Here is a 57,671-nt window from a genome sequence, read left to right as displayed (position 1 = left end):
GAGTACGGTGGTGATTCGCCGTTCGTGCCGGTGTCGGCCAAGACCGGTGCCGGCATCGAGGATCTGCTCGAGCAGGTGTCGCTGCAGGCCGAAGTCCTGGAACTGAAGGCACCGGTCGACGCGCCGGCCAAGGGTCTGGTGGTGGAAGCCCAGCTCGACAAGGGCAAGGGCCCGATCGCGACGATCCTGGTCAGCAGCGGCACGCTCAAGCGTGGCGATGTAGTGTTGGCTGGTAGCGCCTATGGCCGCGTGCGTGCCATGCTGGACGAAAACGGCAAGCCGACCAAGGAAGCCGGTCCGTCGATCCCGGTGGAAATCCAGGGTCTGTCGGAAGTGCCGGCTGCCGGTGAAGAAGTACTGGTGCTGCCGGACGAGCGCAAGGCACGCGAAATCGCGCTGTTCCGCCAGGGCAAGTTCCGCGATGTGAAGCTGGCCCGACAGCAGGCTGCGAAGCTGGAAACGATGCTGGAGCAGATGAGCGAAGGCGACGTCCAGACGCTGCCGCTGATCGTGAAGGCAGACGTGCAGGGTTCGCAGGAAGCGCTGGTGCAGTCGCTGCTCAAGCTGTCGACCGCCGAAGTGCGCGTGCAGATGGTTCACGCCGCGGTGGGTGGCATCACCGAATCGGACGTCAACCTGGCGACCGCTTCGAAGGCTGTCATCATCGGCTTCAACGTGCGTGCCGACGCCGGTGCGCGCAAGCTGGCCGAGAACCATGGCATCGACATCCGCTACTACAACATCATTTACGATGCGGTAGACGAGATCAAGGCGGCCATGTCGGGCATGCTGGCGCCGGAGAAGCGCGAGACCAATATCGGTCAGGTCGAGGTGCGCCAGGTTTTCCGCGTGCCGAAGATTGGCGCGGTGGCTGGCTGTATGGTTACCGACGGTCTGGTCAAGCGTACCTCGCTGGTGCGCGTGCTGCGCAACAACGTGGTCATCCACACCGGCGAACTCGACTCGCTCAAGCGTTTCAAGGACGACGTCAAGGAAGTCAAGCAAGGCTTCGAGTGCGGTCTGTCGATCAAGAACTTCAACGATGTTCAAGAAGGCGACCAGCTCGAAGTGTACGAAATCACCGAGGTGGCGCGCACGCTGTAAGGCGGCGCAACAACGGCGGGCTTCGGCCCGCCGTTGTCGTCTCGACAAGATGGTATTGAATGGCCAAGAAAGGCAGTATTTCCTCCCGTAACCTGCGTATCTCCGACCAGATCCAGAAGGACCTGGCCGAGATGATCCAGCGCGAGCTGCGCGATCCGCGCCTCGGACTGATCACGCTGCAGTCCGTCACGCTCACGCCGGACTATGCGCACGCCAAGGTCTACTTCACGGTGCTTGGCGCCGATGCCGTGGAAGCGGCAGCAATCCTGAACGAAAAGGCGGGTTACCTGCACTCGTTGTTGTACAAGCGCCTGCATATCCATACCGTGCCGACGCTGCGGTTCTTCCACGACACATCGGTCGAACACGCGATCGAGATGTCCAAGCTGATCAACGAAGCGAACGCCACGCGTTCCAGCGACGACTGATCCGATTCCGGCCGCGCCGGAATGCACAGTCCCGGCGCGGGCAACACGCCCGCCGCCCCCGCATTGTTCCCATGACCGATTCCGCCAATAACCGTCCGCCCCGGCTGCCGCGCCGAGAGGTGCATGGCGTGCTGCTGCTCGACAAGCCGCTCGGGTTGTCCTCAAACGATGCGCTGGTGCGCGCCAAGCGGCTGCTGCGCGCGCTCAAGGCTGGCCACACCGGAACGCTCGACCCGCTCGCCACCGGTCTGCTTCCGCTTTGCTTCGGCGAGGCGACCAAGTTTTCGCAGGACCTGCTCGAGGCCGACAAGACCTACGAGGCGATCGTGCGGCTTGGGCAGAAGACGACGACGGGCGACGCCGAAGGCGAGGTGCTGGCGGAGCGTCCGGTCGCTTGCGATCGCGCTGCGCTCGATGCGGCGATTGCGCGCTTCATGGGCGAGATCGACCAGATTCCCCCGATGCATTCGGCGCTGAAGAAGGACGGCCGTCCGCTGTACGAATACGCGCGCGCCGGACAGACGGTTGATCGCCCGGCCCGGCGCGTCAAGATTCATGAAATCAATATCCTCGACTGCGCGTTGCCGCAGGCGCCGGCGTTCACGATGCGCGTGAAATGCAGCAAGGGTACGTATATCCGTACGCTGGCCGAGGATATCGGCGAGGCACTTGGTTGCGGCGCGCACCTGACTGGCCTGCGCCGCATTGCGGTCGGTGACCTGACCCTGGACGCCGCCGTGACCCTGGAGCAGATCACCGCACAGCCGGACGATGCGCGTCCGGCCCTGCTCGCGCCGGTGGATGCGCTGCTGCAGCGTTGCCCGCCCGTCACGCTGGACGCCGAAGCGAGCGCCCGGTTCCTGCAGGGCCAGCGCATTGCGCAGAGGGATCTGCCGGCAGGCAGCGTGCCGCAAGAGGACACGCTGGCCCGCGTCTATGGCGGCGCGCCGGCGCGTCTGCTCGGTGTAGCGCGCATGCGCGAAGGCGCGTTGCGGCCGGAGCGACTGGTGCGCCTCTGAGGGCGTTGCCGCAACCTTCTTCGAGGCACGCGCTGGTCGCTCGCCTACAATGCAAGAGCCGTATGAAGGCCAGAGGTAACAGGAGGTAGCATGAGCGAACAGATCAGCCAGTTCCGGCCCCTGGATCCGGGCCGCATCAACCTGATGGACCCGTTCGAGGTGCAGTACTGGTGCCGCGAGCTGGGGTGTACCGAGCGTGCCCTGGAGGATGCCGTGGACGTTGCGGGCGAGCATATCGCCGCGGTGCGGGCCCGACTGGAGGCCGCCGGAGGGCAGGCCGGCGCAAGTTAGCAACGGTGAACCGGGCCGCTCTAGAACAGGCTGGCCCTAAGGGAAAAGGCCACGTGCTATCCAGCGCGTGGCCTTTTTTCCATGAGAGCTTCCGTTAATGTGCGCCGGCGGCCGCGTCCGCCCCGGCACCGCCCTTGGCCGGCTTGGTCAGCCATACAAAGCCGATCAGCACGAAAAACAGGACGCCGGAAATCCAGAAGATGTCATTGGCGCCAAGCATCGCCGCCTGCTGGCTGATGTTGCGTTCCATCAGGCCTACCGCCTGGGCCTGGCTCATGCCCATCTGCATCAGGTGATGAAGCTGGTCCGAGTAGGCCGGATTGTAGGGATTGATCTTCTCCACCAGCTGGGCGTGGTGCAGGGCGGTCCGGTTTTCCCACACGGTGGTGGAAATCGACGCGCCGATGCCGCCGAACGTGATCCGCACGAAATTCGACAAGCCCGATGCGGCCGGGATCTTGTCGGGCGGCTGGCCCGACAGGATGATCGACGTCAGCGGGATGAAGAACATCGCCATGGCCGCGCCCTGGATCAGGGTTGGGATCATCAGCGTGCGCGTGTCTACCTGCGTGGTGAAGCCCGCGCGCATCAGGCTGACAATGCCGAACGTGACGAATGCGGCCGTGGCGACCCAGCGGGCATCCATTTTCGGCAGGTTCCTTCCGATCACCGGCGACAGCAGGATCGCGAAGATGCCCACCGGCGCCATCACGATGCCCGCATCCGTGGCCGTGTAACCCACGATGGTCTGCAGCCACAGCGGCAGGATCACCAGGTTGCCGAAGAACAATCCATACGCCACCGAGATCGCCACCACGCCTGAGCTGAAGTTCCGGCCCTTGAACAGCGTGATGTCGACGATCGGATGCTTCTCGTAAGTCTCCCACACCAGGAAGAACAGGAAGCCCAGCACCGCCACCAGCGTGAGCACCACGATCTCGGTCGAATGGAACCAGTCGAGCTCCTTGCCCTTGTCGAGCATCAGCTGCATCGAGCCTACCCAGATCACAAGCAGCGACAGCCCGATGCGGTCGATCGGCAGCACCTTGGTCGGCGTTTCGCGGTCCTTGTAGATCGTCCACGTGGCGTAGGCGGTCAGCAAGCCCACCGGCACGTTGATGTAGAAGATCCACGGCCAGGTCATGTTGTCCGAGATCCAGCCACCGAGCAGCGGGCCCATGATGGGCGCCACCAGCGTCGTCATGCCCCACAGCGCGAGCGCCATGGTGCTCTTTTGCGGAGGGTAGCTCGATAGCAGCAGCGACTGCGACAGCGGGATCATCGGCCCGGCCACCGCCCCCTGCAGCACACGCGCGGCCAGCAGCGTTTCCAGGTTGGGCGCCACGCCGCACAGCCAGGACGACAGCACGAACAGCAGGATCGACGTGATGAACAGGCGCACCGCCCCGAAGCGCGTGGTGAGCCAGCCCGTCAGCGGCACGGAAATGGCATTGGCCACCGCAAACGACGTGATGACCCATGTGCCCTGGTTCGGCGCCACGCCGAGGTCGCCGGAGATGGCCGGAATCGATACGTTGGCGATCGACGAATCGAGCACGTTCATGAACGTGGCCAGCGACAGCGCGATGGTGCCGACCACCAGCTTGCCGCCGCTAAGCGGCTGCGTATGCGTCGGCCGTGCCGGCGGCTTTGGCGCGGCGCCGGCACGTTCGCCCACGGTCAGTGCGTCCGCCATGATCAGCCGCGGTTCGAGGGCCGCGCCACGGCGGCGCTGGCCGCTGCGTCGTCGGCCGGGAGGTTGCGCACCGGTGCGCCCTTGGCCGGTACGGCATCGGCAGGGGCGGGTGCACGGCCGCCGTTGTTCACGGCGATGATGCGCGCGATCAGCTGGTCGGCATCCTGCGCGACCTTGTCATAGACGTCGGTCTGCATCGGCTTGGCCGCGGTGGTGCTGACCATCGCGGCGCCTTCTTCCTTGCGCACATCGACCGTCACGTTCATCGACAGGCCGACGCGCAGCGGGTGGTCCTTCAGTTGCTGCGGGTCAAGCGCAATGCGCACCGGCAGGCGCTGCACCACCTTGATCCAGTTGCCGGTGGCGTTCTGCGCCGGCAGCAGCGAGAAGGCGGAACCGGTGCCGGCCGAGAATCCTTCCACCTTGCCGCTGTACTTGACCTTCGAGCCATAGACGTCGGCTTCAAGCGTCACGGGCTGGCCGATGCGCATATGCGTGATCTGCACTTCCTTGAAGTTGGCGTCGACCCAGACCTGGTCCAGCGGCACGATGGCCATCAGCGGCGCACCGGCGGCCACGCGCTGGCCAACTTGCACCGAGCGCTTGGCCACATAACCGGTCACAGGAGCGGGCAACGCCGAGCGTGCGTACGACAGGTATGCCGAGCGCACATTGGCCGCGGCGCGCTGCACGCTCGGGTGCTTGTCGACGGTGGTCTGGTCGGTCAGCACCTTGTTCGAGGCGAGTTGCTCGCGTGCCGCAAGCAGGGACGACTGCGCGCCTTGCAACGCGGCCTGCGCGTGGGAGATTTCTTCGCTCGACACCGCGCCCGAGCCCGCGATGGCCTGGCGGCGGCGCAGGTCATCGCGCGCCTTGGCGACGTCGGCTTCGCGCAGCGCCACATTGGCGGCCAGCGAACCGTTGTTGACGTAGAGCGTGCGCACCTCGCGCACTGCCTGGGCCAACTGGGCCTCGGCCTGTTCCAGCGCCACCTGCGTATCGGCGCGGTCGAGCTGGATCAGCGGCTGGCCGGCCGTGACCAGCTGCGTGTCATCGGCGGCGATCGATACCACCGTGCCGCCCACGAGCGGCGTCACCTGCACGACGTTGCCCGCGACGTAGGCATCGTCGGTGCTTTCAAAGTGCCGCGCATAGAGGCCCCAGTACACGCCATAGCCGACGCCTCCGACCACGATGGCCGCGGTCAGGGAAAGCAGCAGGCGCTTGCGCTTGCCATTGTTGTTGACGGATGCCGCCGGAGTATTGGAGTGGCCGGCTTGCTGGTTGTCGCTCATGTTGGTCTCTCGTGAATCTGTTCTGCAATGACGGGCGCGCGGATCAGCCGCGGGCGCCGGTCTGGCTGGTTGTCTGGTTCGTTGCTGCAGCGGCGGGGGCATGGCCTTCGCCGCCTTCCTGCGGTTCTTCGTAGCCACCGCCGAGGGCTTTCATGAGGGCCATCTGCAGGTCCAGCCGGCGGGCCTGCAGGTCGGTCGCCAGGCGGCGCTGCTGCAGCACATTACTCTCGGCGTTCAGCACGGTCAGTTGCGTGCCGAGGCCGGCCTTGTAGCGCATCGTGGCGAGCGAGTAGGCGTGTTCGGCCAGGTCCAGCGCTTCGCGCTGCGTCCTGATCTGGTTGTCCACGCTGCGGATGCTCGTCATCGTGTCGGCGGTTTCCTTGAGCGCGTCGACGAGGGTCTGGTTGTAACTCGCGACGGCAATGTCGTAGCGCGCGTACTTGCCCTTCAGGTTGGCGCGCAGCTTGCCGCCCTCGAAGATCGGCAGGTGCAGCGCGGGGCCGAAGCCCATGGTGCGGCTGATGCCCATGAACAGGTCTTCCGGGCGCAGCGACGCCAGGCCGGCAAAGCCGGTCAGCGTGATATTGGGCAGGAACTCCGCCTTGGCGACCTTGATCTCCTTGCCGCTGGCTTCCACGCGCCAGCGCGCGGCCACCAGGTCAGGGCGGCGGCCCAGTAGCCCGATGGTCAGGTCGTCCGGCACCTTTGGCGTGGCCTGCGCGAGCAGGACCGGCTTCTGGATCGACAGCCCGCGGTCCGGGCCCTTGCCCAGCAGCGCGGCGATCTGGTTGCGCGACAGCGCGATATCTTCGTCGATGCGCTGCAGGTCGGTGCGGGCGGCGGCCACCGTGCCGCGTGCCTGGGTGGTTTCCACCTGTGTGTCGAGGCCCGCGGCCAAGCGCTGCTGCGACAGCGAAGTGAGGTCCTGCCGTTGCGTGATGGCACGCTCGGCCACGTCGCGTTGCGCATAGAGCGCGGCCAGGCGGGCGTAAGCCTTGGCGACCGACGTGGTCAGGATCAAACGGGAGGCCTGGCTTTCGGCCTCCATGGCGTGATCGTCCGAGAGCGCGGCTTCGAGTGCCGAGCGGTTCTTGCCCCAGAAATCGAATTCATACGACAGGTTGGCCTGCAGGTGGGACTGGTTCCACCAGCGGCCCGCCAGCGGCGTGCCGGCGAACAGGTCGGTCTCGGAAAAGATCTGGCGTGTGATGTCGGCGCCGAAGCCGACCGTCGGGTAGAGCGCGCTGCGGGTCACGTCGGCCATGGCGCGCGACGCTTCCACGCGCGCTAAGGCGACCTGCAGGTTCGGGTTGTCCTTGACGGCTTCATCGACGAGCGAACGCAATTGCGGGTCCTGGAACTGATCGATCCAGTCGATGCCCGGCCATTGGCCATGTTCGGCCGGCAGGGTCTGATCGGTAGCCATGGCGCTGGCTTCCGTCATGGTCTGCGTACTGTGGGAATTGCCAAAGGCGGCGCACCCGGCGAGCACGGCCGCGGCCACGACCGTCAAGGCCAGCGTGCCTGCGCGGCGGCCCAGGGCGCGTGCGTGCGACGGGCTATAAAGAAAGTTTGAGAGCGCTTGGTTCATGGTTGATGCACCGGGCTGCAAAGGCCGGGCTGGAAATCTGGATCGATATCGGTTCGATATGGGTGGCGCAAGCGGAAAACGTGCCGGCGCGCTAGCCGGAGTTGTTGCAGATCACCCGGCGCAGCATGCTGCGCAGCGCTTCGACTTCTTCCGTCGAAAAACCGCGGAAATGGCTGGCCATGACCTTGCAAAAGATGGCGGGAAGTTGTGCGGCGAGAGCATGGCCCGCCGGCGTCAGCGTCAAGTCGATCACACGGCGATCGTCGTCGCGGCGCGTGCGCTCGATCAGCCCGCGCTTTTCCATGCGACTCAGCAGGCGCGTAATCGAACCCATGTCGGTGCTAAGTTCACGGCCCAGATCAGTGACCGTGCTGGCGCGCCCGGAAGAAATCATGGTCAGGCAACTCGCCTGCGCATGCGTGATGTCCAGATTGCTCACCTCTTGCTCGATGCTGTGGGCGAGCGTGTTCCTGGCGCGGGATATCAGATACCCCACGCTTTCGCCCATGACGTAGCGCTCCGGGTCAAACAAATCATTGGAAGAAGTGGCGGACGGGTCCGGTGACATCATTTGCCTCTGCAATCTTTGCTCTGACAAATATATGTGTGTGTTTAACTATCCGCAAGGATGGAAATTCGTCATTTCTGTTTTGGAAATAATTAACGCACAGTTTGGGCAGGTTTGAAGCAAGGCGTGCCGCGCTGCAGCATGCTATAATGTTGGGTTACTTCAGATTTCTGCACAGCGAGCTGCAATGACCCGCGCCATCCGTAATATCGCCATCATCGCCCACGTCGATCATGGCAAGACCACTCTGGTCGACCAACTCCTGCGCCAGGCAGGCACCTTCCGTGACAACCAGCAGGTTGCAGAGCGGGTGATGGACTCGAACGACCTGGAAAAGGAACGCGGGATCACGATTCTCGCGAAAAACTGTGCTGTCGAGTACAACGGCACCCACATCAACATCGTCGATACCCCGGGGCACGCCGACTTTGGTGGCGAAGTGGAGCGCGTGCTGTCGATGGTTGACGGCGTGCTGCTGCTGGTGGACGCCGTCGAAGGTCCGATGCCGCAGACCCGCTTCGTGACCCGCAAGGCGCTGGCGCTGGGCCTGAAGCCGATCGTGGTGGTCAACAAGATCGACCGCCCGGGCGCACGCCCGGACTGGGTGATCAACCAGACCTTCGATCTGTTCGACAAGCTGGGCGCCACCGACGAGCAACTCGACTTCCCGGTGATCTACGCCTCGGGCCTGAACGGCTTTGCCGGCCTGACCGAAGATGTTCGCGACGGCGACATGAAGCCGCTGTTCGAAACCGTGCTGGACAAGGTGCCGGTGCGTGACGACGATCGCGACGGCCCGCTGCAGCTGCAGATCATCTCCCTGGACTACTCCAGCTACGTCGGCAAGATCGGCGTGGGCCGCATCTCGCGTGGCCGCGCTCGCCCGCTGCAGGACGTGGTGGTCAAGTTTGGCCCCGAAGGCAACCCGATCAAGGGCCGCATCAACCAGGTGCTGAAGTTCCAGGGCCTGGAGCGCGAGATCGTGCCAGAAGCCGAAGCCGGCGACATCGTGCTGATCAACGGTATCGAAGAACTGGGTATCGGCTGCACCGTGTGCGCGCCGGACGCCCAGGACGCGCTGCCGATGCTGAAGGTCGACGAGCCGACGCTGACCATGAACTTCTGCGTCAACACCTCGCCGCTGGCCGGCCGTGAAGGCAAGTTCGTGACCAGCCGCCAGCTGCGCGAGCGCCTGGATCGCGAACTGAAGTCGAACGTGGCGCTGCGCGTGGCAGATACCGGCGACGACACCATCTTCGAAGTGTCGGGCCGTGGTGAACTGCACCTGACCATCCTGCTGGAAAACATGCGCCGCGAAGGCTACGAGCTGGCCGTGTCGCGTCCGCGCGTGGTGTTCAAGGAAATCGACGGCGTCAAGAACGAGCCGTACGAACTGCTGACCGTGGACGTCGAAGACAGCCACCAGGGCGGCGTGATGGAAGAGCTGGGCCGCCGCAAGGGCGAACTGCTCGACATGGCCTCGGACGGCAAGGGCCGTACCCGCCTCGAATACCGCATTCCGGCCCGTGGCCTGATCGGCTTCCAGGGCGAGTTCCTGACGCTGACGCGAGGCACCGGCCTGATCAGCCACATCTTCGACGACTATGCGCCGGTGCGTGAAGGCGGCCTGGGCGAGCGCCACAACGGCGTGCTGATCTCGCAGGACGACGGCGATGCCGTGGCCTACGCGCTGTGGAAGCTGCAGGATCGCGGCCGCATGTTCGTCAAGCCGGGCGATGCGCTGTACGAAGGCATGATCATCGGCATCCACAGCCGCGACAACGACCTGGTCGTGAACCCGATCAAGGGCAAGCAGCTGACCAACGTGCGTGCATCGGGTACCGATGAAGCCGTGCGCCTGGTGCCGCCGATCCAGATGTCGCTCGAGTATGCGGTGGAATTCATTGCCGACGACGAACTGGTCGAGCTGACGCCGAAGAGCATCCGCCTGCGCAAGCGCCACCTGAAGGAGCACGAGCGCAAGCGTGCTTCCCGCGAAGGCGCATAAGCGCTGCCGTGCTGAAAAAAACCGCGCTTCAGGGCGCGGTTTTTTTTTTGATGGACTCTCTAGACGCGACCATGTGTGCTGGCCTCGCGGGGTTGCGCGGGAGGGTTTCTCGAGGTAGGGAATCACGTGGGCCGAATGACGACAGGAAAGTCAGTTCTGTGTGTCATCGCGCAAGGGTCAAGGAACGATTTGCCGCGCCGTAGACCAGCAGGACGGCCGGCTGGGCCGTCCTTTTACTCCGGAGAGCCCATGTTTCGCAACACTACTATCGGAGCCAGATTGTGGTTTCTGGTTGTCGTCACAAATATCCTGCTGCTCATCGTTGGCGCAGTGGGCATGATCGGCATGTCGCGCAGCAATGACGCCACGCGCGAGATCTACGAGCATCAGTTGATCGCGGCCATGCACCTGGCCGATGCCCGTTCCAATCAGCTGCTCGTGCGCGTGCTGCTGGACCAGGCAACCCTTGCCAAGGATCCCGCCGACGCGCGAGCGCGCGCCGAGACCGCGCAGGGCTTTGCGAAGAGTTCGGAGGCTGCGTGGAAGGCCTACCTCGCATTGCCGCGCGCGCCAGAGGAAGCGAGCCTGACGCAGGACGTGACGGCCAAGCGCGACGCGCTGTTTTCGCAGGGGGTCGCGCCGATGATTGCGGCGTTGAACGCCGGCGATCGCGAGGCGATGATGACCGCAGTGCTCGAAACCATCCCGAAGCTCGACATTGCCTTCACCGCAGTCAGTGCCGATCTCAATCGTGCGCAAGTCGCCGGTGCGCGTCGGGTCTATGAGGCATCGCAGCAGCGCTACAGCATGCTTTTGGCCGGGGCGGCGGTGGTGCTCGTTGCGGGGCTGGCGTTCAGCACGGTGGTGGCATGGCGCCTGCGCCGGTCCATCGTCAGGCCGCTGGATTTTGCCATTGCGCGCTTCGAGCGCATGGCAGGCGGCGACCTGAGCGGGAGGGCGGGCGACGGCGGCATGATGGCCGATGAGCGGGCGCGCAGCGAGACCAGCCGGATGCTGGGCATGCTGGCGCGCATGCAGTCGAGCCTCGTCGCCATGGTTGGCCAGGTGAGCGGCGGTGCGGATTCGATTGCCGCGGCGAGCCGACAGATCGCCGGTGGCAATGCGGACTTGTCGCAGCGCACCGAGCAGCAGGCCGCGTCACTGGAGCAAACCGCGTCGAGCATGGAAGAACTGACCGGTACGGTGCGCCAGAACGCCGACAGCGCGCGCGAAGCCGCTACGCTGGCCAACGAAGCCACCACGCTTGCCGAACGTGGCAGCGAAGCGGTGGCGCGGGTCGTGCATACGATGCAGTCCATCGACGCGAGTTCGGGCAAGATCGTCGACATCATCGACGTGATCGAGAAGATCGCTTTCCAGACCAATATCCTTGCGCTGAACGCCGCGGTGGAAGCCGCGCGTGCCGGAGAGCATGGGCGCGGCTTCGCCGTGGTGGCCGGCGACGTGCGCGACCTCGCGCAGCGCTGCGCGGGCGCATCGAAGGAGATCCGCGGGCTGATCGGCAAGTCGGTGGCCAACGTGCGCGAGGGTACTGGGATGGTGGATGACGCAGGCCGCGCCATGCAGGACATCGTCGATGCGGTGCGGCGGGTCGGTGCGCTCATCCGCGACATCAGCGCGGCATCTGACGAACAGTCCAATGGCATCGAGCAGGTGAACCTGGCGGTCTCGCACATGGATGGCATGACGCAGCAGAACGCAGCGCTGGTGGAGCAGGCCGCGGCGGCCGCTGCGTCGCTGCAGGATCAGGCGCAACGACTGATGGCACTGATGTCGACGTTCAGGCTTGCATGATGGCGGCATGAAGGCGTGTGCGGATGCCGCACACGCAGGCGTTGCCGCGAGAATGATCGGCGTAGAATCGCGGCTTGCATTCGCGTAGGAGAGCAACATGACTGACTTCGTCACGACGGAAGTCCAGGGTGGCATTGGCTACCTGACGCTGAACCGGCCGCAGGCGCTCAACGCGCTCTCGCTGGACATGATTCGTGCCATGACCCAGGCACTGCGTGCATGGGCCGATGCACCGGAGGTCGTAGCCGTGGTGGTGGCAGGGGCCGGCGGCAAGGCTTTCTGCGCAGGCGGCGACATCCGCTATTTCCACAAGGCCTCGCATGAGGGCGATCCGCTGCTCGACCAGTTCTTTGTCGAGGAATATGCCCTCAACTTCCTGATTCACCGTTACGCCAAGCCGTATATCGCGCTGATGGATGGCGTGGTCATGGGCGGCGGCATGGGCATTTCGCAAGGTGCGCGCCTGCGCCTCGTCACCGACCGCACCAAGATGGCCATGCCCGAAACCAATATCGGGCTGTTCCCGGACGTGGGCGGCGGCTGGTTCCTCGCGCGCACGCCGGGCCGCATCGGCGAATACCTGGGCTTGACCGGCACCGTGATCCACGCGGCCGATGCCCTGTATGCCGGACTGGCTGATGCCTATCTGCCGGGCAATGTGCTGGCTGAAGTGGCGAACGACCTGCGTGCGCGAACGTTCGGCAACGGCCACGCCGTGCTTGACCACATCGCCACGTTCACGCAGCAGCATCGTGAGGCCTGCGTGCCGGCGCAAAGCCAGCTCGCCGGCCTGTCGGCGCAGATTGACCACCTCTTTAGCGGCGCAACGATGGTCGACATCCTGGCCGCGATCAGCGATGCGCCGGGCGACTGGGCCGCTCACACGGCCGCGATGCTGCGCAGCCGCTCGCCGTTGATGCTTCATGTGTCGCTGGAGCAGATCCGGCGCGCGCGCACGATGTCACTGGATGACGAGCTTCGCATGGAACTCGACATGATGCACTACGTGTTCCGCAACGGCGACGGCGTGGAAGGCATTCGTGCGCTGGCCATCGACAAGGATCACCAGCCGCGTTGGCAGGATGCGCGCATCGACGAGGTAAGGCGCGAGAAGGTGCTGTCGTTCTTCGACAGCCCATGGCGCACGGAAGATCATCCGCTGGCGAGCCTCGCCTAGTAAAGTGGGTGCGCCGCGCGGCTCTGCGGACTCGGGTAGAGTGAAGGCTGGATCGGCGCCAGGCAGGCCATGTGATCCATGGGGCCAAGGCTGTTCCGCTTCATTCGAACCACACAGTTGAAGGAGTCGTGATGAGCAATCCTCGAGATGTCGCTGTATTGGTGGGAAGCCTGCGCAAGGAGTCGTTCAACCGCAAGCTGGCCAAGGTGCTGATTGGTCTGGCGCCGCAGTCGCTGAAGCTGGAGATCGTCGAGATCGGCAACCTGCAGATGTACAACCAGGACCTCGACGCCAGCCCGCCACCCGAGTGGACCGCTTTTCGTGACCGTATCCGCCGTGCCGATGCAGTGCTGTTCATTACGCCCGAGTACAACCGATCGGTGCCCGCGCCGCTGAAAAATGCCATTGACGTCGGATCGCGCCCCTATGGCAGCAGTGCATGGGATGGCAAGCCTGGCGGTGTCATCAGCGTTTCGCCCGGCGCAATTGGCGGCTTTGGCGCCAATCATCACCTGCGGCAGTCGTTGGTGTTCCTGAACGTGCCCGTGCTGCAGCAGCCGGAAGCGTATATCGGCGGGGCGGACAAGCTGTTCAGCGAGCAGGGCGGACTCGCGAACGACTCGACGCGCGGATTCCTCGAAAAATACCTCGCGGCCTACGCCGCCTGGATCGAGCGCAACGCAGCGCCTCGTTGAGGCGGCAATCGCCTGCGGGCGCGGGTCGCAGCGCAAACGCGCGCTGTGGCCTATACTCTTGACCTTTCCCGCGTAGACCCGATGCCGGTGCCCGCAGAACTGCCTGGGCCGGCACATGAGCGCGTATCGCGGCCGCTTTGCCGGCCACCTCCGCTCAGCAACAAGTCATTCATCCATGAAGCCAAGCCCACGCCGCATCTCGGTTGCACCGATGATGGACTGGACCGATCGCAATTGCCGAATGTTCCATCGCCAACTCAGCCGCCACACCTGGCTGTATACGGAAATGGTGACGACCGGCGCGCTGCTGCATGGCTACGTGCCGCGGCATCTGGACTTTGATGCCGCGGAGCATCCTGTGGCCTTGCAGTTGGGCGGTAGCGAGCCGGCCGACCTTGCCGTGGCGGCGCGCCTTGGTCAGCAGTGGGGATACGCGGAAGTAAACCTCAATTGCGGCTGCCCGTCCGAGCGCGTGCAACGGGGCGCGTTCGGTGCCTGCCTCATGGCAGAGCCGCAACTCGTGGCCGACTGCGTGAAGGCGATGCGCGACGCCGTGTCGATCCCGGTGACCGTCAAGCACCGCATTGGCATCGACAAGGTCGAGCACTACGAATTTGTCCGTGATTTTGTCGGCACGGTGGCGCAGGCCGGCTGCGAGACCTTCATCGTGCATGCGCGCAATGCGATCCTGAAAGGCCTGAGCCCGAAGGAAAACCGCGAAATTCCGCCGCTGAGGTACGAAGTGGCTTACCGCTTGAAAAGGGATTTCCCGCAACTGGAAATCCTGATCAACGGCGGCATCGTCAGCTACGACGACATGGCGGCCCACCTGGAGCATGTCGACGGCGTAATGATCGGACGCGAAGCCTATCACCAGCCTTATGTGCTCGCCGAAATGGATGGCCGTTTCTACGGCGATGCCGATGCGCCGGTGCCGTCGCGGCTGGAGGTGGAGCTTGCCATGCAGCGCTATATCGGCGAGCTGGTGGAACGTGGCGGATACATGGGGGCGGTGACTCGCCACATGCTGGGTCTGTACCGCGGCATCGCGGGTGGCCGTGGCTGGCGGCGCGTGCTGTCCGACGCCAAGCGGATGTCCGCAGCCCGCGCGCGGAGCGACGTAGATGCAATCTTCGCAGAGGCGCGTTCGCATCTGCATTCCACCGAGCACGCGGAGGCAAACCAACGCGTCGCCGCATAGGCGATTACTGCAAACAGTGCCAGGAAACTTGTGGAGTAAAAACTCTAATTCCGAACGGCGAACCTATGCATAGGGCGCTTCGGGTAGCGCGTGCGGCACATGTGCCCAGCCACTGCCCGGAAAGCCGCGCCAGGAAAGGGATTCCCCTAATTAGCCGAGGGCAGGCGCTTTCATACACTGTGCCTGCCCTCGAATACAGGGCTTTCTTCAACTGATTATTCAGCCCGCATTGCGGGCTGTTTTTTTAGTTGCCCGGCTGCGACGTTCGGTTAACCCGAATGGTGCCGGGCGAGGCTGCCAGCTACAGTGCAACGGCCTTCAGGGCATTTGAGATCGCAAAAGTTGAGAGTCCGCGCTGCGGGCTCTTTTTTTTTGACTCGTACCGAGCAGGCTGTTGGATGCAACTGTGACGGCAGAGTTCCTCCGGCGGCAACTATTTGCTTGTGTGGCTGACGCCGACATCAACCGTACCATAGGTGGTGATACTTGAGCCGCCACCCTCTGCCCCGCCGCCAGCGCATGCGGCCAGCATGATCGCCAGCAACGCTGTCATCGCCATCCCGGATATCTGTTTCACTACCACCTCCACAAAGCTAATACACGGCAGTGTTTGGCAAATGACTGGGCTCCTGGGTTCCGCGCCAGCAAGCTGTTCAATCCAAAAAAAAGCAGGCGGCTCTCCGAGAGGCCGCCCGGTGGGAAGGTCGAGGGGGGTCAATGTCCCTCGCGTAAAAGTATCCTTGCGCCGGAGCAGCCGTTGAACCCTGCATCAGTAGGGGCTGCGTAGAGCATATCTACGCTCGAATCGGATGTCCGGTGCGAGTGGCAAGGCCGCGTCTCATTGTGCGGGTGACCGTGATACGATCGGCGGCGACATGGAAGCGAAGCCGTGTTTTTGTCAATTCAATCGCTGGAATGAGGTGGCTGTGGTGGATGACCAGACGTCGTTCGGGGTCGTGTTCGAGGACTTCCGGTTGGTTTGGGTGGCCGAGCAATTGCAGGATGGCAAATGGACGGCCCGCTATTGCTGGCGCCTGGGCACGACCGAGGCAGCGGGCAGGGCGCTCCAGGAAGACGCGCTCAATGGAAAATCGCGCCGGCTCCTGGGGCAGTACGATACCGAGGCCGAAACCATCGAAGCGATCAAGCAGGCGGTGCTGCTGGAGGCAAAATGGTCGCCTCGCCGTTGACGATGCTGGGCCTCGAAAAAATTTTGTGCGGGATACTAGCCATAACGAAAAGTAGTTTGTATAATCTTGTTTTTCGTCGATCAGCGCTTCGCTGATGACCTCTACGGTGGCTGTAGCTCAGTTGGTAGAGTCCAGGATTGTGATTCCTGTCGTCGTGGGTTCGAGTCCCATCAGCCACCCCAAAGAATTCCCTTACAAATCAGGCGCTTAGGCGCCTGTATTTGTTTCTCGGGGAAGAATCGGGGAAGAAAACGCCGATTCCAGCCGCGACATCTCCAGGTCATCCTGCCCGCCATCTACCCATTTGGCGTAGGTCCGCAGGAACATTTCCACGCTGTGCCCCAACTGCTTCGCACAAAATGCCGGCGTCATGCCGGCCATCAGCATCGCCGTCGCGTAAGTGTGCCGCATGTTGTACGGCCGGCGGTACCGAATGCCTAGCAGCTTCAGCGCCGGAGTCCAATAGCTGCGGCGGAACGCGCGCTCATCCGCCCACGCGATGTGGTAGCGTGGATCCTCGAATACCGCACCACCGCCAGCCTGGGTGTACTGCCGCTGTCGGTGGAGCGCCGCGCGCGCCCGACTGTTCAGTTTCACAGCGCGGGCCGTATTGGTCTTGGTGTGGTCCTTGTGCAGCCCCCGCACGACTGCTTCGGCTACCAGCACCGTGCCGCTGGCTAGGTCGATGTTCGGCCAGCGCAGACCGACGATTTCCGACGTGCGCATGCCGGTCCAGAACCAGAACTCGACGAGGTTGAATACCTGCTCGGGATAACGCCCGGCGATGTGCCCGATAATCTTCTCGGACTCGTCCCGGCTGAACGGGTCCGGCGGTTCCTTCTGGTGCTTGGCACGCTTGACTCCGGTCGCCGGATTCTCCGTTAGCAGCTTGTCGCTCACGGCCAGGTCCAGCGCTTCGCGCAGCACCGACACGTAGTTGTTGATCGTCTTGCCACTCAGATCCGGCCGGCTGGCTAGCGCTTTGAGGATGTGGCTGGTGCGTAGGCCCGACAGCGCCACTTCGCCCAGTAGCTTGCCACCCTCGGTGTACGCCGCACCCTTCCAGAAACGGATGGCGCTGGTGTAGCCAGCCTTGGTACTTGGCTCGATGCGCTGCGCACCCAGCCATGTATCCAACTGTCCGGCGACGTTGTGCGCCGAAGCGACACCGCTGGCTGGGAAGTACTCAGCCAACGAGAACATGCCATGCCGGATGCGGTCCCGGATCTCCACTGCCAGTCGCTTCGCATATTTGACGTTGGCAGGCGTCGGCAGCATAGGCTTGCCGTCCACCATGAGCGTGTGTTTTTGCGACTTGCCATCCAGCGTAAAGGACAGCCGGATGCTGGTGGCGCGAATCTCTACGCCGTTGCCCCTTCTACCCATCGTACATACCCCTTCAAGTTGACAAACAATCCGCCATCTGGCGAGCGGCGATACTCACGTCCTTCCACCCACTTGCCGTCCTCGATCTTCCGGCGGATGGCCTTCTCGGATAGGCCGGTGATGACCGCTGCCAGCGCCACAGTCACGTACTGGGCAGGCGTGACACTCGGTGTGGCTGCACTCATTGGGCACCTCGATCGCTCGAAGCGTTATCGAATTCCTCCGCCTCGTAGCGCTGCACGCGTGCAGGATCGCACTTGTACGGCAGGCCGTTTTGCCCAGTTAGGCGCAGGCCTTCGTCGGTTGCTTCCCAGTGCGGCACGTCTTTGCAGTCCACGATCGTTTGGCTTCTAGATCGGACGCGAAGAGCGGTGGTGATTCCCATCAAATATTTTTCTCGGGTGCTTAAGATCGCCGCGTATGGCGGCAGGTAAAAAAATAGGGTTCCCAATTTTCCTAATTAGGACGGTGGTATCCGACTCGGCGTCGTCGTGGGAGGAGGGGCCAATGCCGCCGACGTCAAACCCGATGATGGACTGGGGTGTACTGAGGGCTTGGCTTCGTTGTTGTGCAAGGATTTGCCGGTTACTCGTTTCATGTAGCACCGGTCCTCAGTCACAGAGCTGTGCGCATTCCTTCTGGGCGGCTGCACGTCGATCGTCAATGTGTTTCGCCAGGTATTGAGCGTGCACGCCCTTCGCGCTCATCTTGGAGCTCTCGATGCGGACAACGGGTAAGCGGATTTCACCTTGACCAATCTTGCGGAGCAACTTCCCGGCGCTCAGGTGCGGAAAGTAGTCCCTGGCCACGACGTCTCTCGGGGCGACAACGGTCGCGCCATACTGTGCCAGCAACAGGAAAACGGTGGTCATTTCACCCTTGTACATGCGAGTTAATTCGGAAAGAGGTTGACGGTTAAGTTGGCAGTGAAGTCGTGACGGCCTTCATTAAGCGGATAATGTGAGCCTGGCTATACGCCTGCCAATTCCCGTGTTGGGATGGTTTGTGCCATCCAGTTAGTCGTGAACATGATTCAAATGCCCGTCAGTCCACTGAGGACGCACTATAGCGGTCGAGGCAGAAGCAACTCAAATTTTGATTCTGTAAATTTGCGAGCGTGGCTAACTGGCAACATCGATAAAAATGACGCGGAGTTCATCGCGAATGCGAATCGGCGTCAGACAATTTTTCGACCGTCGTGGCAGCCGCCAGCCTTGAATGAGAGTCGACTGGAAACACAGGGGCCACCGAGTGTTCTGATTGCAGTGATATCAGTGGACGGGTCGATATTTAATTGGATGAACTGGATAACGAGGAGGTGAGTAGAAAATGTTGTATGGCCTAGGCTTCAGGTGCGTGGTTGGAGGTCGTGGAGATTTGGAATGTACGAAGTCGATGGAAGCGGAGGGTATATTGAAAATACGTACTCCTGTATTTTCGATACACGCTAGCCGACGCACCTGAAGTGTCTTATCTTAAAATCGAAACTGAGCCACTGCGGCGATAAAGCGACATCGTGTCTGACGCGTGATCTGCCAAGAGAGTTGAATACCCCCTCTCGTGAGGGTGGGCCAGTCAACACCGACACCCGCAGTTATTGATCACGTTGCTAACACATGGGCTGAAGCCGACTCGCCGTCAATCCCAAACGGTGAATTATCGTCCCGGAAGGGTTCTAGGAATTTCAAGGCTTCCGGTGCGAAAGGTAGCGGGCCGCCGCGACTGCGGATTTCCATAGCGCGACGGCCGGTAAGAAATATCCATAAATGGTTCCACGGACGCCAAAGCAAAAACCTTCCACGAAATCATGCATCTGGGTTGCTCCAAAAGTAACGCAGTGTCGAAACGGATCTAGGTCGGAAGTTGGCCGCCATCTGAGGCTTGCCACAGAGGCCTGAGGATTCGGGCGCGTGCCGCTGTGATGTCCATTTTGCAGACGACCCCTGCGCTGCCACTGGCGGAGCGGTCAAGCATGATGTCAACTGCGGTTCTGAGGATGGCCGCGGCGTTGGCCACTGGCTCAGGTCCAATGAGGTCGGCGACGGCCGGTGCCGTCAGATTCGTGGCGAACCTGGCGGAGGACTCGGTGAGCCATGATGAGACGAAACGCGTCATCGTCGGGCGGTCAAATGCAGGAAATAGCAGCTTGTCAGTGAATCGTCCGCCGCGCACCGCTGCGGGATCGAGCAACTCCGGATGGTTCGTCGCCGCGATCCAGAGAATGTCCTTGATCTGACCGCCGGCGCCGTCCATCGCAGTCAGCAGGTGGTTTCGCAACGATCTGTCAGCGGCATGGGCGCGGAGCCCGAGCAAATCATCCGCTTCATCGACGAAAATGATGACTGGGCGGATATCCTTGGCGCGACGCAGCAATCGGTCTATAGCGTCCGGATTAGGCAGGCTGCCGCCTGTGGTTTGAAGCAGGGCCCAGCCTGTGCTCTTCGCCAGCGCTTGGACGGCCTTGCTTTTCCCGGTGCCGGGCTCCCCGGCGAGTAGCAGGCCCGTCGGAACCGATCCGCCAAGTGCCTCGATGCGGGCCGAATTGACCATCCGACGGGCTAACCCTGTCAGATACGCGCACACGTTTGGCGTTTGAATGAGCTCGCCCAGCGTCACCGCCGATTCCGGCAAGACATCGCCGAGCGTGCCCTGGACCTTCCGTAACGCAGCGCTCCATTCGTCGAAGCTGTAGACGGCCTCCGGCACATCGCCATGCTGCTTGAGCACCTCCTCGCAGACTCTCGCAAGCCGCGCCGCGCTGAATCCTTCCCAGCGCGCCGCGAGAATTTCTGCTGCGTCATAGTTGAACTCGGCATGGTCGAGTGCGCAGGCGACCCGGGTCAGCATGATGGCAAGGCGGGCATCTTTGTCTGGCGGCGGAACTTCCACTTTGTAATCGAATCTCCCCTCACGAACGCCAGCAGCATCGAGTTTGTTCAGATGGTTTGTCGCGGCGATCACGACCACGCCTTTGCCCCGAACATCGACGAGACTGGTGAGCAAGGCATTGGTGATCCGGGCCGATTCGCTATCCCCGTTCACAACAGAGCTTCGGTCGATCAGACAGGAATCGACCTCGTCGAAAAACAGGATGCAAGGCGCTTGCGCGACAGCAGAGGTGAAGACCTGCTGTAGCTGCCCCGTCGTTTCATTGACCCAGCGGCTAACGATGTCGCCGATCGTGACGGGCAGGAAGGGCAATCCCATCTGGCCAGCCAATGCTTCCGCGATCAGCGTCTTGCCCGTACCCGGCTCGCCATGTAGCAGGATGCCGTTCATGGAACTCCGCTGTCCGGGCTGTGCATGACAAATCTCTCGTGCGATCGACAGAAGTTCGACCTTCAGCTTGCTCATGCCCAACACGTCGTCAAAGGTCTTGCTGGTCCGGCGAGACGGATAAGTGGGCCGCTGCGCTGGCCGAGGATCATGGGCTTCGGTCGAGTCCTGTGGGCCCTGGCGCGTCTTCCTGGTGGAAGTCTCATCCTCCAGTCGGCCTTGCGCGGCGGCCAGCCAGACCAGGACGGCGGTGCCCAAGAGCAGCCCCACGACAATGGGGTCCAGGTCCCGATTCACGACGGCTGTCGTAGCCAGAAGCAATGAAGCCACAATGGAAGCGCAGAAGCGCTCTCCCATTGCGCTCGCACCGAGGTCGAGGAAGACGATGACCAATGCCGCGACAGCTAGTACCGCGAGCACGATCAGGCGCGTTGAGTCGCGCAGCGGTTGGTAAGCTGAAGCGACCGCTGCTGCCGTTGCCGTTACCAGGAGTGCTGTTTGGATTTTTGCTAGCGTAGTCATACTGTTCGGCCGCGTAAGTTTTCGGTGGCGTACCACCTCGTGGGGCTTACTGACCAGAAGGTCCCGACGGAGGCGGGTCAGAAGCGCGACCGAGCCGTCTCGGGCCATCTAATCGCTCCCGGTCCATGATTAGTAAGCATTCCGTGGGCGGTGTCAGAGACATCGCTCCCTCGCTTGCTTTTGACGGCAATCCGGCGGGCTCGCAGCCTTCTCCACCGCAGAGGTCGTGGGAGGAGTGGCGGCCAATGACAGGCAGCGGTAGATGGCGATGACCAACAACAGCATGCTGAGCATCAAGAAGCCACACGCACGGTCTCTCGCATCAGTCATGAATCGAACCCGGTGAATGGCGTCGAGCGAAGAGATAGGCGGGCCGCATCTGCCACCAGATGAGGCCCGACATGATCGGCCAGACCAACCAACGCGGCCCGAGTTCTGCACACCAGGCCTCGATTTCGCAGCGGCGTTGGTATGCTGCGTCGATCGCCGGTAGGGGGCGGGTTGGATCTCGCCGCTGCTGATCCTTAACGAAACGTAGATACTTCTTTTCGCGGCCATCGCCTCGACCGCGCAGCATGGCCGGCACGCTCCGACGGTCATGGCACGCGTAGTCGGCCATATGCATGCTGGTGCCATGCGTCGGTGTCCGAGGAGGATCTGCAAGTCGCATCGTATAATTCCTGTGGGAAAGGTGCCGACTGTGACAGGTCTCGCCGCCATCGCAACAATTTGACCCGGTGCCATGTCCAGCACCGACCAAGTCTGTCTGGGGCATGTAGTAATGGGCTGAGGATCAGAGGCGGCCGCTGGCCCGTGCTCAGAGCACGAAAAGTACTGCAAAAGGACGTCAATGCGCCAAGGCGAGCCGAATCCGGCCGTCAAACCCAACGGTAGAAAATTGTTGTCGTCCGATAGACGTACGCTAGTGGTACTGTTTTGAGCGAGCCGTATGACGATGTGGGAATGCGAGCGTGGTCGCGCTGCTGGGGAAGTCCAGGTGAGAGTTCGCACCATTCCGTAACGAAGAGCGCTCGCGCAATGTGAGACTTCTTATGGGTCGAGGTTTTGGCTTGGGAGCGGGAAGGTGATAGGTCGGAAAATAGACGGAAATAGAGGTATCCGGAGAGCCGCTGCTGGCTTGGCTTTGCGGGCAATTTCGCGCAAAGAGTAACGATAGATCCATGTGGCTAACCGTACCGCCACCAGAGGCTATTGGCGATCCGCTGAGCAAATATCCTTCCGACATGGGTGGTGATCACCGTCCAAGGCGTCTCGCTGCGGCGTAGGGGCCTACTCCTTTCTTATGCGCTTGTATCGGCAGCCGACAGTGATGAGTTTGCCATCTGCGACGACGGCATAGGCGTCAAGGTATTCGCTGAGCCGGCCAATGAGGCCGCCGGCATACGCGAGGACTCGTGCGCGGGCCCGGCGGTCGAAGAACAGAATTTCGGTGCCACGGACATTTGGCCGACGGGCTCCGAACTGATCCAGCAAGTCAATTACGAGCGGTGGAACGCCGCGTTGTTGGCTTCGAATTGCTGAGTGCGCCGTCAGGTTTAGTCGCGGACCGAGGCCTACATTGCTGGCCTTAGGTTGGCATTCTGTGGCGTCTACTGCATCTTCCTTCGGCGTGGTGTCTTCCTTCGTGTTGGGCGTGGACAGAGCATGGCGAAGTACATCCGGATAGCAACAATTCGCATGAAGCGTTTATCGAGTGAAGCTTGGTCTTGCGAAGGGGCGTCGTCCCTAAGCTACATGCCCATTCTGGCTGTGAGAGATTCGCATCCATGGGCTTGGGCAGGTCCGGCCGGTTCCATATGGATGATAGCGCCCTGGTCAGTTATCGGCGGCTCTGCACGCCTCCGCCGTAGTCTTCGGGTTGCGTAGAGCGAGACAGTGCGCTGCACGATTGCCTCTCCCACCAAGCGACGAGTCTAATGCACCGAACGCAGGTCCTTCTTGCGGCCAAAAGGGCGCCAGTAAGGTAAAAAGCTCATCGCGCGAAAGGGTGTAGCGTTCCAGCAATGAGCTGCGGATAACGTCGAGTGCGGGGCGGAAACGACCGACCAGGGATATGGTTGCTTCGTATTCCTGGTTGGCTAGCATTTCCACGTAAGCCTGTTCTTCCTGGCTGAGAACCGGTTTGTTCGAGCCATCGCGATACAGAGTGAGGTCGACCGGTGCCTTCTTGAGGCCGAAAGGCGCGAAGCCAAGTTGACCGACCATGTTCGCCAGAATCTGTGTCGCGGACTTGATGTCGCCGAGCGCCCCGTTGGAAATCAGTTTGTCGCCATAGACCACCGACTCGGCCGCGCGGCCGCCATAAAGGCCGCGCACTTGCCACAGGAGGTCTTCTTTAGTGTAGAGCGGTACCTCATGATCGGTGCGCAGGGCATAGCCCAGCGCACCCATATGGGAAACCGATTCCACCGATATTTTCTGGGTCTGCTCCAAAGCGCGCGCCTCGTCGAGCGATTTGCCAGCTTCGGCATGTCGCAGCACGCTGGCCAGGAAATGCCCGGCCTCGTGCGTGGCAACAATCTCCCGCTTGTCCTCCTGGTCCATCATCTGGCCGCGGTCTGTTAGCCCGATCATCGTGCGCTCGAAGGCACGCATCAGAATCCTATTGCTGAGTGGTGAGCGCTCCCGGATTGCGATCAGCGAGGCATTGTCTACAACCATTTCGAGGTGGGCTGGCGACAGCCTGGAGGTGGCCGCGGCGAGGGCCTTGTAGTCGAGATCGCTCTCTTTGACGGAATCGTCGCGACGGGCAAGGAAGTGACAAATCAGAGCCTCCCGTTCAAGGTGATTGGGAAGCCGGAAATTGACCTTGGTGCGGAATCGGCGTAGTACAGCATCGTCCAGAGAGGACGTATGCTGATCGAAATTACTCGCAATGACCCAGATTATGTTCTTGTCATTCCTGGAGCCCACGCCGTCCAGGATCGAGAGCAGGGCGTTTGGTGCAGCGTCGTCGTGGCGTCGACCGTTTTGAGTCGAGCGCTGCATGAGCAGACTCTGGCCCTCATCGAGAAACACAATGCATTGGCCAATCCGATTGGCGCAGCGGTTGAGCTTGTCCAACGTCCGGGCGCCCCCTCCAATCAGGCCGGTCTCCAGTCGCGATGCATCCATATAGAGCAGCGGGACGTTCAACCGCTTGGCCAGAGCGGACGCCATTTTTGTCTTTCCGGTACCCGCGGGACCTGTAAGCAAGACATTCCAAGTGCGGGTAATACCATGCCGTTCGAAAGTACTCCGCTGCTCCCAGAGATCGGCCAGTTGGAAAATCTCGTCCTTGATGTCGTCACTGCCAATGAGATCGTCCATCGAGACGGCGAGGTCCTTTGGCTGAATTACCCGAAACGGTTTTGGCCGGAACAGAAAGTGTTGAGCGACGAGGAAGGTCATCATGCACAAAAGCATCGTGCTCAGGAGCGATGAGAAATTGATCTTGTTCTCGCTGCTCAGGAAGGCCTCCGGCTCACCGTCGGATTGCTTGAAGCGAATCGGGGTCGTGCCCGCGAATAGGATGGTTTGTTCGAGGGTCTTATAGCTATCCGGAGGCAGAATTGACTTGGAGATGCGCCCATCCTTCCAGTACGTGACGATTGCCACGTTCTCGAAGGCACTGCTTCGGAAGATGTCGAATGATTCGATACCGTCACGATTTGCCAAGATGCTGCCAACCGAGACATCCGTGGCCTGAGCGAGGACGGATCTCCTGTTTTCGGTGTGGAGGGATAAATCCTGGGTCAGCAGGACTGCCGCCACTAGCATCGGGACTAGCGCCGCGAGCATACCGTCCAAGAGTCTTCGCTCATTGACGGACATGCTCCCATAGTCGCGCTTGATTGTCTTGACGGCTCGGCGAATGGCGCCGCGCATTTGGGAGAGGTTCAGCACGTCGGGCTCTGTTGTTGTTGATAAAGAAAATCTACTATCGTTGCCTTTTGACGCAACCATTTAAAATGAGATCCACCCATACGCATAGCTCCCTCGAAGGCGACGAACGTGGTGCCGCGGACCGAGGCTGAAGACAGTTGACAGGGGCCAACCCCAGCGTTGCAAGCCGCGTCGAGTGCGCTCATAGCCAACTGGCTGAGCTTGGGGCGGGTAACGGTTGGATGATGAAGGAAGCGCCTTACGCGTTGCGGCTACCTCGGCGAGGGCTTCCCCGCCAACCTACCCATGCCGGTGAACCCAGGTTGCAATTCCTTGCCTGAAGTCGATCTTTTGCTCAAATGTGAATGGGTATCTCGTTGCATAGGTCCCAAATTCATATCTTCCTGAACAAGAGAGGTGTCGGATGCAGAACCGCGATAAAAAGCTGGCATTGGGCGTGGGCGCCATTGTTGCGATTGGTCTGATTTGGACCTTTCGGCCGTTTGCGGTGGTTCCTGCGGGTCACCGCGGGGTGATGACAATGTTCGGAAGACCCAGCCCGACTGTCTATGCGGAGGGCATTCATTGGAGAACGCCGATCGCGGAGTCGCTGAACTTGGTGAATGTCTCGACATTGAAGTCGGAAGTTGATGGCGAAGCCGCTTCGCGGGATCTGCAATCGGTGCAGATGCGGGTAGCATTGAACTACCACGTCAATCCGGAGTCGGCCGTGTCCATCTTCCGGGACTTGGGCAACGAGCCTGAAATCAGAATCGTTGCGCCTGCCATCCAAGAGAGTATGAAAGCTGTCGTCGCTCGCTATACGGCCGAAGAACTCATCACAAAACGTGCCGACGTCAGTGCTGGAATTGTTACGCAATTGCGCAACCGCATGCTTCGTCATGGCTTGGCGGTCGACGAATTCAGCCTGATCAACTTCAGATTTTCGCGCTCCTTTGACGATGCGATCGAAGCCAAGACGACGGCAGAACAACTGAAGCTCAAGGCCGACCGCGATCTCGAACGTGTTCGGGTGGAGGCAGAACAACGGCTGACGATGGCGCAAGCTGAAGCTGCGTCGCTACGTGCCCAGAAGGAACAGATAACGCCCGAGTTGCTCAAGCTCAGAGAGGTGGAGAACCAGCGCGAGGCCATTAAGAGATGGAATGGTGTGCTGCCGCAGTACAGCGGGCAGGCAGCGGTGCCATTCCTTCAGATCAGGTAGCTGGCCACCTTCGAAGTAGGGTTGGCCACTCCACCTGAATACAGCCGCTTCTCGAAGCCCCAGGATGCATGCCAGCGTTTGCAGCCCATGAGTCGTTCAACGTAGTCCTTCTGATGGGCCGCGTCCCGCGCCTCTTTGCGATGGTGTCGTCCGGCGTTGCAGTACCGGCAGGCTGCCACGATATTGGCGCCACGTGTCCGCCGGAGGCTGGCATTCGTCGATGGGCCGCATCTGGGGTGGCATCAGTACTATGCCGTACAGGACGGTTCCTTCCGCCGCAAGCTCCGCGCGGCGAGAATCAGTGAATAACCAGCATGCGATAGCCGTGCGCAGACGGCGCCCCGATACCGCCAGTAGCCCCCGTGACCAGGACTACTGTTCCTTGTCTGAGACATGTCCCCCTCCCGCAGTAGGCTGTGAGTCCAGCCATACCGACAGCAGCACGCTAGACATGGCGATAGGTAGCATTCCGGTCTCCAGAGTGCCGCGCGCCCCACCTTGATGTGTCAGTTATAGGATCACGGAAGGGTTCGGCATCCGCGAACTGAGGGGAAGGCGCGGCGCCGGCTCTTCCCGACCCATCTCGGTCGTGCGCCCCCGTCCCGGCGTATGACGGCTCCCAAACCACACCAGTCATTCTCCAGGCCAGCATTCAAGCGTCCCTGGCTCACTGAAAGGCAGTGGAGATGCTTTTATGGCATCGGGCACCGAGGCTATCGGGATCTGCTTAAGGCAGACCTGGCCCTGTATGAGGCAAAGGAGCGCGGGGGGAAACAACCTGTGCTTCTTCGATACCAGGCTCGAAGAGGGCGTGAAAGTCCCTGACAGCAGAGGCGAATCGCGCGATTCCGCCTGGCTCGGTTGAACGGCATCGCCAGGACGCGCTGTCCCTTCACCGGAGCATTGTGTCAGCCAATCACAATCTCACTATCGCAATTCGGTGCAGTGGCTCAATAACGACAGCGTTACGAGAAGCTGGCATGCCAATTGCGGAGTGGTGTGCGAGCTTTTGCATACGCCCAATATTTGGCAGTCGGTGGGGTGCGGCGGCACTCGAGTCTGAGCCTCTCCCCAAGCGGCGGTAGTTCTAGCATCGGCACTAGGGTCAAAACCAATGTTCCCAACTCCATTTCGCCCCAGCACGCCTCTCGGTCGTGATTCCCCGTGTGTTGAGGGAGGAGAACATATGAAGAAAAAAACGGCCGCGTCTGTTGACGCACACCCATTAGTCACACTCGTGCAGTGGGGGGTACGCGAAACAAACTCTGGTCGACAGTATTTCGTGGGGTTTTGCCTTGATAACCAAGAGTACAGGGTGAGCACTGCGATTGAATCATTCAACCGCCGCACGGGAATCGGTGTGACTGCCAGTGGGCGCCGATATTTGCTAGTGGGCTCGCCCTGCATCGACGGCGAGGCCAGGCGTACATGGCAGGAATTGGCCATACCGCGTGGAATCGGCGAGTCCAAAGACGTCAGCCTTGGATTCACGGCCACATAAGCCGTGGGCTGGCGATAGGGCGGAAACTCCATGCCCGACGATGGTCAATACCGGTTCGTGAGAAGGGCGCACAAGCAGTGCAGCATAAGCAAGGCAGGAGACAGCCATGTCAAGCAAAGCTGTTCACGTCTTTTGTGCCGGAGACCGCTGGGCAGTGGTGGCCGATGGCGGACACGGTCGGGAAACATTCCGGACACTGGAAGAAGCGATCGCCAACGGCACCGAGAATGCTAAGCGACGACGGGTCGAGCTACTCATCCACGGGCGAGACGGCCAGATAAGAAAGCGCAATGCCAACGGCCGCGACCCCCTGGACATGGAAGGCTAATGTCGTGGCCAGCAGGCTGCCGGCTGCTCCGACGCGGACCAAACTGTTGCCAATACTACGGAGCGAGCTGAAGACCCCGCGCAGGCCCGGCTGGAATCATGAAACAAGTATGACGGTTACCAGCATGCTGGCTGCCACAGCGTCGACTCGCGACAAAAGTCGCTGAGGGGGGCGGACAAATTTTGCCTCTGGTGGGCCGCAGAAGTGACAAGATTTGTCACCCAACTCAAATGAGTGAGGCCTCGCCGTGAACTTCTGCCTCCACTCGGCAGCGTACCAAGCGCCAGTACCTCACCACAATGACAAGCAATGCAGTGTGCGTTGTAAACTATTGGCAACCTCATCCGTTTCCATATGTCCCAAATGGTTGCCGAAGCTGCACGACGATCGGTCCCGAAACCATTGGTGGTCACCGGTCCCATCGGTACCATTGACACCATTGGACGCACCTGTCGCTTCCATACTCGAACAACCAACACCAGTCGGGGAGAATGAATTTGGCAGACAAGAACAATGATGGGTTTGCCGGACTGTTGCGGGACCATACGACCAATGCGGCCATCGGGGGACTGGTGGGGCTACTGGTTGGCGATGCCATCGGCGTACCGTTCGAATTCGTTCGCCGGAACTATTACCATCCCGGAAGCAGATCGAGATGAAACCACCGGTGGGGTTTCCTCGTTCCCACCCAGGCATACCCGAGGGCACGTGGTCCGACGACGGCGCACAAGTCCTCTGCCTACTAGCCAGCCTCATGGATTGCGGACAGTTCAGCCTCACCGACTTATCCGACCGGTTGCTGCAATGGCTAGACGATGGCTATATGGCTGTCGATGGTGATGTCTTCGATGTTGGCATCCAGACGGCTGAAGCCTTGGGCTACTTGCGCGATGGCGTGTCGCCGCACGAATCCGGCGGGGCCGATGAACGCAGCAACGGAAATGGGTCTCTGATGCGGGTCTTACCACTGGCCCTATGGCACACCGGCAGCGATGAAGCACTGGTCCACGACGCACACCTACAATCCCTGCCAACCCACGCTCATCCACGGTCTTTGGTGGCCTGCGCATATTTCTGTCTGGTCGCCCGAGGCTATCTGTGCAAGCTTCCCGATCCGTGGTCATGGGCGGACAGCCGTCTAGATGAGATTTACCAAGACTGAACCGGTGAACGAGAACGGAAGGCGTATCTGCGCGAACTGGACGTACTGAGAAGTTTCCCGAAGACTGACAAGCCACGCGGGACCGGGTATGTACTGGACTGCCTGTGGTCGGCACGTCAGGCTATGGAAGAGGATTCGTTTGAGGGTGTGGTCCGCAGTGCGATCCTCTACGGGCACGATACGGACACGACTGCTGCTGTCGCTGGTGGGCTTGCCGGGATTCGTTTCGGTCTGGCAGGCATACCCAGACGATGGCTAAAGCAGCTTCGCGGCTTTGACATCGCGGAATCATTGATCTTTCGATTTGATGCCGCGATGGCAGACAATCAGTAATCGTCAGCGAATTCGCGCGACGGCGTGCAGGAATGCATGGCCGTGCGCCGTGATGCGAGGGAGTCGGTGCCCAGAAGCCAGCGGTTCTATGGTCACAAACTGACGTTCCAGCAGAGCGTAAAGTTCCGCACGGCCTAGTTCGATTTGATCGGGCGCACTGTTGATCAGCATCAACGTCGCGCATTCATGCGGACTCAGCATGTGTATCTCCTTGATTGTTTCGTACCTCGCTGCCTCCCACGTTGATAGGGCTTGTGATGCGAAAAATTAGAGGAAAGATTCTAACCGTTCCCGGTGCACATCATTACCGGTGAATTCCCCTAACCCGAATGCGTCCGCTGCCGGTCCAGAAGGACGGTATGCTGCTTGAACGCATATCCAAAGCGCCCAAGAACGCGTAGGCACCGCCAAGGCGGTGAAGGAAGGGGGACGTGTACGTCAGCTATCGAGTGGTTCCACGGGTCGAAGTGGTATCAAGCGGCGTGTTTCGGCCCGGTGTGCTGATAATCGCCTACGACGATGACGTGCCGATGAACGAATTGGTCTGTGACGGTGCGAAACCAGTTGCCGCCTACGACGATGCAATGGTCGTGGCAGAAATACTGGCGCTGCGGGTTCGGTCTAGGGTTGAGAAATCTATCCAGCAAACCGACATCCGCCTACCGGCAATACAGGCCATGCTGCAACGGATAGCCTAAACAGGCCATCACGAACCAGCCGAACCAGCGGAACCAGTTCGATCTCTTGACCTTGCTGCCAGAAGTCGCGTTCGGTTTCCGGCCGGCCGAACTCAACCCGCAGCGGGTAGTGCGGGTGCAACTTTGTTTTCGACGTTGGCACTTTGCCCGCCTTTGAAATCCGGAAGCCCGTCCGAACCGGGCTCGACCGGTGCTCAGAAGGGAGAACTCAACGCATGTCCTCTTTTACGTCCGATCAGTTTGCTTCGGTGCACAAAAATAGCCTGGCCAATCTGGCGAAGGTGTCAAACCCGACCCTCGCAGGGATCCAGAAGCTGACGGAACTGAACCTGCAGGCGGCCAAGGCAGCCATGGCCAAAGCGCAGGAGAACCTGAAGGCCGTAGGGACTAGCGAAGATCGGTGGGATGTCCTGTCAGCGCAAGGCAACGTGCAACAAGCCGCTGTGGACAAAGCCATCTCGTACGCGCGCCACGTGTGTGAGATCGCATTGCAAGCTCAAGTGGAACTGGCCAAGGTCGCGGAAGAGCAATATGAGCAGCACCAATGCCATGTGCAGACCTTGGTCGTTACCTTCTTGAAAAATGCGCCGGCGGGTTCCGAGGCGGTTTCCGCCATGCTGCAGACGGCATTAGACATCGCTAAGCACTCCTACCACTCTGCGCAAGCCACCAGCCAGCAACTGGCCGAGCTGGCTTCCGCTAGTTATACCGCGACCACGGCCTTTGGCACGGGTGCGGATAGCCAGGCAGCGCGCCGCTCGTCAGGGATCTGACGCGAAGTCTCGCGTGCGCGCGTAGCCGGACCCATACAAAAAAAAGTAGTCACGACCAACTCGCCCCTGCGGCATGGCGCCGGCAGGGGGAGTAGCTGTTGCGATGATTATTTCAGGTCGGTCTGCCCTTCCCGGCAGATCAGGGGTCTTTTAACTTCAAAAAGAGAGAATGAGCATGACAAAGAAAGTCGCACTGGTTACGGGCGGTATGGGTGGCCTGGGAGAGGCCATTTCCATCCGCTTGCATGACGCGGGCCATACGGTGGTGGTAACCCATTCGCCGGGCAACACCAAAGTCCAGGAATGGCTGGCAAGCATGGCGGCGAATGGTCGCGAGATGCGCGCTTACGAGGCAGATGTGGCGGACTACGCGAACTGCCAGGCAGGTATGGCGCAGATCCTGGTCGACCTGGGCCGGGTCGACATCTTGGTGAACAACGCCGGCATCACGCGTGACATGGCGTTTAAGAAGATGGACAAGCCAAATTGGGATGCGGTGATGAAAACCAATCTCGACTCTGTGTTCAATGTCACCAAGCCGCTCTGCGAGGGCATGGTGGAGCGCGGGTGGGGCCGGATCATCAATATCTCGTCAGTCAACGGCTCGAAAGGCGCCTTCGGCCAGACCAACTATTCCGCGGCCAAGGCCGGTATGCATGGATTCACCAAGGCGCTGGCTCTGGAAGTCGCCAGGAAAGGGGTGACGGTCAACACGGTATCACCGGGCTATCTGGCCACCGAGATGGTGATGGCCGTGCCGAAGGACATCATGGACAGCAAAATCCTGCCGCAAATTCCCATGGGACGCCTGGGCAAGCCGGAGGAGGTGGCGGGACTGGTTGCGTTCCTTTGCTCCGAGGACGCGGCCTACCTGACTGGTGCAAATCTCGCCATCAATGGCGGACAGCATATGGACTGACGCACCCATGGGCAGTCTGTCTCTCCTAATGCGGTGGGCTGCCCAAACATGGGGATCGGCGATGGCCGAACCCACACAGGACATTAGCATCCAGAGACCTAGGCCACTTGATTGGGGAGTCGGACGCAAAGCATGCTGCATGTGGCGATTGAAAAAAGGCGAGTGGCGTAGTCCAACGGCGAGTCGCCAACAGGTAGCAACCGGACAACGCACATCGGAGCGTGCCGCGGCAATACCGAAAAACGGCCTGACATCCGGTTATCGTGAGAGCTTGCACGCGCGCCACGCTCCATGTCATCAGTGTGTCGCGAGCGGTTGATATGGGCGGGGGAAGGGCGAGTATGATGCAACCTCGCCGGACTTCTGATGGGAGTGGGTGGTGAATATCAAGGCTAGAGCCACCGTAGTTTGTTTACGCGGCGATCGTGTGCTGCTTGTCTCGAAAGTTGGCTGCAAATGGGCGCTGCCTGGCGGACGCCCGCGCGTGGATGAGTCATTCGCTGATGCGGCTGGACGAGAAAGAGGAGGAGACGGCTCTCAGCGCCAAAGGCGTAGGCCTTTTGTTCCAAGTATTCGGCCCAACCACACTGCATCACGTCTTCTTGGCCAATATTGGAAAGAGCGCCGTTCCGAAGCCAGGCAAGGAAATCGCATGTTGCCAGTGGTTCTCGCTTTTGGAAATGGATGAGATCCTCGTGAGCCCTGTCACGCGCCAGATCATGAAGTCGTTCTTTTCTGGAGACAGGTACGCGTTGCAGGCTGCTGCGGAACCCTGACCGGGAAGGAGACGTAATGCCGCTGCTCTGACCGGCCTTTTCCTCCGCAAAATTCGATCGTGTCACCCTGAACGGTTGCCAATTTCTGCCGCGCCGGGCCAAGTTTTTGCCTGAACGGGCGAGTGAAAGGCTAGCTGCCGACCCGCCCACAATAGCGTTCAAGTCGGTCCGCCTCAGTCTCGTGAACCTCAACCGGAACGTAATTTGCGCCTGCATACGACAGATAGCGCGCGCGATGCTGACCATTTCGAAAGGACACCACGCCTTCCCGATCAACGCCTAACAAGCCGAGCAACGTGTGGGAGCGCCGAGTTCTAAAGGTTACGTATGGCATTTCCGGAATTCTTTCCTGGCGCGGATCCAGGAATTCGCGAATGCCGTGTACTTTTCCCGAAGGCCAGTACTGAACGGCTCCGAGGACATAGTCACTCGTATCGCGATCCGCGCAAGCAAGTAGCCTTTTCAAATCGACCACGACCACCTTATGACGGGAGTCGGGCGAGGCCAAGACGCGCCGCATGCGCGTGAAGGAATACGGCTCATGGCCGTGAAGAGGGATTATCCAGTTCCCGTGTGGACCAAGATGCACCTGATCTTCTTCCATGATTCCGTTTCGAAGTCTCATATTATGCGCGATCCTGTGCGCGCCAAGCCAGGTTCAGCCGAAAGCTGAGACTGCGCCGATGGTGGCCAATGTGACCGAGCAAGATTGGAAGATACCATTCCGGCATCATCCATCTTGCAAGCATGCGGGGCTCTCCGTAGGTCCACTTAGACAGCGTAACAGTGGCTGCAGGTGGACTCATTGTCGAAGGTGTGAAAGTACGATGGCTGCTGGCGATCAGTTGGGCGCCTGAACTCGTCTCGTTCGATGCTTGGACCAAAGCCATCCAGCCGGCGCCTTGGCGGGCGTATGCTTCCGGCGCGCATTATTCCCACATTGGCTTAGTTTGCCAGCATCGCCCTATTGGGTTGCCAAAAGCATCGTCCATGCGAGATACAAGAGGCCGACTACAAGAAGGCAGACTGCCAATGCCCAATAGTAGCGAGCCCCATGATGAGGCGGGTGCGAATGAAAATAGTGAACTATGGGCTTCATCGGTATGACAAGTGGAAAATTCCTGGGCCCACTTGGGTTTGCTTTTTACCTTAGCCCACTCCCGCGCCCCTTGTAGCCGTGAAGTGCATGTTGAAGCCCTTGGCGCGCAATTCGTGCCTTGCCAGATTCAAAGACAGCTAGTTTTTCGTTGCTGCATTGCAACATGTGACATTGGCTCCGCTAACATCAGTGTTCAGTATGATTTAATTCATGTCCGCAGCGGACGTGCTGCACCACTTGTGCGCCGCTGCGCAGGACCGGACCGAGCCCCCGCTTCGCTCCGGTTTTTTTTTCATCCGATGGTGATGCTCCCGAAATATTGGGCCCCGGGATGGCCTCTTCTCATCGTGATTTGTTTGTCGACTATGGGTGGCCTTGCCTATCGATTCGGTCGATACTCAACGTTCATGAATTGAACGGCCGCTTCTATGGGAGAACTGACGAAGGTCGCTTAAGGGGCGGCTCGGCCATCCGAGTCGCCCCTCTATGCCCGAGGCGTTCGTGAGGCTGCGATGATGGGGCAGGTTGCCACGGATTGCGCGAGTTTGAACCACGCGCCGTGGCTGAATTCCTGGCAGCTAGTCGACTCTGATTTCCGCTACCCGCGCTTCATGAGTCGAATGACAAAAAGCAGGATGACAGCACCGATCACCGCCGTGATGATGGATCCAACCCGCGGCGGGGGGGGCGGTCACTGAGTTGTGTCGCCTCGCTTCCTGAGCGCCGTGACCACTCGTTCGCTCAGGCCCAACCGATAGAGTGTTGCACCCACTTGGGTCAGCAAGGCCCGTTCTTTCCCCGCGATTGCCGGATCGGCCAACAGCACCGCCAAGCCGGCAATTGCGTCGTCGACCTCCAATTCGGTCGTGTCATCCAGCGCAAGGCGCTCGAAATCTCGTATCACGTCATCCGGGTCCATCGTGGCTCCATGTGGTTTCCTGCGCAAGTCTAACCTGACGAGGCGCACGTCAATGAGCTTGCAGAGCGATCCACTGGATCCGGTGCAGATGGCCGACTATGGGACTGGACGCTGATTCGCGCCATCGCGAGTCCCCAAGTCGGGGCAGTGCGGTGTTGTCAGTCAGTACGGCAGCCATTCAACTCCGCGGCGACAACTGGCCGCTTCGGGTCGATGGGACTGTCGGGTTCGCGCGGCGGCATCTAGGTTGACCAAGTCGGGACTAGTGCAAATCAACTGGACCGTCAGAGCGCATGCCCGGGCCGCGCGGTGGCCACGCGCACTGCAAATGTCAACCCCGTCGTTTCTCTGCCGTTAAAAGACTGTCGCGGGTAATCCGATCCAACATCGTGAGCGGGGAATTGATGCCAGTTGATAACAACGACGTGCCGAAATACCCCAGGGGCGACTTGCGGCGAATGCTTACCGTACTGGCTGCGATCGACGCCATCACCGATGCGACCTTGGTCAAGGTGGTAGCGCGGACTGGCATCGATAAGAAGACTGTGACCATGCTAGTAAAACAAGCAGCGGCACAGGCCGGGGTTCGTATTGAGAAGGACGGACCAGTCTATCGGCTGGTCGATTGGGGACCGGTCTTCAAGAAGTCTGGCGCGAAAATGGCATTGAACGGTGTATTAGGAACCGACTCAGTGACAGCCGCAGCGCAAAAGCAAACGCCCTTGGCCACGCGAAGCATTGACGAGCACTGACGCCGCATGGTCGACTGCATCTCGCCCTTCCTGTCCCGGGCTAGCTAGCCTTCCGGCGGTGCGATAGTAGACCACCGTTGGTCGGGTGGAGGCGGCGACGCGCCGAAGCACCCCACCGCTTCAAGAGTCCTTTCTTGGCGTCAGAAAACACCTTCGTGGCAGCCTTTGTGCCGGCCAAGCTTGGCAACGCTGCCGAGTTTGTAATCGCCATTACCGCCCCGCTGAATAACCGCGTGGAACTCTGCTCGTGGTGTAGGCACTACATCGAGGTTCATCATCGCCACTGCACAATCCTCCTGTGACGGTTGGATGTGCGGGCGGCGCCTCGGACGTTAGCCGTGGATATGCGCTGTGGACGTCGGGCTAACAGCGACCGGATGGAGCACAGATAGAGCTACATGGCCAGCGAATGAGCGCTGGCCATATGTCATTACTTTTGCCCGGCTTTCGCTCGCGCGCTGGCGATTGCCGCGTCACGCTCTTTCGCGGCGGCCTTCTTGGCCTCGTCGTACACGCCCTTTGCCTCCTTGACCTTGCGGTCATATTCCTTGCGCGCAGCTTGTTCGTCCATACGCAACTGGACGAGGTGATCATCTGCCGCCTTTTGAGCTGCCCAGGCTGGCGATGCCAACACTGCTGCGAACAGAAGGGTTGTGGCGATTTTCTTCATGCGTTGCTCCCGATAAAAAGGACAGGTGAGGACGTGGACGGTCCGCTTGCCAGGCCAAGTGGCATTGCCCGCCCACGGAGTAGTATTGGTCGGGCCAAGCCAAAACGTCCAGCGTTATCCTATCGGCGGCCTCCGCGGCCGCCTCCGCGACCGCCGCCACCTCCACCGCCAAATCCGCGTCCGCCGCCGGAACTGCCTCTGAACCCGCCGGCATTCCCACGGCCCGACCCGAGACTTGAGTTGCCACGATTCAGATCACGCTGTATTTCACCACGCCCGTTGGAGACACCTCTGAACCCACTGTCTCGGGTGGCAGCGCCTTCTCGGCCGCGGAATCCGTTGCGAGCCTCGGCGCCGGGTGAACTGCGCCCGAATTTCTCGCGAGACGCGTTGTCGCGATAAGCGACGCCCTGGCGATGTCGGGCATCATGCTGCCACCGGCTACCATCCAGCTTGCTGGCGTCGAAGTTCCGGTCGATGTTGCGGGCCTTGTGATGCTCGATGTGTACGTTATTGTTATTCCAATTGGCGTTGCTGAAGATCGCTGCGGCAGTCACCAGGCCAACCCCCCACGCGAGCCCGGCGCCATAGGCATAGCCCGGGTAGTAGGCGGGGTAGGGGGGCCAGTAGTAGTATGGGTATGCCGGATAGGCCCAGGCGCCATAGACGACACCCGGGTCATAGGCCGGGATGTAAATGGTCTGAGGGTTCGCAGGTTCAATGATCACGACGCTCTGACCTGAGGCCGTTGTTTCGGTCGTGACCTTCTGCTGCGCATTGGACTGGAGGTTCCCAGTCTGCCGTGCCTTTGCGCGAAGCCGTTGTACAGCCCCGAAAACATCCTGCTCCTGCGCGAGGAACGCGTCGCCCAGGTTCTGCATCCAGTCGATGTTGTCGTTCATCGGTTCAAGAACCTGGGGAAAGGCCACCAGAGACTTCACACTGACATCCCACGGCTCCTTCTCTACGGCCTTGATTGCCGCGTCGCCCTTCAAATCCGGATGTGCCTTTACCCATCGCGCAGCCAGCACGACCTCCATCGGATAGGTCGACGCCATCAGGGCTTGAGAGAGCACCGAGTCTGAATACAGGGCGATCGGCGCAACGAGCGCTTCAATCTCCTCAGGCTTGAATGTCGCTCCGGCTGGCCGCGGCGCCGCCTGCGGCTGCGTTTGCATAGCCGCTGGTGTTTGCGCCGAGGCCCCATTCGCACTGGTTGCAGGCATGGTCTGACATCCCGCGAGGGTCAGCGCGATACAGCCGGTGAGGGTTGCAATACGCTTCATGGGGATACCCGCCTCCAGCCTGGCGCTGGGTCAAAGGTTTTGGTCTCGGCTGCTTTGATCTCGGTCTTTGGGCCGAGATTGCGTTCATAGATGATGCCCAGATGATTCACCATGAATGTCATTACGCCCGTCTCGCCATAGCGCACCGGCCACGCGATCACCGCAAAACCTCCGAAGAGCTTGCCGTCGACCACGTAGTTCATCGCTCCCGACTGAGCATGCTTGCCCTGCGCGGTAAGCAGCTTGAATCGGTATCCGTTGTAGCCGTCCGTGCTTTGATTCGGCCGGCTGGCGTCACGGAAGGCCTCGCCAAGCGGGCTCGGGGGTTCGTTTGGCGACGTCGGCCAATACAAGCCGTCATGCTTGCCGGGAGAGCTGGCCAGCTTGCTTGCATAGACGTGAAGCTTTTCGCCGTCGTGCGTGACCTCTGCGTATTCGTCCTGAGCGTCACGGATGGCGAGCAAGGTCTGAATCGCGGCCAGCTCGTTCGCGCCGATTCTGCGGACGCGCATCTCTTGCAGGCCGGCACGGGTATCGAACTGCCAGCCCGTTGCGCCTCTCACGAGCGGCACAGGCAGGGTCCAGCCGCCATCTCCGACCGTGACCATGCTGTGGCCGTCGGCGGTCTGAACCGAGTGGGAAACGTTCCACGCCCGGACAAACTTCTCGCGTGCGTCGTCGCCGACGGGCGGCACGATCTCCCGGAAGTCGTCCCCAAGAATCCGCTTCAGCGCAGCCTGGTCATCGCGTAGTACGGCCTCGCCGAAGGCGTTCATGCCGGCCTCTGGGGAGTCGAAATGCTGCTGTGCGATCGCCGCCTTTGCCAGTAGTGCGAAGATAAGCGGTAGGCCCAATAAGGCTAGTCGTCTTATGCCGTGTCCTGGTCGAAATATCATGGGGCTCGCTCCTTGTCATCGATGCCTTCCGGTTCACACATGCCCGAGGAGCTGCCACCAGAGCGGTCCCACGACAAGCCATACAAACATGTAGATCAGGCTCATCAGAAAGCCGGCCTTCCACCATTCTCCCTGCGTAACGTAGCCGGCGCCGAACATGACAGGCCCGGAGCCGATGCCGTACTGAGTCAGACAACCGTTGATATTGCTCAGGATGCCGAGGGCAACGGCAGCCGTGAAGGGCGGGATGCCGGCGGCGACCATCAGCGCCATGGACAGAGGGAACAGTGCACTGATATGAGCCGTGGCGCTGGCGAAGAAATAGTGGATGTAACAGTAAGCAGCCGCTACCACCATATAGACGGCCAACCGGTGGAAGCCTTCCAGATGTGCCCCGAACTCCTTGCCGAACCAGGACACCATGCCATACTCGTTCAGCTTCGATGCCAGCATGATCAGCAAGCCAATCCAGATCATGGTGTCCCAGGCGGACTTCTCGTTGAGCGCGTCCTGCCAGGTCAGCACCCCGGTGATAAGCAGCAACGAAACCCCGAGAGCGGCCGCCAGCGTTGCGCTGATCTTCAGATCCTCACCAAAAATCCAGAGTATCAAGAGGCCGAGAAAAATAGCCGCCATGATGATTTCCTTGGCGGATATGGGGCCCATCGTCGCAAGTTCCCTTTGCGCGAGTGCTGTCGCATCGGGGGTTTTGCGAATCTGCGGCGGCGCGATCCAAAGCATGGCAAGGGGAATAATGGCGAGGCACAGAAGGCCTGGAACGGACGCCGCGATCGCCCATTCGAGCCAACTGATCGAAACACCCTGATCTGCGGCGAGCTTGACCGCAAGGGGATTTCCCGCCATCGCGGTGATGAACATGCCCGCGGTGATGATGTTGGCGTGGAAAGCGCAAAGGATCAAATACCGGCCCACCTTGGCTCGGCTTTCCAGGTCCTCGGCATGGCTGCCGAGGACTTCCGCGATCGCCCGGGTGATCGGCAGCATCACGCCGCCGGCGCGAGCGGTGATGCTCGGCATGGCGGGCGAGATCATGAGTTCGGTCAGCGCTAGCCCGTAGCCCAGTCCCACGGTTCGCTTACCCAGCAGGCGCATAAACAACAATGCGATTCGACGGCCCAGACCGGTCTTGATGACGCCGCGCGAGATGAAGAAGGCCAGCATCACCAGCCAGACCAGATCCGTGCCGGTGGATTTTGTCACGTCGGCAAAGGACAAGACGCCGACAAGCACACCCACCGTGGCGCCCACGATGGCCACCGCCGACATCGGCAGTGGCGCGGTCATGATGCCTGCGATGGTGGCGACGAAGACCGCGAACATATGCCACGCCTTGATCCCGAGGCCGGCCGGCGCCGGCAAGAACCACAGCACGATGCCGAGGCCAACCGGAACGAGGAACTTCCAGACATCATGGAGATGACCTGGCGTTGGCTTCGACTCGGACGAGCTTGCTGGTGGTGAAGTCTTGACGGATGCAGTCATGATCAACCTCCTTGAGTCCGGGTAGTCACCGCTGGTGAGCGCAGATGCAAAGTCCCTATCGGGCGCGGAGCACGCTGTCGGTTGCCTCTTTGACAATACGTGCACTGCGCTGCAGGGCCGCATGCTCGGCGGGATCAAGTTCGGGATAGGCCAGCAAGCGGGCGCCGTCGCTATTGACCACCATCGGCAACGACAGGCAAACCTCCGGCACGCCTTCGACTTCCGTCTGCACACTCGCGACCGTGAGAATCTGGTCGGTGTTGTGCACGATGGCCTCGCATATTCGTCCGATTGCGCTGGCGATCCCATAATGGGTGGCGCCCTTACCTTCCTTGATCAGCTTGGCAGCTTCATGGACGGAGCGCAGGACCAAGTCACGGCTGGCTGGTCCCAACTCCTTGCCGCTCTTGGCCAGGAATAGCTCGAGGGGCATGCCGGATACCGCCGCGCCGGACCAATGGATCATCGCGGAGTCACCGTGCTCCCCAAGGACGTAGGCGTGGATCGCGGGCGCCACAACGCCCAGTCGCTCGGAGAGAAGCGAACACAAGCGCCCGGTATCGAGGGACGTTCCAGTGCTGATAACGCGCTCCCGCGCGCAACGCAGGTGGTTAAGCACGACCCCGGCCAAGACATCGCAGGGGTTAGTGGCGACGAGGTAGATTGCCTCGGGGGCCCGCGGGGCGATCTGGTCGACAATCTCAAGTGCGATGTCGGCGTTGGTCCTGGCAAGGTCTAGGCGCGTCTGCCCCGGCTTCACGCCAACGCCGGCCGTGATGACGACGATGTCGGCGCCGTTTGCGTTCTCATAGTCGCCGGCATAGAAGCGGTTGTGCCCCCAGATTGCCGCGGCATGGGCGAGGTCCAAAACCTGCCCTTCGGCCCGCACGCGCTCGACATCAATGATGACGATCTCAGCGCTTGGGATGGCCACCGCTGCGAACAGGGCGGCCGATCCGCCAACCAGTCCGGCGCCAACAATGACAATCTTGGGTTGCCGCATGGCTTGCCCCCCACTGACCTGAAAAAGCGGACCTCCGGACCGGGACGCCTGCCAAATTCCGATGGCGACTCCGAACACGCCCAGCACCATGAGTGCAAGACGCCACTTCATTCTAGTTTTTTGACGTCCGATAACCAATGACTTGTTGCCTCGTACGCGAGTCCCCTGCACCGTTGATCAAACGCGATGTTTTTTGGCCGGCTGCCAAGAGACCCGCGTTTATGCACCGCAGCAACTCGAGGGCATCCTGGTCATGGGCCGAATTCGACATTTGGGGATCGGCAGCGTCGCATGCCGCGGCCCTGACGACCCCGCGGCCGACAGCTATTTCGACCTCGCCGCTCAGCGTATACATGATCTAACGAACGACGCGCCATTGAAATGCCCGTCGTTCGATATCCGATATGAAATCTTTTGAAAGCCGAGATAAATGGCTTAGATTTGGTTGCTTGATTTTCCGAGCCGGGCGGAGCATGGATTTTCTTCACCTATCAGCGCCGACCTGAAAAAGAAAACGCCCCACTGTCCAACAGGTAAAGGGGGACAAAGGCTGTAGAGCGAGGAGATTTGCGCGACGGGTCGATCCTATTGTCTGGTGTGTGGTGTGGCACCCCCAAATAGGGGAAACACGAATCTCTGCCTGCATGCGTGCTATTCTGAGGTTGCCCCCGCCAAACGAATCCCTTGCCGGGGTTAAACGTTGGCAAGGAGAGTAGTGACGACGTGATGAAGCACAGGCAGGCATGCCACAGGTCTACGAGCATTTCGACAAAATCGACGCAAAAAAGAAGGGGCTGTCACGGAACGCCAGATCGGCTCGTATTGGATGAAGAGGAACAAGGATCAGATGCAGAAGGAAAATCCGCTTTGGAACTAAAGAACTAACTCGCTTCCGTTCTGCCCTCACGAGTGATGGAGCGGGCGTACGAGGGGTACCCACGTTCCTGCAAAGGTCTGCGTCAGGCCATCGCTGCAAAGCGTGCCGCAGTCGGTTAGAAAGCAGCGGTTGCCGCGCTGCATACTCCTGCGACTAGTGAGCGACGGCGACCTCCGTACAGTAGACATCAATCTAGAAGCCCAATCTCCAGGATCCAGCATGACGAACATCCGGACGATCGTATCGCGAGTAATACTGTGGACAACCCTCGCTGCAAATTGCATTGCATACGCGCAGCGGCAGGACGGTGCAGCCGCAGCAGCGGATGCTGTCAGCGACGCAGTGCAGGAAGGGCACAGCCCATATCACCCGTCACGCGTGCCGGCAGCCACCGGTAATATCAATTCGGCGGAGTGCCAGGAGTTGCTGGCGCAATTCAACGCGACCTCACCCAAGGCGTACCAGCCTGCCACCGGGCGACCGATTATCACGAGCCAGGGGAGAGTCGTACCCGGCATTGAGCGAGACCGCGCGCGCGACGATTTGATCGATACGTTTAGGGAAAAGTGCACACATTAGAGCCTCTGTGTCAAGGATAGCAGCGCCAGGCGCAGGGAAGCGCACCGAAAGAGCCGGATCGTGCCGCTATGCGGGGCAGGGTCGCTTTGCACGCAATTCTCAGAAAGGTATCCGGGACGGGGCCAGAGTTGCGGAAGGAGACGACGGATGGCGCATTGAAGGAAGGGCGTCTCGTGCGTCGACGCAGACGCGAGGAGCCGGCTCAGGCGGACGCCAGTTCGCCAACAGCGGCCGGGTCGACGGAGAGACGATTGACCGTCCGCCGCGCGGCGATTGCTCGCGGGTCAGGTGCCGAGGCCGACACGACCGGCGTGCCTGCACGGAAACGAGACGAGCACGGTCGTCTGCCGACACGAGGCGGTAGCAGGGCGCGGGTGGCCTCAGCCAGGGCCGGGAGCGTCGGCATTGTGCAGGAGCGCGGGGCAGCATAATTTTGCGAGCCCGCGTAACGACCGCTGGTCTTGCCGGGACGTGCCAAGTGCGCGCGCGCTCGATGAAGCAATGGCGCGTTTTTCTTCTTTTCACCGGCTGTTGCGCAGCCCACCGCGGTCACTGGATCATGCGTCTTGCCAACGGCAGTTTCCTGGGTGAAGCGGTCATCTGAATGGACATGAAACGTCGCTTCATGGCCGGCAAGCGACCGCTAGCCGGCCAAGCCCTCTAGTTACACTTCGGTCTGCTCAGCGATCTCGAGCGCATCGTCCACTTCGATGCCAAGGTAGCGCACTGTGCTCTCAAGCTTGGTATGGCCGAGAAGCAGTTGAACGGCTCGCAGATTCTTTGTACGCCGGTAGATCAGCGCCACTTTGGTGCGTCGGATGGAGTGCGTTCCATAAGCTGAATCGTCTAGGCCAATGGAGGCGATCCAGCGGTGCACGATCCTCGCATACTGTCGCGTGGATAGGTGCGGCGATGCGTGCAAACGACTCGGAAAGAGATAGTCGTACAGCTTAAGTCCGCGAGCCTGAATCCAACACTGAACGCTTTGGCGAGTTTGTTCTGTGATTTCGAACTGCACTGGCCGCTGAGTTTTCTGCTGCATGACCGTTGCACGGCCGCCAACTTTGCTGCCCACGCTGATGTCCTGTACGCGCAGGCGTGTTAGATCGCACGCACGGAGCTTGCTGTCAATGGCAAGGTTGAACATCGCCAATTCACGAACATTCGTCGTAAGCTGAAGCCGGGTTCGTATGGCCCATATCTCGTTGAGCTTTAGTGGTGGCTTTTGGCCTGTCAACCTCCCTTTGTTCCATGGAGCGCGCTTTGGGTCGAGAGGGGTGGTCGTTTCCATCATGGTCTCCTTTCAGGGTGAAGGAAAACCAGTCTGCGCCTCGGCTTTTGCTAACGACCGGCCTCGGTCACTTTTCTAATGGCCAGACGACCCTCTCTTTTTCTACTCAATGCTTCGTGTGGGCGCTTGCTCTTGCGCTGCCGCTGTCACTGAGCGGGTTCCTAATACACCGTTCAATGCCATTTTCGCGCCAGACTTCTTGAGAACCGGTCCCCAATCGACCAGCCGATAGACCGGTCCGTCCTTCTCGATATGAACCCCAGCCTGCGCCGCCGCTTGCTTAACTAGCATGGTCACGGTCTTCTTATCGATGCCAGTCCGCGCTACCACCTTGACCAAGGTCGCATCGGTGATGGTGTCGATCGCAGCCAGAACGGTAAGCTAGGACAAAGACAAGAAGCCAGTTCATCCACATGGTTTGCCTCCTACATCAGGACACCAGCATGTCAGCATGAAAGGAACCCGGCAGGTTACGGTCAGTCAGCCAGCCACCGGGTCAATCCATGTTCGTCAACGACGCCGTAGCGTGCCAGTCAGTCAGGCGATGGCTCTCCGCCAGCCGGCTCGCCATCGTCCACCACGCGCGCGTTGCGGATGAACAGTGCCCGCAACTTATTCCAGAATTCGCCGCCGAGCACGAAGGCACTGGCGACCAACATCGCGTCGCCGAGCAATTGTGCTTCCCAGAGCTTCGGTCGCAGGCCTGGCCAGATCGCGTCCACGTAGGGCTCGAGCATCGCCGAGAGAAGCGGCAGGCAGAACATCGCGAGACCGACCGCATGGCGAACCGGTCCAATCGTGTCGGCGGAAGCGGCGCGCCTCAGGTGCCGGAGCACGATTGCCTTCACTCGCATGAATCCCGGCTTGCCCATCACAGCTACGCTGACCAGCAGCATGATCTTGTTGGCCACCACGATGGCGCCGGTCAGCGTGGCAATCTGCATGGGGGAAGCACCAGCCGAGGCCGCCACCGGCACCGCCAGCCATGCCCCATACGCCAGCACCAGAACGCCGATACCGGCGCGCAGGCGCCAGGTGCCGGATGCAAGGGGTCCGGCCTGCGAATAAGGATCTGCCATGCTCCTCCTCCGGGCTGCGCGCTCCACATACTATCTCGTGGTGCGCTTCAGGCATCCGCGGCTGCAGCAGGCAGGGTGCTTCTCGATCACTCCTTGCGCTTCCTGTCCACCGGTTGCCCGCGGCGCGGCGGACAACGGATTGGCCGGTTTGGGCTGCCTGGGCGAAGGGGCGATGGTGAGGAACGGATCATCCATGCCCGTCACTCTAGAAGCTGACACCCAGCGACAGGATCGCGACCTGCTCACGTGAGCCAGGGTTGAAACAGTAGAATCCTGCGGTGACCTTGCGCACCGTGACCTGGAAAAAGCCGCCCCGCTGGAGATCACGGTCCCCCCCGTAGATCCGCGTACGCTGCGCGACGAGGCCCAATCTCAGCCATTCGATGGGGCGGTAGCCAAGTTCACTCCAGGCATAGAGATATCCCGGCTCTGCGCCGTTTGGATCCAGGTATTCGGCTTCTATGTAGTAGTCGAATTTTTTGAAGGCCACGCTGGCCTCCAGTCCGCCGATCACACCGTGTGCCGAGCCCCACACGAATCCGACGATAGGCGTCGCTTTGAACTGGACGGTTTCGCCCCCCGAGAATGACCAGCCGAGGAATGCCGACTGCGAGTGCTTCGCCTCGTAGTTGGCTCTTGCCTCAAGGTGGAGTTGCGATTTTTCCGCGATGAAGATGCCGCTGGCATAGTCGCCGCTCTCACGCGGCATGTTCCAGTAGCCAGTTGCCGAAAAAGTCCACGGCGCGCGGGCGGGCTGCGCGGCGGCGTCCGGTGCAGACTGGGGCAATTCCTGTGCGCTTGCGCCGGCCGCCGCAAGCGTGAGGGCCAGCAGCAAGGTCGCGGCACGCACCTCAGCCACCCAGCGCAATGACAGCCGCGGTCAGGGCGGCTCCCCCCGCCATCATGCCCAGGCCGGTGGCCCAACTGCCAATGCCAGCGAAGCGGCCCAGCGCCCATCCGGCGATAAACAGCATGGCGAGGGTCAGCACGCGCGAGACGAATAGTGCCTGGCGGACGTCGGCCAGCAGCACGAACGGCAGCGCTACCGGAAACGTGGTCAGGACGACAATGCAGAAGATCCGCACGGACGCAAGCAGGTCGGCCAGGTTCAGACGGGGACGGGCCGGCAGCGTTGGCGTTCCGGCGAGCCGCGCCCGCATGGCTTCCAGTTCCGACTCCGTCACCAGCGACCGCATTTTCTGGGGCAGGGCATCACGCATGAGACCGATGGCCGCCGACCGGTCGCTTGTTTTCCTGACGGCAAGTGCCAGGGAGAGCTTCTGGCCGCGTGCCGCCAGCGTGCGAACCAGGAACATGACCGCGTCGACCAGCCCCCAGGCCAGGTTGCACCCCAGGGCGGCATGCAGCATGGTGCGACTGGCATTCGGCCCGCCCGTGCCGCTCGCTACCGCGCCGACAAAGGTGAGCGCCATGAAGAGGCCAAAGCACATCTCGGAGACGCGATCCACCACGTCCAGCACCGGCTCTCGCATCTCCGCGTTATCCGGCGCAACCGTCGTGCCTGCGCCGATGGTAGTCTTGGGTGTATTAGCCACGGAGAGCTCCCATTAACTGGATCGATGGTCGAACGGGTAATAGGAAACAGCTAGCAATGACTCTTGGCACGGGCAATGTCTCCTGCGGGCGAAGATTGTCCCGGGGCGGCACCCTCCTGAAAGGCGAGGGGGCTCAGAAGCGAAACGCCACGCTCAGCATGGGGCCCTTCAGTGTCAGCCTTTGCACCAGGTCGTCGTCTCCAAGCTGATAGGTCAGGTAGCGGTAGGTCAGTTGCACATCTCCCCACTTGGCCGCATACGCCGCACCTGCGGAGGCCTGCAACGTATATGTGGAGGAGCCGGTACCGACATCGAAGTAGTAGGGCAGGTACCACCTGTCGGAGTCGCCAAGGCGGATGCGCCCGCGCACACCGATGATGGCGTCGACGATATTCGCCGTCTGCGACACGCTTCCTTCTCTTGCCAGCGTCGCACCTTGTCCCGTGAACGTGGCGGACAGTGTCCAGTTCGCGCTCGCACTCAGGTTCAGGTACCGAAGCCCGCCGAGTGGTTCGATCGTGCCCCATGGCACACGCAGCGCCGTATAGGCAGCGGCAAGTCCGAACAGGCCGCCGGTCAGGCTGCTGCCTGCTCCGGTTTCCACGTTGCGCGGTATGCCAACCGTGGCACCATTCCCGGCGCCGACCGCATTGACGTTGGTCTGCTGGTGACTGAAATCCAGATAGGCTGCGTCGGCAAGGATCGTCCAGTTCCCCTTGCTGGCCTCGGCCTGCAACATGAGTAGGAACTGCAGGTTCTGGAGATAGCTGTCCGGCCCCGTGCCCACGTCGAGTCTGCCACCTCCGGTCGACGACGATCCGGAGAATCTCAGGGCTCCGCTCACGTTGGGTAACCAGAGGTATGGACCAATCGCGAATCGCCACCCGTTCGCATCCGGCGCTTCGGCGTTAGCCGAGCTGGCCGCGATCGCAAGGACGATCGTGACACCCAGACGATTCCAGCCGCGCTTCGCGGGCCGGCGCTTGCCATATTTCGCGTCGAGCCGGCCGCCGTGTTGCGTGTTTCCCATCCTTTACGCCTCCCCTTTTTAGTGGAGCCGACAGCCACGCCGATCCACACGAAACACAGATGGCCCGCGTCAGTCGCTTGACCACGGATCCATGTCTGTCCGTCCAGGTGATGCCTCCGGTGTACCACAGGTCGATCGGTCGCTTGTGCCGTTTCTTGATCTGTCTCACTCGTCTCGCGATGACAACGCTGCGTTTTCGGTAAGTCACATTCAGCCGGATTCGCCATATGACCTTAGGACAGGGATTCCTCGAATGCAACCGGGCCGTCACGCAGTTGCGGCGTGCAGCACCAAGCCACTAAAGGAGCCGACGCATCGCGCATCGCAGCAGGAAGCGCTCGTCGGAGGACGACGTTTGTTTTCCCGCACGACGCGGCGATCAGCGCAGCGATTCGTTGCATATGGACCCAATAGGCGAACCGTTCGCCATTGCCGGCCTGTGGCGCGCCTGGCCGGACGGCGCGGTCTCGTTCACAATGCCAACCGTCAGCGCCGACAACCACCCGCTCCTGAAGCGCTTTCACGCGCCAGGCAAAGAGAAGCGCGGCATTGTGATCCTGCCGCGGGATGATTGGGAGGACTGGCTGGCCTGCCGGGATCCCGAGCGCGCTCGTACGTTTCTGCGACTGCTGCCCGCGGACCGAATGGCAGCCGAGCCCGCGCCAATCGAACGGTGCGCCGTTACATCGCCGGTTGCGAAAGATCCGCTGTTACCCCAGATGGGGTAGTGCAATTGTCTGCAAATTATCGAGATAATTCAGAGGTCGTGAGTTTACCGCTGCCCACGGCTGCCCACGGCTGCGCTGGCTCGCCTTGCGCTGGCATTTTGCCCCCGCACCCGTGGCAAGAGTCGACTAACATATCACGTTATGATGCAATTCTTGGCGGGCTGAGAACCAACGATACACACCGAGGCGAATTGCTGGCTCACACCTGCAAGCTGCGAACTCAACTCTCTTCAGGCATGATCATCGTGACGTCAGAGCTTAAGTCCCTAGCGGGAAGCCATGTGGCTACACCAGAACATCACGCGCCATTGAAGTGGATCGATAGTGCCGACATGCGTACCCGCTGGGATCAAAATCGGACCAGCATTCGCGAGGCTGTAGATCGGAGCCGGACGGCTGTGACGACTAGCATCGTTTTGCTCAAGGAGATCGGCCAGTTCGGCCCCAAGCAATGGTAGCGGTCCCGGGCGAGCGGGCCTCGCTGCGACCGCTACTTGTCGACCAGGTGACAGCCGACGTGACACCGTCCGGTTGTCGGACGGCGTCCGATACCGGCGCGCGGGCGTAGCGCGTACAGGCTGTCAGCATAAGCTGCTGATCCACTGTCGCGACGGCCAGATCCGCGATTCGGTCACGACCCGCGCGACATCCAGGGATGATGCCGTGACCAGCCGGCTCTCGCATTTCCGGCTGGACGGTAGGCGACAGCCTGGGCAGAGTGACCAGCCCCACATAATCCGAAGCATGAAGGTCGCGGAGCGGACCGGTCACCTGAATGACTGTATGACCGCGAGAGCGAACGGCCGAGAATGGCTTCAGGCAACCAAGAGGGGGGATCGGTCGGCGCTACTCGACCATGACAGCCATTCGCACTCCATTCTGCGGACGGCCGAAGTTTGGGCCGAGACGGCCGTCGAAGTTGCCCTTCCACAGCTTGATGGTGATGCGGAACCTACGCACCGCTGAAGCGGCTGACCTTGTCGGTCGGCAGTGCAGCACGTATCGGGGCTTCCTCGTCTTCCCTCCCTGCATCGCGGCACTGTGATCTATGCTGGTTGCATCAGATGACCTGCCGGAGTCCGAGATGGCGAATCTGCGCTGGCTGGCAACCCTGCTCATGGCTCTGGCCATCGCGGTGACCGGGTGCAGCAATGGCGGCAGTGGTGGCGGGAACGGTGGTGGCACTACCAATGCTTTGGTGCCTCCAGCCGGTCTGGTCGAGCGCGATGAATCGCCGATCTACGCTGTAGGCATTCCAATTGTCCCGGACACGGTGAGCAACAGCGGGGGCGCCATCACCCAATGCACGGTATCTCCGCCGCTTCCTCCGGGCCTGAGCCTCGATCCGCAGACCTGTACGATCAGCGGCACGCCTACCGGCAGCATCCATGCCACGGTCTACACGGTCACCGCGAGCAACGCCGCGGGCAGCACCACCACCCGGGTCGAAATCGAGATCAAGGACGTTCCGATTGCGCCGGACGGCCTGGACTACCTGGACCGGTCGGTCATTTACCCGGCCAATGTCCCGATCACGCCCAACACGCCGATCAGCACGGGGGGCGAGATCACGCAATACAGTGTGTCCCCGGCGCTGCCGGCCGGCCTTGCCATTGACCCGCAGACCGGCATCATTACTGGTACCCCCACGGCAGTGACAGCATCGGCCGTCTATACGGTGACCGGCACCAACAGCGTGGACAGCGTCCAGGCCCTGCTGACCATCGAAGTGGCTGCGGTGGCCGTGCCGCCGGTCGACCTCGTCTATGTGGATCCGCGACCCGAATACATTGTCGGCGTGCCGATTACGTATAACGAGCCCACCTACTCCGGCGGCGAAGTCACCCAGTTTTCGGTATCCCCTGCCTTGCCGGCAGGATTGAGCCTCAACACGCAGACCGGGGTCATTAGCGGCACTCCGACGACCGAACTAGCCCAGACGACGTTTTTCGTTACCGCCATCAATAGTGCAGGGAGCGTCACCGCGCAGATCACTCTGACAGTGGCCACTGCCCAAGTCGGTAGTTGGCAACCGGCCGATGCCATGAATCTGGGGCGCTTCCGGCATACGGCCACGCTGTTGCCCGACGGGCGAGTCCTGGTGGCGGCAGGTAACAGGAAGCAGGCGACTTCCTCGGCCGAGTTGTTTGATCCTTCCACGAACGGCTGGACACGAACCGGCGGCCTTGCGCGGAGCCGGCAAGCGCACTCTGCCACGCTTCTGCACGACGGACGAGTCCTGGTGGCGGGGGGATTCGGCACCGGCGGAGGGAACGCGCTGCCCTCGGCGGAACTCTTTGACCCGGTCGCGGGTAGCTGGTCACAGACCGACAGCCTGGGCCAGCAGCGTGACAGCCACACCGCCACGCTGTTGCGAGACGGCCGCGTGCTGGTGGCAGGCGGCGAGGGCCAGGGAGGCAGTACGGGCGCACTGGCGTCGGCCGAACTCTACGATCCAGCCACGGGCACCTGGTCGCCGACTGGCAATCTCGGCCAGGCGCGCAAGCAACACACCGCTACCTTGCTGCCGGATGGCAGGGTCCTGGTAGCCGGCGGAGAAGATGCCGGCGGCGGCGCGCTGGCCTCGGCCGAACTATATGACCCAGCCACGGGCACGTGGTCGCCGACCGGCAGCATGAGCCAGGCCCGCAACGCTTATGCCGCCGCGAAACTTACCGACGGCAGGGTGCTCGCAGTCGGGGGATTCGATGGCACGCATGCGCTCGCGACCGCGGAACTCTACGATCCAGCGGCAGGTACGTGGTCAACGACAGGCAGCTTGCGGCAGGCGCGTGACTTCCATACCGCCACGCTACTGACCAGCGGGCGAGTGCTGGTGGCTGGCGGTACCGGCGGCAGCGACTTGTTTGTGAGCGAGTTGTACGATCTCACGACCGGAAGCTGGTCCCAGGTCGGCAGTCTTGAGCAAATGCGCGAGCAACACACCGCAACATTGCTGGCAGACGGCAGGGTTCTCGTCGCAGGTGGCATTGGGCGCGGGATATTGTCCTACGCCGAATTGTTCCACTAGCTTGGGGCACCACGGTCCGCTTATGAGTAGCTCGGCCATCCGAGGCCGTGCCTTCGGGTGACTCAAATTGGCCGGCAAGAGCTCGATTGCCCAAGCGCTCGGAAAACTCCGTGGCGACGGGCTGTAGCCGACCCACTGCGGTCACTGGATCATGCGACCTGCAGTCTTGCCAACGCAGTTTGCTAGGTAAAGCGGTCGACTGAATGGCACGGTCAGGGCGACATTGAACGTCGCTTCATGGCGGAACCGCCATACGATGCCCAGTGGATTGATTTGTATGCGCATGTGTACCGACCGCGTCGGACCGACACTCAGGGCGCACTCAAAGGCTCTGGTCCCGAACTACTCTGGTAGGGGCCATAGTGTTTCACGGATATGCACGATTGCCAACCTTTGCACTCGCTTTCGCGGGAGGAGTACGTCAGGTCGGTACAGGCCAACAGGCCGTCGCCCACAGGTGTCGCACGCCAGCTTAACCGCTGGCCTTAATGTCTTGAGCGCTTGCTCCCGCGCGGCGTGCCGCTCCTGCAGCAGGCGATACGCGGTGTAGTACTTGAAGATGTTGCGAACATAGGTGGTGGTTTCGATGCCGATCTCCTCGGCCACCACGATCTCCACGTTATTGAACCACTTATCGGGATTCAGGCCGCGCTCTTCCGCTTCAGCGCGCATCTTCGCGATGTTGCCCGGGCCGGCGTTGTAGCTCGCGAAGGCAAACAACGGCCGGTGGGCATCGGAGAAGTGCGCGCCTGGGAAATACCGTGTCATCAGCAAGTCCATGTACTTGGCGCCGGCATGAATGTTGTGTGTCGTGACGCGAATATCGCCGACATTGAGCTCCTTGCCGGTAGCGGGCATGATCTGCATGATGCCAATGGCGCCCACATGGCTGCGGGCGTTCTGGTTCAGCCGTGACTCCTGGAAGCCCTGCGCGGCGAGCATCAGCGGGTCAAAATGATAGTCCTTGCCATACTGCTCGAAGATGCGCAAGGTCTGCTCAAATCGCTTGTATTCGGCGCGCTTTGTATTGTTGGTAATCTGATTGATGCGACGCATGTACTGCTTGAGCCGGTATTCGGCGATGCCAAGCTTCTTCATGTAATTGACATCGAAATTATCGAGCGCCTGGCGAAGCAATGGACTGTTCTTCCGGAATGCCCATCCTGTGTAGCCTTCGTTGCGCAACACCAGGTCGTAGCGCACGCTGACATGAGGCAGGATCTGCGCCCACATCTTTGCTTTCCAATCGTCTACCACCACAATGGACAACAGGCCGGCATTCGCCATTTCCATCGCGTCCTCGTCCTCCACTTCGTCTGGTAGAAGCACCAGTCTTACCGGCGCCTTGCCCGTACGGCGCAGGCTATTGTTGAGTGCGATCAGACTTTCGTAGTAGCTGCTGGACTTGCGCACATGGACCGTCTTGCCGGCGAGATCATTCAGGTGCTTCAGCGCTGGCGCCTGGAGTCCGGTCACTACCACTTCGCGAACCGGCCTTTGGTGACGCGGGGCGGCAAAGTCGACCAATTTCAGCCGCTCCTCCGTTTCGGTCAGGTTGCCCGCCGCAATGTCACCCAGGCCGGCCTCCACGTCTGGAAGGAGGCGGTCACGCGTGGTGGGAATGATATAGATGGTGAGCGGCCGGTTGCCGAGGCGCTTGGCGTAGGTCTTGTTCAGGTAGCGCTCAAAATCGCGCACCAGCTCCGCGGTCAGTCCGCGCTCATGACCTTGGTCACTGAAGTAAAGGGTGCGGCTGTACGGTACCAACACACGGATGGTGCGACGCTCGAGCATCGCGTCGAAGTCCCCTTTCGCCGGCTTGTTGACGAGCTTAAGCTGCCGCGTGGTTGTCTCGTTGGCTGCGCGGGGCCGCGCAGCGGCAGAACTTGCCGGAGTCGAGTCGGAGGCAGGCTTCTGCTGCGCCACAGCAACCGGCGCCCGGGACGCTAGCGCCCCAAGTAGGGCAACTAGGACAAAGCCTGCCAGGGAAGCGCGCAGCCGAGGGACCCGCATGAGTGGACACCCGCGTGTCAAATGCGCGTGTGCGTATTTAGTCTAGTCACGGTCAGCGGCGCCACAAGGCTCGCTTGGGGGAACTGCGGGAAGGCGCGGAAAGCGTTGCGCGTGCGGTTTCGTCCCATGAGCAGGCGCAGTCCATAGCTCCAGCGTCACCTACAAAGAAGCGCTGTCGAGAAGTGGCTCTTGATCTCCACCGTCTCTTGCCTCGAAGTTGGGTGCGCCCGATGGACAGCTATTGAATTGACGGCTTTGGGTGCCGTAGGGCCGATCCAGCCAATAATCCCTGACGCGGCCCTCATCGGCCGACTCTTGCCGACCCCTGAAGCGCCCTTCTGGCACGCAGAAAATCGGCGGCGGCTCCCGGTCCGAAGCGGCCGCATGAACGTCACGGTGGCGGCTCGTCGAAGGCGCATTCCTCGTGGGCTAACTACTTTAAGGTAGGAAAGGTCAGTCGCGCATGCCGTGTACTCGACCACTACTGCGCTGAACCCTTAGGTCGTTTGGCAACGAACAGGTCGACACAAAGTTCGCCACGATGGCGTCGCGGCACCAGAGCTTTCAGGTTTTGCGCCGGGCGCGCTGCGCTATCTGCAGCTTCGGTGCCGCGTTTGAGGCACTTTGGTCGGGCTCATCGATAGCGCACCAGGCCTCGGGCGTGGACAGCTACCTCGGGTGGTACCACGAAGAAATGAAAATCTTGCGGATTGAGTGAGAGGGCCGGAGACTCCAGACGCGCAGCAATGCCGGCATCAGGAGACCAGTTGCCGTTCGCCATGGTCGCCGTCAGAACCATCGAATCGACCCGCGCATAAAGCGCGGTGGCAGGATATACCGTGGCCGCGTTGGGCAATGGGCGACGAGGTGCTTTTTCAGTGAAGGACATGGCGCTTTTCGACGCTATGGCATGCAGTACGCAAGCAGCATAGATGCCGCACGGCCATCGTGAAAGGTTGTTACGTGGGAACGGCGACAATACCCGAAAGCGGAAGATTCGAGTGAGCGGATGTTCAGCACGCCATTGATCATCTCGGGCGGATCGCCTTGGAGGGCGATTTGGAGTCCGGCGAACCCTCGCCTAAGAATTCATTTCAGAGCTAAGACTCCGCACTGAAGCGCCAGCGCAGCATTACAGTGCCGAGCGCGCCGCCAACTGTCGCACACAGAGACAAAAGTGAACTTCCGACGCTCGTTGCCTTCACAGATCGCCGTGCGGTGAATTGGCTCATGCTGTAGGGATACCCGACTTCTTGCGCGCCGTCCACCGGTTAACCAAGGCAAAGAGCATCTGCGCGGTAATCCTTTGCCAGTTTTCTCGGCTTGGCCGGAGTCGGTCAACGCACCGTCATAGACCAACAGTGCGGGGTAGCGAACAAAGTCGCTCCGTGGCGCATCCAATGCGGACCGGTGCGGGGACTACACTTCAACCCATTTGGTGCAGTGAGCTGCGAAGGCACATCGTTCCTACAGTGTCCTCCGGCAGCGCCGTGGGCGCTTCTTGCTTTTTCCATCAGGGATTACCTCCTGGATGCACTCGTTATGCTACCGAGTGATGTCGAACCTAGTACCGGATGGGACCTTGACCCGGGATGTCGATGGAAAAAAGCCTTTTGGAAACTAGTAGTCCTGCATGGCACAGCATGCTCGCGCGCTGTCGTCATGACTGTCACCATACTCCAGGTTGGTATGCAGCAGCGGAGCGCATCGAACACGGTACCGCTGCTGCCGTGCGCGTCACCAACGGCCCCCACAAATTGGTGGCGCCGCTGATACGTCGGCCGCTCGCTTCCGGCAGATGGGACGCCACCACGGCCTATGGCTACGGCGGCCCATTAGTGAGTCAAGAAGCACCATCCGGTTTTGTCGATGAGGCATTGAGCGCGGCCCTGGCGCTATTGCGCGAGCACGGTTGCGTGTCCTGGTTCATCCGCCTCCATCCGCTGCTCAATACCGATTGGGAAAGCCACCTCGGACGGACCATAGAACATGGCCTGACCGTGTCGATTTGCCTAACCAAGAGCGGCGAGCGACTGTGGCAGGAAACTCAGTCGCGCCACAGGCACGACATCACTCACGCGCGACGCGCAGGCGTAACCGTACAGCTAGTCCGCGACTTTGAGGCGCTACCGCGATTCATTGATCTGTATAAACAGACCATGATGCGCGTAAACGCCTTGTCCTACTACTTTTTCGACGAAACTTACTATCAGACGCTTGTCCGCATCATGGGCAAGGACCTGCTCCTGTTCGTGGCTCAACAGGAGGGCTGCGTTATCGGAGCAGCGCTGTTCACGTTAGCCCGCCCCACCGGCATTATCCAGTACCAGATGCGCGGCTGGGACTGGGAGTACCGCCACTGGCAACCAACCAAGATACTGATCCATGCCGCGCGCGAGTGGGGCCGTACGAACAATATGCGCTACCTGCACCTCGGCGGCGGGCTGGGCGCGGCAAGGCAAATGACTCCCTTCAGGAATTCAAGCGCGGCTTCTCGCCTGATACGCACGTGTACAGGACCCAACGGCTGGTTGTCGATCTTGACCACTACTTGAAGCTATCCAGAGAGGTCGACCCCCTATTCGACGAACCGAACGCCTATTTTCCGGCATACCGGCGTCCCGGCGCGCGCTTCAGCCTGGAGCGGGAGGACCCGAAATGAAGCTGACATTTCGCGAACACCGCGCTTGCATGTCCATGGCGGCCTGCTAGCGTAGAAGGACTGCATAGATCTTTACCTGCGCGGCAGGCCATCCGCCCGTCGCCATAGCGCGGTGCAACGCAATCCGCCCATGATGTGATCCACGATGCCGATCTCCGAGGCCGTTCACTCTCACGCCGATGACGTGCCCATTGTGGCGGTGGGTGCGTCCGCCGGCGGTATTGCTGCCTTGCAGCGGCTGCTCACCTCGCTGACGGGCGAGATTCCCTATGCAATGGTTGTGCTGCAGCACTTGCCGCCTGCTCCTTCGAACCGGTTTGCTGACCTGCTTCGCAAATGGACAGCGTTGCCCGTACTGGATGCGAAGGAGGGGGTACGTCCGCAGGCGGGTCATATCTATGTGCCGTCACCGGACAGCATTCTCACGCTGGAGGCGGGGGCTTTCCGCACCCGGCCGGCCGCGGGCGGCGCAAGGCGTCCCGGAATCGATACGATCGATGCGTTCTTGGAAAGCCTTGCAGCTCGGGTTGGCCCGCGCGCCGTCGCGGTGGTGCTGTCGGGAACGGGGATGGATGGGACGGCCGGCGCGGTGAGCATCCGCCAGGCCGGCGGTGTTGTCATTGTTCAAGATCCGCTGACTGCGGAGCATGACGGCATGCCGACCTCGGTGATTCAGCGCGGTATCCACGACCATGTACTGTCGGTAAGTGCAATCGGGCGACAACTGCGCGCCTGCTTTGACGGGGGCTATACCAGATCGGAAGCGTCCCAACACTGGGAGTCCACCGTTTCAGAAACGCTTGAGCGCATCTTGTCCCGGATCCGCCACGAGGCTGGCTTCGATCTCAGCGGCTATAGGCCATCACCTTTGCTATGGCGAATTCAGCAGCGCATGGATGTGCGGCACGTCCGTTCATTTGAGGACTACGCGTGGCTGGTCGAGGATGAACCCGTCGAGCTCGAAGCGTTGGTGCGCGGCCTGCCAATTCATGTCACTGAATTCTTTCGTGACCCCGATGCGTGGACCGCCTTCAAGACCGAGGTCCTGGAACCGTTGACGCGTGAGAACAACGGCAAACCGCTGCGCATTTGGACTCCCGCTTGTGCGACTGGCGAAGAGGCATACTCGGTGGCAATGCTTCTGGAGGAAATTGCCCAGGAGACCGGGCGCGGCGTCGATTATCAGATCTTCGCGACGGATGCCGCACCTGAGGCGGTGGCACGAGCGAGTCGGGGCAGTTACAGGGCTGAACGACTTTCCACAATGGATCCGAAGCGGCTGTCACGCTACTTCTATACGGTGGACGGCCACTGTCGCATCAAACGTTTCCTGCGCGAACGAATGGTATTCGCGGTACAGGACGTCATATCGGACCCTCCGATCTCGTCGGTAGAGGTGGTGACCTGCCGCAATCTTTTGATTTATCTGGAGCCCGACACCGCCAGGAAGGTGCTCCGCACGCTCAACAGTGCCTTGTGTATGGGCGGATCCCTGTTCCTGGGAGCGAGCGAAGCTTATGCAATAGATAAAACTGGCTTCGCAGCCGTCTCGAGAAGGTGGAATATTCACAGGAAAGTCGCGAGTTCCGGAGAGCTCGAACGTGACTCCGCCCCTAGCAGGAGGACTGTTCAGGCCTCGGCAGTTCGTACTGCAGCGGAACGCAGCCATGTTCCCGCAGTGCTAATTGACGAGGAATGTAATCTTCTTCGATTGTATGGCGATACGTCGGGCATTCTCAAGCTTCCTGCCGGGGAGCCAACGCTCAATCTTCTTCGGCTTGTCGACCGTACCTGGGCCGGCGAGCTCAGGGCGGCAATCAGGCAGGCGCTTGGCT

At 61.0% G+C, this 57,671-nt stretch carries 48 protein-coding genes, 1 tRNA gene and 3 pseudogenes (2 of these 52 running past the window's edge); 25 read left to right on the top strand and 27 right to left on the bottom strand.

From position 1 onward, the window contains the following. The 4 genes from infB to AC3FKG_RS11865 form a co-directional block, all read left to right on the top strand. Nucleotides 1–1,104, top strand: the 3' end of a protein-coding gene (infB, locus tag AC3FKG_RS11880; RefSeq protein WP_488743185.1) for a translation initiation factor IF-2. 1,785 nt of this gene lie to the left of the window's left edge; the window shows 1,104 of its 2,889 coding nt (coding positions 1,786–2,889); its start codon lies off the left edge, out of view; the stop codon is at nt 1,102–1,104. A gap of 59 nt (nt 1,105–1,163) precedes the next feature. After that, entirely contained in the window at nt 1,164–1,532 is a 369-nt protein-coding gene (gene rbfA / locus AC3FKG_RS11875; protein WP_483708399.1) for a 30S ribosome-binding factor RbfA, read from the top strand. A gap of 71 nt (nt 1,533–1,603) precedes the next feature. Then, complete coding sequence (gene truB, locus AC3FKG_RS11870; protein ID WP_488743184.1) at nt 1,604–2,551, top strand: tRNA pseudouridine(55) synthase TruB; 948 nt, start codon at nt 1,604–1,606, stop codon at nt 2,549–2,551. A gap of 90 nt (nt 2,552–2,641) precedes the next feature. Next, a complete protein-coding gene (locus AC3FKG_RS11865) occupies nt 2,642–2,842 on the top strand; it encodes a DUF3606 domain-containing protein (protein ID WP_483708397.1) in 201 nt (66 codons plus the stop codon). A 94-nt stretch (nt 2,843–2,936) separates the two neighbouring features. Here AC3FKG_RS11865 and AC3FKG_RS11860 read toward each other — a convergent pair whose 3' ends face one another. The 4 genes from AC3FKG_RS11860 to AC3FKG_RS11845 form a co-directional block, all read right to left on the bottom strand. After that, a complete protein-coding gene (locus tag AC3FKG_RS11860; RefSeq protein WP_483708396.1) occupies nt 2,937–4,538 on the bottom strand; it encodes a DHA2 family efflux MFS transporter permease subunit in 1,602 nt (533 codons plus the stop codon). Between the two features lie 2 nt (nt 4,539–4,540). Continuing rightward, nucleotides 4,541–5,833, bottom strand: coding sequence for an EmrA/EmrK family multidrug efflux transporter periplasmic adaptor subunit (locus tag AC3FKG_RS11855; RefSeq protein WP_488743183.1), 1,293 nt, complete (start codon nt 5,831–5,833; stop codon nt 4,541–4,543). A gap of 43 nt (nt 5,834–5,876) precedes the next feature. Next, nucleotides 5,877–7,424: an AdeC/AdeK/OprM family multidrug efflux complex outer membrane factor gene (locus AC3FKG_RS11850; RefSeq protein WP_488743182.1), complete on the bottom strand. Its 1,548-nt coding sequence runs from the start codon at nt 7,422–7,424 to the stop codon at nt 5,877–5,879. A 91-nt stretch (nt 7,425–7,515) separates the two neighbouring features. Beyond that, nucleotides 7,516–7,992: a MarR family winged helix-turn-helix transcriptional regulator gene (locus AC3FKG_RS11845; protein WP_488743229.1), complete on the bottom strand. Its 477-nt coding sequence runs from the start codon at nt 7,990–7,992 to the stop codon at nt 7,516–7,518. Between the two features lie 187 nt (nt 7,993–8,179). Here AC3FKG_RS11845 and typA point away from each other — a divergent pair, with 187 nt between their 5' ends. The 7 genes from typA (at nt 8,180) to AC3FKG_RS11810 (ending at nt 16,260) form a co-directional block, all read left to right on the top strand. Further along, entirely contained in the window at nt 8,180–10,000 is a 1,821-nt protein-coding gene (typA, locus tag AC3FKG_RS11840; protein WP_342911965.1) for a translational GTPase TypA, read from the top strand. 249 nt (nt 10,001–10,249) lie between these two features. Beyond that, nucleotides 10,250–11,815: a methyl-accepting chemotaxis protein gene (locus AC3FKG_RS11835; protein WP_488743181.1), complete on the top strand. Its 1,566-nt coding sequence runs from the start codon at nt 10,250–10,252 to the stop codon at nt 11,813–11,815. Between the two features lie 97 nt (nt 11,816–11,912). Further along, on the top strand, nt 11,913–12,992 hold the full coding sequence (locus AC3FKG_RS11830) for an enoyl-CoA hydratase/isomerase family protein (protein ID WP_488743180.1): 1,080 nt from the start codon (nt 11,913–11,915) through the stop codon (nt 12,990–12,992). A 131-nt stretch (nt 12,993–13,123) separates the two neighbouring features. Next, nucleotides 13,124–13,687 (top strand): NADPH-dependent FMN reductase, encoded by a 564-nt coding sequence (locus tag AC3FKG_RS11825; protein ID WP_483708389.1) that lies wholly within the window; start codon nt 13,124–13,126, stop codon nt 13,685–13,687. A 175-nt stretch (nt 13,688–13,862) separates the two neighbouring features. Beyond that, nucleotides 13,863–14,888, top strand: coding sequence for a tRNA dihydrouridine(20/20a) synthase DusA (dusA, locus tag AC3FKG_RS11820; RefSeq protein WP_488743228.1), 1,026 nt, complete (start codon nt 13,863–13,865; stop codon nt 14,886–14,888). An 875-nt stretch (nt 14,889–15,763) separates the two neighbouring features. Beyond that, nucleotides 15,764–16,078, top strand: a complete 315-nt coding sequence (locus AC3FKG_RS11815; RefSeq protein ID WP_488743179.1) for a hypothetical protein — start codon at nt 15,764–15,766, stop codon at nt 16,076–16,078. Nucleotides 16,079–16,184: 106 nt separating this feature from the next. Continuing rightward, nucleotides 16,185–16,260, top strand: a tRNA-His gene (locus AC3FKG_RS11810). 25 nt (nt 16,261–16,285) lie between these two features. Here AC3FKG_RS11810 and AC3FKG_RS11805 read toward each other — a convergent pair. The 6 genes from AC3FKG_RS11805 to AC3FKG_RS11780 all read right to left on the bottom strand — a co-directional run bounded on the left by AC3FKG_RS11805 (nt 16,286) and on the right by AC3FKG_RS11780 (nt 21,881). Next, on the bottom strand, nt 16,286–17,464 hold the full coding sequence (locus AC3FKG_RS11805; RefSeq protein WP_488743178.1) for a tyrosine-type recombinase/integrase: 1,179 nt from the start codon (nt 17,462–17,464) through the stop codon (nt 16,286–16,288). After that, nucleotides 17,440–17,649 carry an excisionase family protein gene (xisR, locus tag AC3FKG_RS11800; protein WP_488743177.1) on the bottom strand — a complete coding sequence of 70 codons (210 nt, stop codon included), beginning with the start codon at nt 17,647–17,649 and terminating at the stop codon, nt 17,440–17,442. Before xisR ends, AC3FKG_RS11805 begins: the two co-directional genes overlap by 25 nt. Beyond that, nucleotides 17,646–17,849, bottom strand: coding sequence for a hypothetical protein (locus AC3FKG_RS11795; RefSeq protein ID WP_488743176.1), 204 nt, complete (start codon nt 17,847–17,849; stop codon nt 17,646–17,648). Before AC3FKG_RS11795 ends, xisR begins: the two co-directional genes overlap by 4 nt. A gap of 226 nt (nt 17,850–18,075) precedes the next feature. Further along, the gene (locus AC3FKG_RS11790) at nt 18,076–18,351 is read right to left on the bottom strand and encodes a pyocin activator PrtN family protein (protein WP_488743175.1); all 276 of its coding nucleotides are present in this window, start codon (nt 18,349–18,351) and stop codon (nt 18,076–18,078) included. Between the two features lie 964 nt (nt 18,352–19,315). Continuing rightward, entirely contained in the window at nt 19,316–21,262 is a 1,947-nt protein-coding gene (locus AC3FKG_RS11785) for an AAA family ATPase (RefSeq protein ID WP_488743174.1), read from the bottom strand. A 322-nt stretch (nt 21,263–21,584) separates the two neighbouring features. Continuing rightward, nucleotides 21,585–21,881, bottom strand: coding sequence for a hypothetical protein (locus tag AC3FKG_RS11780; protein WP_488743173.1), 297 nt, complete (start codon nt 21,879–21,881; stop codon nt 21,585–21,587). Between the two features lie 632 nt (nt 21,882–22,513). On the opposite strand from AC3FKG_RS11780, the gene AC3FKG_RS11775 reads away from it, so the two are divergent. Further along, complete coding sequence (locus tag AC3FKG_RS11775; protein WP_488743172.1) at nt 22,514–22,804, top strand: hypothetical protein; 291 nt, start codon at nt 22,514–22,516, stop codon at nt 22,802–22,804. Between the two features lie 294 nt (nt 22,805–23,098). Here the strand turns inward: AC3FKG_RS11775 and AC3FKG_RS11770 are convergent, their stop codons facing one another. Further along, nucleotides 23,099–25,168 (bottom strand): AAA family ATPase, encoded by a 2,070-nt coding sequence (locus AC3FKG_RS11770; protein WP_488743171.1) that lies wholly within the window; start codon nt 25,166–25,168, stop codon nt 23,099–23,101. Nucleotides 25,169–25,571: 403 nt separating this feature from the next. Between AC3FKG_RS11770 and AC3FKG_RS11765 the strand changes: the two genes are divergently transcribed. From AC3FKG_RS11765 to AC3FKG_RS11755, 3 genes and pseudogenes are all read left to right on the top strand, one after another. Further along, complete coding sequence (locus AC3FKG_RS11765; protein ID WP_488743170.1) at nt 25,572–26,372, top strand: prohibitin family protein; 801 nt, start codon at nt 25,572–25,574, stop codon at nt 26,370–26,372. 1,607 nt (nt 26,373–27,979) lie between these two features. Next, nucleotides 27,980–28,201, top strand: coding sequence for a DUF2188 domain-containing protein (locus AC3FKG_RS11760; RefSeq protein WP_488743169.1), 222 nt, complete (start codon nt 27,980–27,982; stop codon nt 28,199–28,201). 613 nt (nt 28,202–28,814) lie between these two features. Continuing rightward, nucleotides 28,815–29,696, top strand: a pseudogene (locus AC3FKG_RS11755) (ADP-ribosylglycohydrolase family protein). Between the two features lie 3 nt (nt 29,697–29,699). Here AC3FKG_RS11755 and AC3FKG_RS11750 read toward each other — a convergent pair. Continuing rightward, on the bottom strand, nt 29,700–29,897 hold the full coding sequence (locus AC3FKG_RS11750) for a hypothetical protein (RefSeq protein WP_488743168.1): 198 nt from the start codon (nt 29,895–29,897) through the stop codon (nt 29,700–29,702). Between the two features lie 230 nt (nt 29,898–30,127). Here AC3FKG_RS11750 and AC3FKG_RS11745 point away from each other — a divergent pair, with 230 nt between their 5' ends. From AC3FKG_RS11745 to AC3FKG_RS11730, 4 genes are all read left to right on the top strand, one after another. Further along, the gene (locus AC3FKG_RS11745; protein WP_488743167.1) at nt 30,128–30,394 is read left to right on the top strand and encodes a hypothetical protein; all 267 of its coding nucleotides are present in this window, start codon (nt 30,128–30,130) and stop codon (nt 30,392–30,394) included. Between the two features lie 215 nt (nt 30,395–30,609). Continuing rightward, nucleotides 30,610–31,167 carry a phasin family protein gene (locus AC3FKG_RS11740; RefSeq protein WP_488743166.1) on the top strand — a complete coding sequence of 186 codons (558 nt, stop codon included), beginning with the start codon at nt 30,610–30,612 and terminating at the stop codon, nt 31,165–31,167. Nucleotides 31,168–31,342: 175 nt separating this feature from the next. Further along, nucleotides 31,343–32,086 (top strand): acetoacetyl-CoA reductase, encoded by a 744-nt coding sequence (gene phbB, locus AC3FKG_RS11735; protein ID WP_488743165.1) that lies wholly within the window; start codon nt 31,343–31,345, stop codon nt 32,084–32,086. Nucleotides 32,087–32,574: 488 nt separating this feature from the next. Then, a complete protein-coding gene (locus AC3FKG_RS11730; protein ID WP_488743164.1) occupies nt 32,575–32,862 on the top strand; it encodes an NUDIX hydrolase in 288 nt (95 codons plus the stop codon). A 130-nt stretch (nt 32,863–32,992) separates the two neighbouring features. Here the strand turns inward: AC3FKG_RS11730 and AC3FKG_RS11725 are convergent, their stop codons facing one another. The 3 genes and pseudogenes from AC3FKG_RS11725 to AC3FKG_RS11715 form a co-directional block, all read right to left on the bottom strand. Continuing rightward, complete coding sequence (locus AC3FKG_RS11725) at nt 32,993–33,466, bottom strand: plasmid fertility inhibition factor family protein (protein ID WP_488743163.1); 474 nt, start codon at nt 33,464–33,466, stop codon at nt 32,993–32,995. 1,093 nt (nt 33,467–34,559) lie between these two features. After that, nucleotides 34,560–34,634 (bottom strand): annotated as a pseudogene (locus AC3FKG_RS11720) (GlsB/YeaQ/YmgE family stress response membrane protein); the annotation flags it as partial. Nucleotides 34,635–34,652: 18 nt separating this feature from the next. After that, on the bottom strand, nt 34,653–34,880 hold the full coding sequence (locus tag AC3FKG_RS11715) for a hypothetical protein (protein ID WP_488743162.1): 228 nt from the start codon (nt 34,878–34,880) through the stop codon (nt 34,653–34,655). A gap of 404 nt (nt 34,881–35,284) precedes the next feature. Between AC3FKG_RS11715 and AC3FKG_RS11710 the strand changes: the two genes are divergently transcribed. After that, a complete protein-coding gene (locus tag AC3FKG_RS11710) occupies nt 35,285–35,632 on the top strand; it encodes a hypothetical protein (protein WP_488743161.1) in 348 nt (115 codons plus the stop codon). Nucleotides 35,633–36,062: 430 nt separating this feature from the next. Here AC3FKG_RS11710 and AC3FKG_RS11705 read toward each other — a convergent pair whose 3' ends face one another. The 5 genes from AC3FKG_RS11705 to AC3FKG_RS11685 form a co-directional block, all read right to left on the bottom strand. Continuing rightward, complete coding sequence (locus tag AC3FKG_RS11705) at nt 36,063–36,302, bottom strand: hypothetical protein (protein ID WP_488743160.1); 240 nt, start codon at nt 36,300–36,302, stop codon at nt 36,063–36,065. A 119-nt stretch (nt 36,303–36,421) separates the two neighbouring features. Next, complete coding sequence (locus tag AC3FKG_RS11700) at nt 36,422–37,528, bottom strand: DUF3300 domain-containing protein (RefSeq protein ID WP_488743227.1); 1,107 nt, start codon at nt 37,526–37,528, stop codon at nt 36,422–36,424. A gap of 56 nt (nt 37,529–37,584) precedes the next feature. Further along, a complete protein-coding gene (locus tag AC3FKG_RS11695; protein WP_488743159.1) occupies nt 37,585–38,484 on the bottom strand; it encodes a DUF2950 domain-containing protein in 900 nt (299 codons plus the stop codon). 33 nt (nt 38,485–38,517) lie between these two features. Further along, the gene (locus AC3FKG_RS11690) at nt 38,518–39,987 is read right to left on the bottom strand and encodes a DASS family sodium-coupled anion symporter (RefSeq protein ID WP_488743158.1); all 1,470 of its coding nucleotides are present in this window, start codon (nt 39,985–39,987) and stop codon (nt 38,518–38,520) included. A 55-nt stretch (nt 39,988–40,042) separates the two neighbouring features. Continuing rightward, on the bottom strand, nt 40,043–40,990 hold the full coding sequence (locus AC3FKG_RS11685) for a lactate/malate family dehydrogenase (RefSeq protein ID WP_488743226.1): 948 nt from the start codon (nt 40,988–40,990) through the stop codon (nt 40,043–40,045). Nucleotides 40,991–41,712: 722 nt separating this feature from the next. Here AC3FKG_RS11685 and AC3FKG_RS11680 point away from each other — a divergent pair. Further along, nucleotides 41,713–41,867, top strand: a pseudogene (locus tag AC3FKG_RS11680) (EF-hand domain-containing protein); the annotation flags it as partial. Nucleotides 41,868–43,110: 1,243 nt separating this feature from the next. Here the strand turns inward: AC3FKG_RS11680 and AC3FKG_RS11675 are convergent. The 5 genes from AC3FKG_RS11675 to AC3FKG_RS11655 all read right to left on the bottom strand — a co-directional run bounded on the left by AC3FKG_RS11675 (nt 43,111) and on the right by AC3FKG_RS11655 (nt 47,402). After that, on the bottom strand, nt 43,111–43,737 hold the full coding sequence (locus AC3FKG_RS11675; protein ID WP_488743157.1) for a tyrosine-type recombinase/integrase: 627 nt from the start codon (nt 43,735–43,737) through the stop codon (nt 43,111–43,113). A gap of 533 nt (nt 43,738–44,270) precedes the next feature. Further along, nucleotides 44,271–44,816: a transporter suffix domain-containing protein gene (locus tag AC3FKG_RS11670; protein WP_488743156.1), complete on the bottom strand. Its 546-nt coding sequence runs from the start codon at nt 44,814–44,816 to the stop codon at nt 44,271–44,273. 205 nt (nt 44,817–45,021) lie between these two features. Then, nucleotides 45,022–45,651, bottom strand: a complete 630-nt coding sequence (locus AC3FKG_RS11665; RefSeq protein ID WP_488743155.1) for a hypothetical protein — start codon at nt 45,649–45,651, stop codon at nt 45,022–45,024. Between the two features lie 16 nt (nt 45,652–45,667). Then, nucleotides 45,668–46,309: a hypothetical protein gene (locus AC3FKG_RS11660; protein WP_488743225.1), complete on the bottom strand. Its 642-nt coding sequence runs from the start codon at nt 46,307–46,309 to the stop codon at nt 45,668–45,670. Between the two features lie 196 nt (nt 46,310–46,505). Continuing rightward, entirely contained in the window at nt 46,506–47,402 is an 897-nt protein-coding gene (locus AC3FKG_RS11655; protein WP_488743154.1) for a hypothetical protein, read from the bottom strand. A 401-nt stretch (nt 47,403–47,803) separates the two neighbouring features. Between AC3FKG_RS11655 and AC3FKG_RS11650 the strand changes: the two genes are divergently transcribed. Both AC3FKG_RS11650 and AC3FKG_RS11645 read left to right on the top strand, forming a co-directional pair. Next, nucleotides 47,804–48,130 (top strand): SOS response-associated peptidase family protein, encoded by a 327-nt coding sequence (locus AC3FKG_RS11650; RefSeq protein ID WP_488743224.1) that lies wholly within the window; start codon nt 47,804–47,806, stop codon nt 48,128–48,130. 1,084 nt (nt 48,131–49,214) lie between these two features. Continuing rightward, nucleotides 49,215–51,161 carry a putative Ig domain-containing protein gene (locus AC3FKG_RS11645; RefSeq protein WP_488743153.1) on the top strand — a complete coding sequence of 649 codons (1,947 nt, stop codon included), beginning with the start codon at nt 49,215–49,217 and terminating at the stop codon, nt 51,159–51,161. Nucleotides 51,162–51,503: 342 nt separating this feature from the next. On the opposite strand, the gene AC3FKG_RS11640 is transcribed toward AC3FKG_RS11645, so the two are convergent. Both AC3FKG_RS11640 and AC3FKG_RS11635 read right to left on the bottom strand, forming a co-directional pair. After that, nucleotides 51,504–53,174, bottom strand: a complete 1,671-nt coding sequence (locus AC3FKG_RS11640; protein ID WP_488743152.1) for an MltF family protein — start codon at nt 53,172–53,174, stop codon at nt 51,504–51,506. A 634-nt stretch (nt 53,175–53,808) separates the two neighbouring features. Further along, a complete protein-coding gene (locus tag AC3FKG_RS11635) occupies nt 53,809–54,063 on the bottom strand; it encodes a hypothetical protein (protein ID WP_488743151.1) in 255 nt (84 codons plus the stop codon). Nucleotides 54,064–54,772: 709 nt separating this feature from the next. Between AC3FKG_RS11635 and AC3FKG_RS11630 the strand changes: the two genes are divergently transcribed. Then, a complete protein-coding gene (locus AC3FKG_RS11630; protein ID WP_488743150.1) occupies nt 54,773–55,729 on the top strand; it encodes a GNAT family N-acetyltransferase in 957 nt (318 codons plus the stop codon). Nucleotides 55,730–55,981: 252 nt separating this feature from the next. Next, nucleotides 55,982–57,671, top strand: the 5' portion of a protein-coding gene (locus AC3FKG_RS11625) for a chemotaxis protein CheB (protein WP_488743149.1). Its footprint extends 1,244 nt past the window's final position; the window shows 1,690 of its 2,934 coding nt (coding positions 1–1,690); the start codon lies at nt 55,982–55,984; the stop codon falls past the right edge of the window.

The organism is Cupriavidus sp. 22TCCZM04-2 (assembly GCF_057798895.1).
This window is presented reverse-complemented; position numbering and strand designations above follow the sequence as displayed.

Bases quoted from the DNA above. Each gene is read 5' to 3' on its own strand.
- rbfA (WP_483708399.1), top strand. From the start codon at position 1,164: ATGGCCAAGAAAGGCAGTATTTCCTCCCGTAACCTGCGTATCTCCGAC.
- truB (WP_488743184.1), top strand. From the start codon at position 1,604: ATGACCGATTCCGCCAATAACCGTCCGCCCCGGCTGCCGCGCCGAGAG.
- AC3FKG_RS11865 (WP_483708397.1), top strand. From the start codon at position 2,642: ATGAGCGAACAGATCAGCCAGTTCCGGCCCCTGGATCCGGGCCGCATC.
- AC3FKG_RS11860 (WP_483708396.1), bottom strand. From the start codon at position 4,538: ATGGCGGACGCACTGACCGTGGGCGAACGTGCCGGCGCCGCGCCAAAG.
- AC3FKG_RS11855 (WP_488743183.1), bottom strand. From the start codon at position 5,833: ATGAGCGACAACCAGCAAGCCGGCCACTCCAATACTCCGGCGGCATCC.
- AC3FKG_RS11850 (WP_488743182.1), bottom strand. From the start codon at position 7,424: ATGAACCAAGCGCTCTCAAACTTTCTTTATAGCCCGTCGCACGCACGC.
- AC3FKG_RS11845 (WP_488743229.1), bottom strand. From the start codon at position 7,992: ATGTCACCGGACCCGTCCGCCACTTCTTCCAATGATTTGTTTGACCCG.
- typA (WP_342911965.1), top strand. From the start codon at position 8,180: ATGACCCGCGCCATCCGTAATATCGCCATCATCGCCCACGTCGATCAT.
- AC3FKG_RS11835 (WP_488743181.1), top strand. From the start codon at position 10,250: ATGTTTCGCAACACTACTATCGGAGCCAGATTGTGGTTTCTGGTTGTC.
- AC3FKG_RS11830 (WP_488743180.1), top strand. From the start codon at position 11,913: ATGACTGACTTCGTCACGACGGAAGTCCAGGGTGGCATTGGCTACCTG.
- AC3FKG_RS11825 (WP_483708389.1), top strand. From the start codon at position 13,124: ATGAGCAATCCTCGAGATGTCGCTGTATTGGTGGGAAGCCTGCGCAAG.
- dusA (WP_488743228.1), top strand. From the start codon at position 13,863: ATGAAGCCAAGCCCACGCCGCATCTCGGTTGCACCGATGATGGACTGG.
- AC3FKG_RS11815 (WP_488743179.1), top strand. From the start codon at position 15,764: ATGGAAGCGAAGCCGTGTTTTTGTCAATTCAATCGCTGGAATGAGGTG.
- AC3FKG_RS11805 (WP_488743178.1), bottom strand. From the start codon at position 17,464: ATGGGTAGAAGGGGCAACGGCGTAGAGATTCGCGCCACCAGCATCCGG.
- xisR (WP_488743177.1), bottom strand. From the start codon at position 17,649: ATGAGTGCAGCCACACCGAGTGTCACGCCTGCCCAGTACGTGACTGTG.
- AC3FKG_RS11795 (WP_488743176.1), bottom strand. From the start codon at position 17,849: ATGGGAATCACCACCGCTCTTCGCGTCCGATCTAGAAGCCAAACGATC.
- AC3FKG_RS11790 (WP_488743175.1), bottom strand. From the start codon at position 18,351: ATGTACAAGGGTGAAATGACCACCGTTTTCCTGTTGCTGGCACAGTAT.
- AC3FKG_RS11785 (WP_488743174.1), bottom strand. From the start codon at position 21,262: ATGACTACGCTAGCAAAAATCCAAACAGCACTCCTGGTAACGGCAACG.
- AC3FKG_RS11780 (WP_488743173.1), bottom strand. From the start codon at position 21,881: ATGGCCGACTACGCGTGCCATGACCGTCGGAGCGTGCCGGCCATGCTG.
- AC3FKG_RS11765 (WP_488743170.1), top strand. From the start codon at position 25,572: ATGCAGAACCGCGATAAAAAGCTGGCATTGGGCGTGGGCGCCATTGTT.
- AC3FKG_RS11760 (WP_488743169.1), top strand. From the start codon at position 27,980: ATGTCAAGCAAAGCTGTTCACGTCTTTTGTGCCGGAGACCGCTGGGCA.
- AC3FKG_RS11750 (WP_488743168.1), bottom strand. From the start codon at position 29,897: ATGCTGAGTCCGCATGAATGCGCGACGTTGATGCTGATCAACAGTGCG.
- AC3FKG_RS11740 (WP_488743166.1), top strand. From the start codon at position 30,610: ATGTCCTCTTTTACGTCCGATCAGTTTGCTTCGGTGCACAAAAATAGC.
- phbB (WP_488743165.1), top strand. From the start codon at position 31,343: ATGACAAAGAAAGTCGCACTGGTTACGGGCGGTATGGGTGGCCTGGGA.
- AC3FKG_RS11730 (WP_488743164.1), top strand. From the start codon at position 32,575: ATGAGTCATTCGCTGATGCGGCTGGACGAGAAAGAGGAGGAGACGGCT.
- AC3FKG_RS11725 (WP_488743163.1), bottom strand. From the start codon at position 33,466: ATGGAAGAAGATCAGGTGCATCTTGGTCCACACGGGAACTGGATAATC.
- AC3FKG_RS11715 (WP_488743162.1), bottom strand. From the start codon at position 34,880: ATGGACCCGGATGACGTGATACGAGATTTCGAGCGCCTTGCGCTGGAT.
- AC3FKG_RS11710 (WP_488743161.1), top strand. From the start codon at position 35,285: ATGCCAGTTGATAACAACGACGTGCCGAAATACCCCAGGGGCGACTTG.
- AC3FKG_RS11705 (WP_488743160.1), bottom strand. From the start codon at position 36,302: ATGAAGAAAATCGCCACAACCCTTCTGTTCGCAGCAGTGTTGGCATCG.
- AC3FKG_RS11700 (WP_488743227.1), bottom strand. From the start codon at position 37,528: ATGCCTGCAACCAGTGCGAATGGGGCCTCGGCGCAAACACCAGCGGCT.
- AC3FKG_RS11695 (WP_488743159.1), bottom strand. From the start codon at position 38,484: ATGATATTTCGACCAGGACACGGCATAAGACGACTAGCCTTATTGGGC.
- AC3FKG_RS11690 (WP_488743158.1), bottom strand. From the start codon at position 39,987: ATGACTGCATCCGTCAAGACTTCACCACCAGCAAGCTCGTCCGAGTCG.
- AC3FKG_RS11685 (WP_488743226.1), bottom strand. From the start codon at position 40,990: ATGCGGCAACCCAAGATTGTCATTGTTGGCGCCGGACTGGTTGGCGGA.
- AC3FKG_RS11675 (WP_488743157.1), bottom strand. From the start codon at position 43,737: ATGGAAACGACCACCCCTCTCGACCCAAAGCGCGCTCCATGGAACAAA.
- AC3FKG_RS11670 (WP_488743156.1), bottom strand. From the start codon at position 44,816: ATGGCAGATCCTTATTCGCAGGCCGGACCCCTTGCATCCGGCACCTGG.
- AC3FKG_RS11660 (WP_488743225.1), bottom strand. From the start codon at position 46,309: ATGCGAGAGCCGGTGCTGGACGTGGTGGATCGCGTCTCCGAGATGTGC.
- AC3FKG_RS11655 (WP_488743154.1), bottom strand. From the start codon at position 47,402: ATGGGAAACACGCAACACGGCGGCCGGCTCGACGCGAAATATGGCAAG.
- AC3FKG_RS11650 (WP_488743224.1), top strand. From the start codon at position 47,804: ATGGACCCAATAGGCGAACCGTTCGCCATTGCCGGCCTGTGGCGCGCC.
- AC3FKG_RS11645 (WP_488743153.1), top strand. From the start codon at position 49,215: ATGGCGAATCTGCGCTGGCTGGCAACCCTGCTCATGGCTCTGGCCATC.
- AC3FKG_RS11640 (WP_488743152.1), bottom strand. From the start codon at position 53,174: ATGCGGGTCCCTCGGCTGCGCGCTTCCCTGGCAGGCTTTGTCCTAGTT.
- AC3FKG_RS11635 (WP_488743151.1), bottom strand. From the start codon at position 54,063: ATGTCCTTCACTGAAAAAGCACCTCGTCGCCCATTGCCCAACGCGGCC.
- AC3FKG_RS11630 (WP_488743150.1), top strand. From the start codon at position 54,773: ATGGAAAAAAGCCTTTTGGAAACTAGTAGTCCTGCATGGCACAGCATG.